The sequence below is a fragment of the Nisaea nitritireducens genome, assembly GCF_014904795.1.
Classification (GTDB): Bacteria; Pseudomonadota; Alphaproteobacteria; order Thalassobaculales; family Thalassobaculaceae; genus Nisaea; species Nisaea nitritireducens.
Window position 1 is genome coordinate 1 of record NZ_JACZFS010000073.1, and the last position, 47,837, is coordinate 47,837.

The window sequence follows — 47,837 nt, forward strand, 5'->3', positions numbered from 1 at the left end:
AGCCATCGCGGAGGAGGCCACCGCCCTTGGCAGCCCGGACAATCTGACGATCCAGATCGTGCGTATCGACGGACTGCCCGAAAACGCGCTGGACGTTCCATCCGTTGAAGGCGGACACCTGATCCCGCCGCCCCTGCCTGAAACGGGCGCCGAGATCGACGGCTACAAGATCCTGCGCTCCATTCATGCGAGCCATCGCAGCCACATCTTCCTCGCCGCAGCTCCGGACGGCTCCCGCGTTGCCCTGAAAATCCCGTCCATGGACATGCGCGAGGATCCGGCCTATCTGCGCCGCTTCCTGATGGAGGAATGGGTCGCCCGGCGGCTCGCCAACCCGCACATCGTGGCCGCAGTTCCCGCGCCGGAAGCGAAGAGTGCGCTCTATACGGTCTCCGAGTTCGTCGAGGGCCGGACCCTAAGGCAATGGATGGCCGACAATCCGAACCCGGATCTCGACCAGGTCCGGGACATCGTCCGACAGATCACACAAGGCCTGCGCGCGTTCCACCGCCAGGAGATGCTGCATCAGGACCTCCGCCCCGAGAACGTCATGATCGACGGGGACGGGACGGTGAAGATCATCGATCTCGGATCGACCTACATCGCCGGGGTAGACGAAGCCGAACCGGAGCAGCGCAACATTCTTGGGACCCTGCAATATGCCGCGCCCGAATATTTCAACGGCGATCCAGTGACATGGACCGCGGACCTGTTCTCGCTTGGTGTCATCACCTACGAAATGCTGACCGGCCGCCTGCCTTACGGAACCGCCGTCTCCAAGGTGCGCAGCCGCCGCGATCTCGGCCGTCTCGCCTACCGCAGCGCCTGTGACGAGAAAAACGGGGTACCGGACTGGATGGACGACGCCCTGCGCCGTGCCGTGCATCCGCATCCGGAACAGCGCCAGCAGGCCCTTTCAGAGTTCGACCTGGAACTGCGCCAGCCGGGCACCGGCTGGCGTGCCCGGAAACGGCGCCCGTTCGCCGAGCGCGACCCGGTCCGGTTCTGGAAAATCGTCTCGCTGATCCTGGCCATTCTCGTTGTCCTGCTCCTCGTCCAGAACGCCGGAGCACTCTGAAACCCGAACAATGAAGAGGAAGATCTATGATTCTGCAGAGCAAGGAAGACGTCACCGCGTTGATCCTGTCCGCCAAGCGGCAGACCGGCATGACCTGGGAAGAGATTGCCGAAAAGATCGATATGAGCCCGGTCTGGACCCATTCAGCCTGCATGGGCATGAACGCGATGCCGAAGGAAAAGGCCGAAGCCCTGGTCCGAACCCTCAGCCTGCCGCAGGAAGCAGGCCTCCTGCTCGAGGAAAGCCCGACCAAGATCTGGGAACAGGCGATCCCGACCGATCCCTGCATCTACCGGCTGTATGAGATCGTCGGCGTCTACGGCCCGACCATCAAGGCGCTGATCCACGAGAAATTCGGCGACGGCATCATGTCCGCCATCGATTTCGACATGTCGGTCACCCGCGTCGAAAACCCGAAGGGCGACCGGGTGAAGATCGAGATGTCAGGGAAATATCTCGGCTATAATTCCTGGTAGGCGCAGAGCGCGCCTCCGAGCGTCAATCGCACCGCGCCGTCATGCCGCCATCGACGACGATCTCCGTTCCGGTGACAAAGCGCGCCTCGTCGGAGGCGAGGTAGACCGCCGCATTGGCTGTATCGCGACCGTCTCCCATGAAGCCGAGCGGGATGCGTTTCACCCGACTTTGCAGCAGGGCATCGACGTCTCCGCCCGAACGCTGTCCGGCGAGACGTGCTTCCACCATCGGGGTGTGCAGCTGGCCCGGCACGACGGTGTTTACCCGGACACCCTTCGGCGCATATTGCACGGCCACCACTTTGGAAAGCTGGATCACGCCCGCTTTGGTTGCGGCATAGGCCACCTGGGCAGCACCCGTCCAACGCTGGCCTGAGGTCGAGGCGAGATTGACGATCGCGCCAGATCCCTGCGCATCCATGTGCGGCAGCACGTGCTTGCAGGTCAGAAAGACGCTTTTCAGATTGCGGTCGATCTGGCTGTCCCAGGCATCCTCGCTGAGCTCGACCGGTCCGCCGGCGGCGGACCCACCGACATTGTTAACGAGGATATCGACCCGGCCGAAACGGGCGATGCAGGCATCGACCATGGCCCGGACAGCGTCTGTGTCCGTCACATCCGTCAGACGGGTTTCGATCTCCCCGCCGGCCTCCCGGACCCGCTCGACGGTTTCCGCCAGTGCTTCCTCGCTCAGGTCGACCGCGAAAAGTTTCGCGCCTTCCTCGACAAAGCGTACCGAGATCGCGCGTCCGTTGCCCCAACCGGGACCGACACAGCCCGCGCCCGTGACAATGGCAACTTTTCCCTCAAGACGTCCGCTCATACTCGCTCCCCCTATTCAAAACCGTAGAGGCGGGCCGGATTGTCCACCATAAGTGCCTGCCGGGCAGCCGCGTCCGGCGCGATCTCGCCGATCAGATCGACCAGTTGGCCGTCATCCGGCACAGGCCCCGCCAGATTGGGATGCGGCCAGTCCGTCCCCCACAGGACACGATCGCCATGCTCGGCAACCAACGTGCGCGCGAACGGCACGCCGTCGCTGTATGGCGGCCCCTGCCGCGACGCCCGCTCGGAGCCGCTGACCTTGACCCAGAATTTCTCATCGTCGAGCAACTGCCGTAGTGCGGTGAAGGCAGGCTGGTCGAGACCAAGCCTCGCATTCACGCGGGCCATGTGATCGATCACCACCGGCACCCGGGAGCGCTTCAGATCCGGCACCATCTCCGCCAACAGCTCTTTCTCCATATGGACCTGCAGGTGCCAGCCGATTTCTGCCAGCCGATCCGTCATGGCAATCACATCTGCCAAGGATGCCCCTTTGCCGAGATGCCGCATGAAGTTGAAACGCACGCCCCGGAAGCCCTGAAGGTTCAGAACCCGCAACGCGTCGAGCGATGTATCGGTCGGCGCCAGAGCAATACCGAGATAGCGCCCCGGCCGGGCGGCGATGGCATCGGCGACCACGGAATTGTCGAAGCCGTGACAGCCCGCCTGCACAATGACACAGCGCTGGAGGCCCATGGCATCGTGCATGGCGAACAGCTTTTCCTTCGGCGCTTCACCCTCCGGCGTATAGGTCCGGTCCTCGGCATAGGGAAATGCGGAAACCGGCCCGAAGACATGGCAGTGGCAGTCCGTCGATCCGGGCGGCAAGGCCAAAGCCGGTTTTGACGGGTTCGGATGAAAACTGGATTTCTGGTCCATTGTTATCTCGTCTTCTTTTCAGGACTTGGCCGGGGCCTCGATTTCAAAGGCATTGAGCGTCATCGAAATCAGGCTGTAATAGCCAAGCACCCCGACAAGATCGATCAGCCCCTCAAGCCCAAGGACGACCACCGCCCGCTCATGGAGTTCGTCCGACAAGCGTCGGTCCAGATTGAGCTTGCGCGCCACCTCGTAGACGACCGCCTCGTCCTCTGCCTCGAATTCGGGTTCCCGATCTTCTTTCAGCGCATCGATCACCGGGCGCGGCAGGCCGGCCTTCTCTGCATGCGGCTCATGCGCCGCCCACTCGTAGGAAGCGTCCCAGATCCGTGCCGTTGTCAGGATCGCAAGCTCGGAAAGCCGGGGCGACAGCGAGCTGTCATAACGGCAGTACCGGCCGAGCGCCTGAGCCTTGTCGGCCAGCCCTGGTCGCCGCAGCCAGACAGCGAGCGGTCCACGCACGCCGCCGCGGGGCCCGGACGCGATCTCGTCATAGACGCGCTTCTGTTCCGCCGTCAGGCTGCCGGGATCAAGCTCAGGTATGCGGGGCATCGTCATTTCCTTATTGGTTCAGGTAACGGGCTTCGGCGCCGCACTTCGCTCCCATGCGGGCACCTGCTGTCCAAACTCTTCGAGCCATGCGGCAAGCGGCGGAAACTCGGCCCGCCAGTCGAGCTGCTGGCGCCAGTCCGCGTAACCAAGTGCGCAGGCAAGCGTGATCGCGGCAATGCCGGGCGCGCGATACTCGTCGAGATTGCGGCAGACTTCCGTCAGGCCGCGCCGGATCTTGCCATACTGGTGATCAAGCCAGACCTGACTGATCTGCTCCGGCTCGCGAAACCGGCCCTCATAGGTGACCATCAGCAGCGCATCGTTGATCCCTTCGGCGAGCGCGGCCAGCGTGAGCTGCCGGAAACGCCGGTCAGGGTCCCGGGGCAGGATCGCCCCGTCGCCATAACGGGTCTCAAGGAAATCCACGATCACCCGGCTGTCATAGAGCGCCGAGCCGTCTTCGAGGATCAGAGCCGGGATCTTGCCCAGCGGATTGACCTGCCGGAGCCGGTCTTCCGGATCGAGCGTGCTGGCGTGCTGGACGGCGATTCGGTCGGCCAGCCCCAGAAGATCAATGACGATCCGGACCTTGCGGCCATAGGGAGAGGTCAGCGAGGAGTAAAGTGTCAGCATATCGGTTCCGTTGGTCAGCCGCGCATTTCATTGGAATGGCGACGGCCTACTGTTTCATCGTGTCCGGCAGGAAGGTTGCGATCTCCGGGAAGAAGCAGAGCAGGAGGAGCATCACCAGCCCCGCCAGGAAGAACGGCGTCAGGCCGCGAAAGACCTCGTCCAGCTCAACCCGCCCTTCCGACGCCGCCTGAACAACGAAGCAATTGATGCCGACCGGTGGCGTCACGGCTCCCAGCTCGCAAAGCAGCACCACGAAGACGCCGACCCAGATTTCATCGAAGCCGAGACCAAGCATCACCGGATGGGTGATCGGCAGCGTGATCGCCAGCAAGCCCGGTGCATCCATCAGCATGCCGAGCACCAGATAGATCAGCACGATGAAGAAGACGATGACCCAGCGATTGGTCTCCAGCCCGGTAAGGAAGCCGCCGAGCGCATGGGTCACGCCCGAGAGAGCCAGAAATTTGGAGAACAGGATCGCGGCAATGATGATGGCGAAGATCATGCCCGAGGTCTTGACCGTGTCGAGCAGGGTCTGCCGGATCTCGATACCCCGCAGTCCGCGATGCCTGATCGCGGCTAGGATCATGGTGACCAGCGCGCCGACACCGCCCGCCTCGGTCGGTGTGAAGAAGCCGAGATAGAGACCGAAGATGATCACCATGATGACCAGAAGCAGCGGGCCGACAAGACGCAGCGAGGCCACTTTCTCACGCAGGGTGAAGCGCTCGACCATCTGCGGCGCGGCTTCCGGATAGATCCGGACCCAGAGATAGGTCGCGAAGCAGAGGATGAAGGCAAAGAGGAAGCCTGGAATGACACCTGCCAGCAGCAGGCCGCCGATACTGGTATCGGTCAGGATGCCGAACACCACCATCAGTGCGCTCGGCGGGATCATCACCGCGAGAGTGCCGGAAATGGCAATCGAGGCGGCGGCGAGCCGCTTGTCATACCCGCGCGCCAGCATTTCCGGCAGGGCCAGCTTGGTGAAGACAGTCGCCGAGCCGACGCTCGACCCAGCCGCGGCGCCGAAAGCAGCGGCACCGATAGTCGTGGAGATCGCAAGACCGCCCCGCAACCGACCGAGCCATTTCGTTGCAGCGTCGAACATATCCTGACCGAGGCCCGCCCGCATGGCGAAGAAACCCATCAGCAGGAACATCGGGATAACGCTGAAATTGAAGCTGTGTGTGGTATCGAAAAAGACGTTGCCCATCAGGGCTGTCGCCACATTGAAATCGCTGACAACCGCGAGACCGATGCCGCCGACCAGGGCCAGTGCCACCATGACATTGGCGCCGGACAGGATTGCCGCGATCAGCACGAAGGTGCCGATGGTTCCGATAACGAGGCTCATCGCGGTGTCTCCCCGTCCTGGCGCTCGCCCATGGCGACGATGCCGATCTCAAGCAGGTAGCGCAGTGTCAGAGCACCAAGGCCAAAACAGACGATCATTTTAACCGGCCAGATCGGATAGGTGATCGACCCCCATTCCTGCTCTGACATGGAATAGGACTCATAGGCGAACAGCCAGCAGGCATAGGTCGCCCAGCCGAAACAGACGAACCCGAGGACCGGGGCAGAGAGATCGAGAGCCCGCTTCACGCCGCCGGTCAGATGCCGGTTCAGCACATCGACGCTGATATGGGCGCCAGCCTTCTGCGTGTAGGCGAGGGCGAGAAAGATCGACAACGTCAGCATGGATGCGGTGAGCTCGAACGCGCCGGTGATCGGCCAGTTGAGAAACTTCCGGGTCAGTGTGTTTGCAACGACCAGAAACATCATCAGGAACAGGATCGCCCCGGAAAGAACGGCCATCAAATCGATCAGGCGATCAAGCCAGGATTCAGCCCGGCTCAATGGCCCCGGCGCGGAACGTGACGCGCTCATCGGATACTCCCGTCGCTGGATTTCAAGAATGTCAGGATAAAACAGGCGACGCGCACCGAATGACCCGGTGCGCGATCCCGGGAAGATCAGAACTTCAGTTCGGCTGCGATCGCATCGGCCGGCAGACCAGCTGCGTTAGCCTTTTCGATCCAGCCCTTCCGGATCTCCTGCACACCGGCATCCTCGACCAGGGCCGCCGCTTCCGAAATCGGGAAATCGATGACCGTGACGCCGGATGTCTTCCACTCTTCCAGCACCGCGGCAATCTGCACCTCCAGATCCACGGCATAGCGCATCGCATATTCCCGGCCGAGGCCGTCAACGATGGCTTTCACGTCATCCGGCATGCCGTCATAGGACTTCCGGTTCATCGTCACCAGATGGCCGAAGGAGGCGCCGAACGGGAACTTGACGTAATATTTCGCGACTTCGTCCAGCTTCCAGCCACGTGCCAGGGCCGGGCCGATCGGCGAGCAGTCGAGGATGCCCCGCTGCAAGGCTTCGTAGGCTTCCGAGGACGCGATCGAGACAGGTGTCGCGCCCATCGCCTCAACGATCTTCGGATAAGCAAAACCGTACGTCCGGATGCGCTTGCCCTTCAGATCCGCGAGGCCGTTGATCGGCTCGCGGCATAGCAGGCCATAGCTTTCCAGCGGCCGGAAGCCGATGGCCTTCAGGTTGTATTTCGCCATTTCCGCATCGAACTGCGGATACATCCGGTGCCATTTCTGCATCATCAGCGCGACCTCGATGGTCGAGTTCGGCTGCGGAATGAAGAAACCCACCGCATTGTTCAGCGGGAACTTGTCCTGGAAATACGGCGTGATGATATCGCCGAAATCACCGGCACCGGCGGACAGCGCATCGGGTATCTCGCGCGTCTTCGCAACGCTGCCGCCCCAGAAAACCTGGATATCGTGCTTGCCGCCGGTGCGGCGCGCGAACTCGTCGACCATCCATTGCGTGCTGATCGCCTGGGCATCGTTCGCGCCCTGCGGCTTCGAGGTGATCCATTTGTAGGTGTCGGCTGACGCGATACCTGAAAACAGGCTGGCACCAGCCAGAACAGCACCAAACAGACCCGTAACGGCGTGGCGCCGCATACTGCGGAATTTCATAAGTACCTCCCTTTTTTATCAGGCGTCGGATTCAGACCTCGCCCTTATTATTCCTTAGCTTGACGAGAATCCCCCTATCCCACCAATGCATTAATTGTATTCATTCCATGCCTTAAAGAGATGGATATCGAGACGGTTTATCTCCGATACTCCTCGAAGTGCTTTACCCGCGCCGCTACCCGGAGTGCCGCCATGACGATCCGCGCCATAGACTGCCACATGCATTTTTTCGGTGAGGCCGCTCGCTATCCCTTCGCTCCGCGGCGCAGCTACACCGTGCCGCCCGCCACCATCGAGGATTACAGGAAGGCGATCCGGGGAACCGATATTGCCCGGCTGGTGATTGTGCAGCCGAGCCTCTACGGCACCGACAATCGCTGCACCCTCGATGCGCTTGAAGAGCTTGGAGACACAGCGCGAGGCGTTGCCGTGATCGATCCGGAAGCCACCGGCGACACGGAACTGGCGACGATGCATGAGCGCGGTATTCGAGGTGTGCGGCTGAACCTGCATTCGGTTCGCACCGGCGCTCCATCGATCGAGACAATCCTGCCAGCCATGGATCGCGCGTTGGCCGGCAGCACCTGGCACATTCAGGTTTTCTGCGCACCGGAGACATTGGCCGCGATCATCCCGCTGCAGGACCGCCTGCACCGGCCCCTTGTGCTCGACCATTTCGGGCTGGTCGATCCGCTTCAGCCCGACCCCCATATCGAAAGCCTGAAACAGCTGGTCGACGGCGGCGCCTGGGTCAAGCTGTCAGGCAGCTACCGGATCTCCACCGGCCCCGACGGCCCGGGTGTCGCGGACCTCGCCCGGCGGGTTCATGCCATGGCGCCGGACCGCATGGTCTGGGCCAGCGACTGGCCCCACACCCCGAAGCACGACGGCGGGCTCTATAGCGGCACGGAACCACTGCCGTTCCAGAAGATCGATACGGCGGGCCTCTATCACGCCATGGAGACATGGTTTCCAGACATGGGCACACGCCGGGCCATCCTGCAGGACAATCCCTGCCGCCTCTATGACTGGGCTGACTAGACGGGAGCTGCATCGCAATGTTCGATCACAGGATCCTCAGATACGTCATCACTGTCGCCGAGGAAGGCGGCTTCACGGCGGCGGCGCGCAAACTGCGCATTGCCCAGTCGGCGATCAGCCGACAGGTCAGCTCGCTTGAAGAGGAACTCGGCGGCCGGCTGTTTCTGCGCCAGAAGAATGGCATCGAAGTCACGGAAGCGGGTCAGCGCTTCCTGCAGCACGCCCGGGAGATCCTGACCTCCATGGGGCATGCCCGGGACGAGATCAGCTCCCTCCTCGGGGAGCCCAGCGGCTCGGTGGTGATCGGTGTGCCGCCGACCGCGGGCGAAACCCTGATGCCTGAGCTGTTCCGGATTTGCAGCGAGAAACTGCCGGCGATCCGGTTGCATGTCCGGGAAAGCTATTCGGCGGCAACCTATGAGGCCGTGCTGCGCAAGGAGCTCGATATGGGGCTCGTACACGACCCGGAACCTTTGGAGGAAATGCTCATCCTGCCCCTGGTCTCGGAGCAGATGCATTTCATCACCCACGCCGACAGCAATCTGCCGGATCGCATTCCCTGCAGCTGGCTGCAGGACCGCGACCTGATCCTTCCCGACGCGGCGTTCGGACTTCGGGACCTGCTGGAAAGATATGCCGCCCGGAACGATCTCAAGCTGAACATCGCGGCTGCGGTGAATGGTGTCTCCATCACCAAGGCCATGGTTGCATCGGGTTTGGGTTCGACCGTGCTTTCGAAAAGCGCGATCACCCATGAAGCCAGCCGGAGCATCCTGGCCTCCCGTCCGCTCCATCCGGAACTGAGCTGGCAGCTTTGCCTGATCATGCGGGCCGACCGCGCCGGCAACCGGAGCTTTTCCGAGCTGCACCGGGTGTTGAAGCAAGTGGTCGAGGCGCTTTCCCGGCAGAACGTCTGGTAACGCGATCTCCCGATGCATCCATAAACAACAATATGGAAATGATTATCATTCTCATATACAGCTTGGGGCGTTCCCGCCTGAAGCGCCGATCACGTCATACGGACGATGGCATTACTTTCCGGAGCTCAATGAGCACCCATGCCCGCGTCCCCGAAGGCAATGGACCTGATCCTCACGCATCGAAGCGAGCTGATTAGCTATGCGCGCCGTATTGTCGGCAACCACTCGACCGCGGAAGATGTGGTTCAGGAAGCCTATCTGAAATACTGGGCCCATGCAGGTTCCGGCGCTGGCACGCCCGAGCCGATCACGGAGCCGGTCGGCTACCTCTATCGCATTGTCCGCAACCTGGCCTTCGACTGGCAACGACGCCCGGCACGCACACTGACCAGCAACGTCAGCAGCGACATCCTCTCGTCCTATCCGGCCCCGGATGCATCGCCGGAAGCAGACGCCATGTGGCGGCAGGAACTCGCGGCGGTCCAGTCCGTTATCGACAGCCTGCCCGAGCGCACCCGGATTGCGTTCGAGATGCACCGGCTGGGAGGCATGACCCTGCAAGACGTCGCCGACCATCTCGAAATATCGGTCACCCGAGCCCATCAACTGATCAAGCAGGCGCTGATGAAATGCGCTCTGCATCTGGAAAAACTGGAGCGTAACGAGCACGAAACAGCCGTGTCCGAAAGCGCCTCTGAAAAAAAGCGCGGTTCACGCGTCTAATATCGAGGAGAGCCTATGCAACAAGATAAAGACGCGCCCGACCGCGCCATGAGAGGCGCGGGAAAACGGAGTCCGGAAGACACGACTTCCGGGCATGATGACGACCAGCTTGATGCCGCCACAGACTGGCTGCTTCAACTGCGTGCGTCGCCCGATGACGCCGATCTGCATAGCGCTTTCACCCGTTGGCTCTCCGCGTCCGAACTGCACGGCGCCGCGTTCCGGCGCGCGGAAAAAGTATGGCACCTCAGCGGCTCAGTGACGCCCGCGTTCTCCGGCATATGGGACGGCCATGCGGGCACGGCCGGGGACTCCGCTCCGGCAGCCACCGTCACGACACTCAGACCACGCCGCAGCCGCCCGGGCAGGCGTGCGGTGATTGCCGGTGGCCTCGCCGCCTGCATCGCCCTGATTTTCTTTACCGTTGCACCTCCTCCGGAATACGCGGACGCCGATCTTTCCAGCGGCGTTGCCGAGGTCACACGCTACGACCTCGCCGACGGCAGCCAGGTCACCCTCAATGCCGGCAGCGCTCTCAAGACGGCGCTCACCGGACAGGTACGACAAGTCACCATATTGGCCGGGGAAGCGTATTTCGCCGTTCGGCCAGACCCGAAACGGCCGTTCAAGGTCCTTGCGGGCGATACGGTCGTGACCGTCACAGGCACGGAATTCGGAACGCGCCTCGCCGACAGGATCGTCACCGTCGAGGTGGAAGGTGGACGGGTTAAAGTTGCTTCCGGCACATCCGGCAAGAAAGCCCCGATCGCAACGCTCGCCCGGGGAGACCGCCTCTACCTTGAACGCGGAACCAGCGAGACAATGCAGACAAAAGTACCCGTCTCGCATATCGCCGCCTGGCGTCGCGGGCTTCTGATTGCCGACAAGGAAAGCATCCACGATCTCGTGGAACGGATTAAGCCCTACTATCCGGGGCGCATTTTCCTCACGCCCGGCGGCCTGGCGGGAAAGCGGGTCAGCGGCGTGTTCGATCTGAGCAAACCTGTTGAGGCGCTCCGGGCCGCCGTTCATCCGCACGGCGCCTCGGTCCACGAAATCCCCTCGCTCCTGGCCGTCGTCACACCGGGCTGACCGGCTCCGGAAAAAAAACTTCATCCCTCCCCCTTAAAAAACAAAGCTCCCATCCGTCTGATCTTTTGCGAATTGTTCTCATTCGCATAGGGGTTGCATTTGCGCCGCCCGGCGCATCCGTGAAGGGGGATACCGAATAATGATTGTCCGTAAGGCACGCACGCGCGCCACGTCTTGTGGTAACGCGCCGAAAATCCGGCGCGACCGCAATGGACTGCTTGCGACAACGAGCGCCCTGGCGCTGGGCGTCGTCGTGTTGACTGGCTCGCACGCGTTCGCCGAAGCCGTAAAACCGGCGCTGAGCGAGGCACCCGGTGCGGCGCGCGAGCTGGCTCAGGCAACGGAGTCTCACGACTTCAACATTCCGGCCCAGTCTTTGGCCGAGGCGCTGATCACCTTCGGGCAACAAGCCAATCTGCAGGTAGCGTTCGAGCCGTCCATCGCCGAAGGCCTGACCTCCAGCGCAGTATCCGGCAGCTACAAAGCCGAAGATGCGCTCCGCATCATGCTGACGGGCCTCCCCCTGCAACACGATTTTACCGGCACGTCCAATGTCACCATCAGCAAGTTGGGGCAGAGCAGCGATGGCTCGGTCCGGCTGAAGAAGCTCACCGTAGAGGCCACCGAGCAAACCGCGACCGGACCGGTCGAAGGTTATGTCGCCACCCGTAGCGCCAGCGGCACCAAGACGGACACGCCGCTGATCGAAACGCCGCGCGCGATCTCCGTCGTGACCGCCGATGAAATCGCCGACCGAAAGGTCCAGAGCGTCGAGGAAGCACTGCGCTATACGGTCGGCGTGCAGGTCGATGCCTATGGCAACGACATGCGCTTCGACCAGATCCGCTCTCGCGGCTTTAACCTCGTCACCACCGCCGACTTCCTCGACGGCATGCGTCAGCCGAACATCAACTGGCTGTCCTACTCGCATACCGAAGCCTACGCTCTGGAGCGGCTTGACGTGGTGAAAGGGCCGAACTCCGTCCTCTACGGTCAGGTGAGCCCCGGCGGTCTCGTCAATCGGGTGACCAAGCGCCCGACCAAAGAAACCTTTCAAGAGGTCGAGGTCCAGCGCGGGACCGACGAATATGTCCAGGGACAATTCGACCTGAGCGGACCGGTCCTCGACCGCGAAGACGTTCAGTACCGCGTCGTCGGCATCGCCCGGGACAGCGAGTCCAACATCGTGGGCGTGGTCAACAACGTTAAATACTTCGCCCCGTCCGTCAGCTGGCAGCCGACGGAAAAGCTGGAAATCACCCTGCTCGGCAGCGCCCAGGAATTCGAGACCGCCGGGTCCCCGCGTCCCTATCAGGACCCGACCGGTTACCTGACCGACTTCTGGGCCGGAGACGAGGATTTCGACAAGCTGAAGCAGCGGCAATATACCGGCGGCTATGAAGCGAAATACGAGATCAACGAGATCTTCTCGCTGCGCCAGAACCTGCGTTACACCGACCTCAACACGGTGAACCAGTATACCAGCAAGACCCTGCAGAGCGACGGGCACACCTTCTCGCGGACCGCCTACGGCATCTACGAGAACAGCCAGCATATCGTCGTCGACACGTCCGGCCAGGCCCAGTTCGCCACCGGTCCCGTCGAGCACACGCTGATCGCCGGTGTCGACTACCTGCATATCGACGGCAATGTCGAATACACCTACGGCAGCGCACCCGACATCGACAGGCTCAACCCGGATTACGATCAAAGCATCGACCGGCCGTCGAGCCAGATAAGCTGGCAGAACACGAAGGCGCATCAGGTCGGCTTCTACGCCCAGAACCAGATGGCCTACGAGAACTGGCGGTTCAATCTCGGCCTGCGTCACGACGAGGCGGAAACCACAAAGGACAATCTGCTCACGGACACGAAGACCTCGCAGGAAGACGGTGCGACCACCGGCAGCGCCGGCCTCCTCTATCTCTTCGATAACGGCTTCGCGCCTTATGCGAGCTACTCCACCTCCTTCATTCCGGAACTCGGAACCAACAAGGCGGGCGCGTATCTCGATCCGACCGAAGGCGAGCAGGTCGAGCTCGGCTTGAAATATCAGCCTCCGGGCAGCCGCAGCCTGTTCACCGTCAGCCTGTTCAATCTCGTCGAGAAGAACGCCAAGACCTCCGACCCGGATGATCCGACCAACACCATCCAGACCGGCGAAGTCCGCTCCCGCGGGATCGAACTGGAAGGCAAGACCGAGATCCTCGAGGGTCTCGAACTGGTGGCCAACTATTCCTACACGGACATGGAAGTCACCAAGAGCAACGACGGCAACGAGGGCAATGTTCCGATCGGCGTGCCGGAGCATCTGGCCTCCGTCTGGGGCAATTACAGCTTCTCCGGCCCGTCCCTGGACGGTCTCGAACTTGGTCTCGGCGCCCGTTACACCGGCGAGAACTACGCGGACTCCGCCAACAAGGTGAAGAACGACGCCTATCTGCTGTTCGATGCCCGCGTGAGCTACAGCCTGGACAAGTTCGCACCGGGCGCGACCCTCTCGCTCAACGGCACCAACCTCGGCGACGAGGACCAGGTGATGTGTGAGAGCGGCTATTGCTACAAAGGCCGTGGGCGCACCGTCATCGCCAGCCTGAACTACCGCTGGTAGGCGGCTGAAACTTGAGGTTCGATCTGAAGAATGGGTGCCCGGCCTCGCTGCCGGGCACCAGCTATTTTGACCTCCCCTGCATGGACTTCCGCGGGAGCGGCGCTCTCTACCGGATCTTCGTGCATGTCCCGGACGGAGAGCCGCCGGCAGATGGCTGGCCCGTGCTTTACATGACCGATGGCAATGCCGTCATCGCCACGGCAGCCGATGCCCTGCGCGCGCAGGCGAGCTACCCCAAGGGAACGAATGTCTGCCAAGGCATGATCGTCGCGATCGGATACCCGACGGACGACGCCTACGACCCTCTCCGGCGGTCCTGGGATCTCAGCCCGCCTCCCGGCGCCGAATATCCCCCCTTCTTCGAGAACACACCGGTCGTGCGAACCGGCGGGGCGGATCAATTCCTCGACTTTCTGCTGCAGACCATTCGGCCATGGCTGGAACAGCACTATCCCATCGACAGAGCTTCACAGACCTTGTTCGGCCATTCCTTCGGTGGCCTTTTCGCTCTTTATGCGCTTTCCCAACACCCGGACGCATTCCGGAACTGGGTCGCGGCCAGCCCGGCGATTTACTGGGAAGACGGGATTGTCCGCACCTGCCTGGACCGGATGGATGAGGCCGCGTGGGGCAAGCTCACCGGGCGGGTTCTTCTTTCCGCCGGGGCATATGAAAGCGACGTGCCTGCGCCTTTCGAGATTGGCCGGGAGGACGAGGAACAGCGTCTCTCCCACCGCCGCAAGATCCGGACGGTCGGCCTTGCCGAGGAACTCGCTGCCGAAATCGTTGAGCGGACCGGACGCAGCGGCGCCGCCAGCTTCGAGCTCTTCGCCGGTGAAAACCACATGTCCGTATTACCCGTGGCCGTGAACCGGGCTGTGCAGACCGCTTTCGACTGGGCTGCGGGACAACGCATGAAATGACCACCTCTCCGCTCTTCTCTCTCCAGCACGTCGGCTGTGCCTATGACGGCCAACCCGTCCTGCATCCGCTGACGCTCGACTTGCCCGCAGGCTGCGTGATCGGCCTGCTCGGACATAACGGGTCCGGCAAGTCGACCCTGATGAAAATTCTCGCGCGGCAGATCGCGCCCGGCAGCGGCCATGCCCTGTTCGAGGGACGGCCGCTTGGCGATTACGCGCCACGGGAGCTTGCCCGCCGGCTTTCCTATCTGCCGCAACAGAACGCGGACACGGACGGCCTGACCGTCCGGGAGCTGGTCGCGCTGGGCCGCTATCCCTGGCATGGGCCGTTCGGGCGAACCAGCAGGGCGGATGAGGAGATCTGCGAAAAGGCGCTCGTCGCGACCGATACCGCGCGGTTTGCCGGCCGCTTCGTCGACAGTCTTTCCGGCGGGGAGCGGCAGAGAGCCTTCCTCGCCATGCTTGTTGCCCAGGATGCGCGCTGCCTGCTGCTCGACGAGCCGATCTCCGCCCTCGATATCTCACAGCAATACGAAATCATGGATCTCGTCTCCGGCCTGAGCCGCAAGCATGGCCGCTCCGTGATCGTCATCCTGCACGATCTCAACATCGCCGCCCGCTATTGCGATCGCATCATCGTGCTCTCCAGCGGAAACCTGTCCGCATTCGAGAAGCCCGCCGACCTGATGCAGCCGGACCGCCTCCGGGAGTTGTTCGGGGTTCCGCTCGGTATCTTCCCGCATCCGGATACCGGACAGGCAATCAGCTATGTCCGGTAAGCCACGGGAGATCTCCCGCCGCGCCTTCACCAGCTTCGCCCTGGCGGGAGCCCTCGCGCCCTTCAGTGCAAAGGCCTCAACCGGGCTGCCGCAAGATCCCCGGTTTGTCACACCGGATCACGGGCTTGTGCAGACCCTGGTTGCAATCGGCGCGGACCTGTCCGGCGTCGCTCAGATCCCGAACTGGGATGTGTGGACCATCGAGCCTGCTCTGCCGAAGGACGTGGTCAACCTCGGCACCGCACAGGAAATGAACCTTGAGCTGCTGCAGCGCCTGCAACCGGATCTGATTCTGTCGACGCCCTATCTTGAAAATGTCCGGCATCAGCTTGAGCGCATTGCGCCGGTCGAATCCTTCCCGATTCATGCGCTTGGCACCTCGCCCTATCCCAACATTCTGGCGGCAACGCGCAGGCTGGGTGAATTGTCCGGACGGGAAGCGGCGGCCAAAGAGCTGATCGCGGCGACGGAACGTCTGTTCGAGGCATCACGCCCCAAACTCACGCGGCTCAGAACGCACCCGCTTGTCTTTCTGCATTTCATCGACACGCGGCATGTCCGGATCTATGGCCCCAACTGCATCATTCAGGATGTGCTCGACCGGCTCGATCTGCAAAATGGCTGGCCTGAAATGACCAACGGCTGGGGATTCGCCACCGCCGGGATCGAGCGTCTGGTCGATATCGGGGACGCATGGGTTCTGGTGTTCGATCCCGTGCCGCCGGATGTCGAGGCGCTGCTCGCGGGAAGCCCGCTCTGGCAAAACCTTCCTTTCGTCCAGGCTGGCAGAGTTCGGCGTTTTCCAAACGTGCTGGCCTTCGGCACCCTGCCCGCAGCGACCCGCATGACCCGGCTGCTGACGGAGCTTGAGCTTGGCCATGCTTAGCGAGTCCCGTCAGATCCAGCTTTGGGCCGTGCTGTTTGCGACACTGGCGCTCATCGCCATTGCGAGCAACCTTGGGCCGAGCGTGACGGATCTTGGCATTGCACGTCTCACCGGAACGCCCGCACCGCAGGATATCGATGCAGTCTTGATGCGCTTCAGTCTGCTGCCGCGTCTGGCCATGGCGCCCTTGTGCGGAGCCGCCCTCGGGATGGCGGGGGCACTGTTCCAGCAGGTCCTGCGCAACCCTCTTGCCTCGCCCTCGACTCTCGGCGTTGAAGCCGGGTCCGGGTTGGCCATCGCGCTGGCGATCCTGTTCCTGCCGGCATTGCTCGGCTGGAGCCGGGATCTGGTTTCCCTGGCAGGGGCGGTTTTTGCCTCTGGCATCGTATTTTTCCTGTCGCGAAAATTCGCCTTCCGACCGATCGCCGTCGTTCTGTCCGGATTGATTGTCGGCTTCTACCTCAGCGCCCTGTCCTCCACCTTCATCTTGCTCAATGACTACCAGCTCTCCGGCATGTTCATCTGGGGAAGCGGCTCTCTCAGCCAGCAGGACTGGCGCCCGTTCCGGGACCTGCTGCCCCGCGTAGCCATCTGCGCGCTTGCGGCTGGTCTGCTTGTCCGGCCGATGACGGCCCTGCAGCTGGACGAGACGGCGCGCGGACTCGGTCTGCGCATCGCGGCCATCCGTGCCGCCGGGCTCGGCATCGCCGTTGCCCTCACCGCTTTCACCGTCAGTGCCGTCGGTGTCATCGGCTTCCTGGGCCTCGCCGCCCCTGCCATCGCCCGGGCGGTTGGAGCCCGGTCATTCCGGAGCCGTCTGTTCCTTGCCTCACTGGTTGGCGCCTGTCTGCTGACGGCGACGGACCAGTCCCTGCAAATGCTGTCCAAGGTGGCGGGAATGTTTCTTCCTGCCGGCGCCGTGACGGCCGTGCTTGGGGCACCCGTGCTGTTCCTGCTGATCCGCAAGCTGCCGGTCTCGCCGGGAGCGGCCACGGGAGCGGCTGTGCTCTCCCTGGCCCGGCGCCCTCTCGTGCGGGTCCTCGGTCCTGTCTGCATCCTGCTGCTCTGTCTGTTCCTAATCGCAACCTTCATCGGCCGCGACGAAAGCGGACACTGGGTACTGGATCTCGGAGCGTCACTGGACCCGCTGCTGGTCTGGCGCCTGCCGCGCTCCATAGCCGCCGCAGCGGCGGGAGCACTGCTATCCATTGCCGGGGTTATCCTGCAACGACTGTTACGCAATCCGATGGCCAGCCCGGAAGTCCTCGGCGTGAATGCGGGCGCCGGCATGGGGCTGCTTGTCGTCCTGCTCTGCGTTACCGCGCCCGGCCATTTCGCTCTCACCTCCGGTGCCGCAATTGGTGCACTCACGGCTCTCGGGTTGCTGATCTTCAGCATCCGCAAGTCCTCGCTCTCCGGCAACCGGGCCCTGATGGCCGGCGTTGCGCTTGCCACTTTCCTGTTCGCGCTGCTCTCGGTCGTGACCGCAACGGGAGACCCCCGCGCCCTTCTCCTGCTGACCTGGATGGCCGGATCCACCTACACGGCCGACATGACGAGCGCCGCCATCCTGATGGGCGTAACCCTTGTGATCCTGCCGGGCCTGCCATTGCTGGCACGGCAGATAGACCTGCTTTCCGTGGGAAGTGACCTCGCGCGCGCGGCTGGCGCACGCGTAGAACGCATTCAGCTCATTGCCCTGACACTCGCCGGCCTGCTAACCGCGGTCTCGTCTCTCGGCATCGGAGCGCTCAGTTTCATCGGACTGATCGCCCCGCAAATTGCCCGGCATGCAGGCCTGCAACGATGCTTCCCGCAAATCGCCGGCGCAGCAATGATCGGGGCATCGCTGATGGTCGCGGCGGATTTCCTCGGCCGTACCATTTATTTCCCCTGGCAACTCCCCGCAGGCCTTTTGAGTGCACTGATCGGCGGGCCGATACTGATGATCGTTCTGCTGTGTAAGAAGAAGGCGTAACGAGCGCAGACCGCTCAGTACCTATATGCGGGGCGCACCCAACAACCAAAGCCCCATCGCCGTGTAGCCCACCATGAAGAGCGCCAAGAGGGTCTGGCTAACCACCGCCTTGCGGCCGGAACCCAGACGATCCAGCGCGATCGTGTGGGCCATGCAGATGCCAATGACATGGCCGATGGTGATGATCGCCGTCTGGATGTTCCAGAGAACGAACACACTCTCCGGACGGCTGAAGAATGAGGTGGTCGTGTGGTAATGCGCGGTGCCGAACAGATCCCAGCCCAGTCCAAAAGGATCGGAAATCACCTGATAGACATACTGGTAGTCGACCAGAAGTCGGGTCAGGAAATGGGAGCCGTGATAGGCGACGGAAATCGGCAGGATCGAATAGACCAGACGTCCAACCAACTCCTGCTCCGCATCCCGCGCTCCGGCCAGGCGGGCACCGATACGGACGCAGGCATGATAGAGAATCCAGACAAGCGCCCACGCTGCCAGCAGGCCGAGCGTGTTCTGCCACATCACCGCAGAGCGGCCCGGATAGTTCAGCGGGTTGAAACCGAGGATCCCCATCCAGCGGAAGGTCGTGGACCAGCCGTCGAAAGTTCCCGCCGCGAGCGACAGCAGCACAAAGGCCACGCCGCTTTGCGACAAGGACGGCAGGGTAATCGCATGCACTCCGGGAAAACCAAGGCGGGCCCGCCCTTCCCTTCCGGCTCCCAACGGCGCGATGGCGCTCACCAGACGGAAATAGACGTGCAGCGGCTCGGCGCGGGCACACCAGTCTTCTTTTCCAAACAGCACCATGCCGGCGAAGTTGAAACCCCAGAACAGGGACAGATGCAGCACGAGCCGGTCCGGGTCCATGCTGTGCGGAGATATCAGGTCGACCCAGATGAAAATGAGAAACTGCGAGACCGCCAGCAGATAGCCGAGGCGGGCAGGCAAGGTCATACGTGGCGGGAAATGACTCCGGACGATATCGACGAGGCCAGTCCAGGGGTTCAGCACGGCCCAGAGGTTGCCGAAAAAGGCACAGGCCAGAGTCATGCTGATCCATCCGATGCTCCAGAGAACAAGTGGCAGCGGGTTCCGCAAGGGATCGTGCGCACCGGTCAGACCGGCGATCAGCAGCACCAGGACCAGGGCCGTCGAGGCAAGGGACAGAGAGCGGCCACCGCCCTCCGGCATGCGAAAAAGGGAAAGCGTGGCGGTCGCGATACGGTGAAAGGGTTTCTGGGGAACCACCGCAAGCAGAATGAAAGACGCGGCGACCGCGAGGGTCGCCCCCATCGTGTAGAAATCCCTCGGAAGCAGCAGGATCAGGCCGCCAGCTGCCTCATGGGCAATGGCAACGGCGGGAACAAGTAGGAGGACAATGAGAGCGGCCGGGAGCAGGACAGCGCGCCGTCCCAACGGCGACAGGCAAGACGGCATGTAATTCTCCCGGCTCCGGTAAGGATGGACGCGCTCGGACGGTCAGTCTGTTTGACAACCGTCTCCGCGCCTAATGACCAACCCCCACATACTGATGCAACAGCGCGGTATTTTCCCGTACTTCGTCAATCGGGAACTCGGCCTTGATCTCTCCGTGATCCATGAAGGCCACGCGATCCGCGATCGGCAGCACGGCATCGACACGCTGCTCCACCAGAAGCACAGCGACACCGGAATCTCGGAGCTTCATCACCGCATCGCGGATACCCGCAATGGCAGACGGCATAAGCCCCTCGGTCGGCTCGTCCAGCATGATCACCGACGGGGTGATGCACATGGCCCGCGCCATGGCGAGCATGGTCTGCTCGCCACCCGACAAGGTCCCCGAGCGCTGTTTCATACGCTCTTTCAGAACCGGGAAGAGCTCCAGTGCGTAGTCGAGGCCCTCCCGTCCCTGCTCGCGCGTAAGCAGGCCGATTTCCAGGTTTTCCCAGACCGTCAGCTCCGAGAACAACCGCCGCCCCTGGGGCACGTAGCCAATGCCCGCTCTGGGGATTTCCTCGGCTGGTCTGCCGAACAGGTTCACATCGTCCAGCCAGAGTGCGCCGGAAGCGGGCTTTACCGTGCCCATGATTGCTTTCAGCGCAGTCGTCTTGCCGGCGCCATTGCGCCCGAGAAGGCACAGAACCTCGCCACCACGCAGTTCGATACTGAAGTCCCGCAGCGCCTGGCTGCGCCCGTAGAAGGCGTTATAGCCCTCGACCCGCATCACACTCATGCGCTCGCTCCCAGATAGGCTGCCTGAACGGCGGCATTGTTCATGATGGCGTCCGGTGTCCCCTCGGCAAGGACTGTCCCGCGCTCCATCACCGTGATCTGCTCGGCCAGCGTCATGACCACATCCATATTGTGTTCGATCAGAAGGACTGTGGTCGTCTTGTTCACTTCCCGGACAACCTCCTTGAAATTCGCGATCTCGGAGTCCGAAAGCCCCTGCGTCGGCTCGTCGAGGATCAGCAGTTTTGGCTGCAGCGCGAGCCCCATGGCGACCTCGAGAAGACGCTGGTGCCCGTAGGCCAGGGTCCCGGCGACCTCCTCCAGGCGATCTCCCAGCCCGACGGTTTTCGCCGCCTCGGCGGCTTCCGCCTCGATATCGTCTTCGCTCACGTGGTTACGGCTGAGCAGGCTGGGGCGCAGCCGGTTGTGAACGGCGACGCAAATATTCTCCAGCACAGACATGGAGCCGTAGATATTCGTGATCTGGAAAGTATAGGCGATGCCCTTGCGCACCCGTTTGTGCGCCGGCATGCGGCTGATATCCTCCCCGGCGAACTCCACACTCCCCGAGGTCGACTTGATCCGGCCCGACAGCAGGTTGACGAAGGTCGACTTGCCGGCCCCGTTCGGCCCGATGATGGCGCGGATCTCCCCTTCCTTGATCTGGAAGTCCACATTCTCGACCGCCTTCAGGCCGCCAAAATGCCGGGTGAGGCCCTTGGTCTTGAGCAACACTACTTCAGCCATGGCAGCCACCTGTCGCGAAGGGTTCCGAGAATGCCTGTGGGGAACCACAGCGTGACCACGATCAGCAGGGCGCCGATCACGATCAGATAGGCTGTCGTCACGCCGCTGAGGCGGTCGATAAGCAGGGTCATCAGTCCCGTGCCGACGAGCGGCCCGAGCAGGGTTCCCGGCCCGCCGACCAGTGTGAACAGCAGCGCCTCGATGGAGATTTTGAATTCCGCGAAGGCCGAGCCGATATAGCCGAACATCAATCCGTAGAGCGCACCGGCCACACCCGAGATGCCGCCGGACACGGTAAAGGCCAACAGCTTGATCGCGTACGTATCGAAACCGAGCATCCTTGTCCGGTCCTCGTTCTCCCGCACCGCGACGAGCAGGCGTCCCACCGGCCCCTGCGTGAAGGCGAACAACCCCAGCAGGACCACGCCGAACACGGTGAGTGCCAGATTGTAGCGCGCGACGTCGGAGGTCATGTCGACCTCCAGCCCGAACAGGGAGAAGCTCCGCGCAGAGGTGGGCAGGGTCAGGCCCTGATCACCACCGGTGAATTCGGAGAAATACAGGATCAGCAGAAACGCCGCCTGGCTGAACATCAGGGTGACGATCATGAAGGAAACCGTCTGTGTCCTGAGCGCGAGCAGACCGATCAGGAAAGACAGCGCGATGGCGGCAAGGATGCCGGCCAGAAAGGCAACGGGAAGGGACACCCCGAGATAGTAACTCGACAGACCCGCTCCATAGACGCCAGCGCCGAAGAACATCGCGTGGCCGAGACTGACGAGGCCGGTATAGCCCATCAGGACGTTGTACCCCATGGCGAAGACCGCCAGGATCAGGATCCGCGTGAACGCCAGGACCAGATAGTCCGAGAGCAGGAACTGCAGGACGAACAGACCCGCCAGTGTCGCGAGACAGAGCAGGAAAAGCTTCTTGTTGTGAATAGACATCACCGGCCCGCCTTTCCGAACAGACCCTGCGGCCTGAACACCAGCACAAGCGCCACAAGCAACGTCGAGAAGATCTTGGCGAGGGTCGGCGAGAAGAAGACGGAGAGCAGCCCGTCGGACATGCCAATCAGGATCGCTGCCGCAATCGTCCCGGGGATCGAGCCAAGCCCACCAACGATGACGACGACAAAGGACAGTAGCAGCGGATCATGGCCCATCAGGTAATGCGCCTGCTGGCTCGGCACCACCAGGACACCGCCGATAGCGGCCAGCATTGCACCGACCGCGAACACGCCGGAATAGACCTTGGTTACGGGAATGCCGAAGTTCTGCGCGGTCTCCTTATCGAACTGGGTCGCCCGCATGTAGAGGCCGACCTTCGAGTGACGCAGCAGGTAAAGCAGCCCGCCGACAAGGACGATGGCGACAGCAATGATGAAAAACTTGTAGCCGGAATAGCCGAACCAGGGGAACCGGACCGTGTGATAGAACGGCGCTTCCACGGCCTGCGCGTCTGGCCCGAACGTGATCAGCGTCATCTGCTGGATGATGTACATCAGGCCGATCGTCGAGACGATGGTCGCCTCCGGATTGTAATTGATCCGCTTCAGGATGGCCCAGTCGGCGGCCCAGGCCAGAGCGCCGACGAACACGGGCGCAATCAGCAAGGCGGCGATAAAGGGAACGTAAGGCGGCCCCGGAATCAGGTTCGCACAGACCCAGGCCGCGACCGCGCCGAGCATGAAGAACTCGCCGTGCGACACGTTCACCACGCGCATCACGCCGAAAACCAGCGACAACCCGAGCGCCGTCAGCATCAGCACGGATGCCTGCACGAGCCCTTCCAGCGTCGCCAGCAAGAGATAAGGAACAATATCCATTGAGTTGTTTGCGCCTTCGCCGCATGCGAATAGCGGTGAGCCGCCGTCGCCACGGTATCAGTTTTCAATGAAGAACAGCGGGCGCCGATCGTCTCGGCGCCCGCCGGTTATCGTGCAGGATCAGAAGGACATCTTCGTGTAGTCGGCTTCGTCCGGATACAGCGTGTCTTCGGGCGATACCGTGTGGACCACCTTCAGTTTGCCGTCGACCACCTTGGAGATGTTCTGCTGGGCAAAAGACTGGTGCATCTTGCCATTGAAGATTTTCCGGCCCTGCGGGAACTCGTTGCTTTCCTCGAATCCGGTGATGCTTTCCATCGCTTCCAGCATGGCGATCTTCTGCTTCGGCCCCTTGTAGTCGGCCATCTCCATCGCCTTCTTCATGGCGAAAAGCGTCTCCCAGACGGAGAACATGTGAGAGAAGGTCGCGACGCTTTTGGCATCGTCGACGCTCGCGCCATTGGCATCCACGCCGACCTTTTCGCGATAGAATTTGTCGAACGACGTCTGGTTCGGCTGGGCATAGCGCGGCATGGCTTCCCAGAAGTGTGTGCCTTCAAGGTAAGCAAGCTGCGGGATATCGAAGGACACCGCTTCAAGGGAGTCGATGAAGCCGAAGATTTCCGGACGCTGGGAGCCGAGATGCTCGCCCAGCTCCTTGACGAAGGTGAGCACGCCCGGGCCGACCAGCACGTGGTAGATCACCTCCGTGTTGAGCGGAATCCGCGGCAGATAGCGGGTGTAGGAGGTTTCGGTCGGCGGAATTGCGATATCGCCGACGATTTCACCGCCCTGCGCCTTGATCGCCGCTGTCAGGTTGTCCCGGTGATCGTATCCGAAAGCATAGTCCGGATAGATCATCGTCACCTTCTTGCCGAGATTGTCGGTGATCCACGGCGCCATCGAGCTGACCTGGCTCTTCACGTCGCTGATCGACGGCTGGAAGACATACCGGTTGAAGGCACCCGCCGCGAGCGAGTGGGCTTCGGAGCAGAGGAAATACGGCATCTTCAGCTCGCCGGCGCGCGGCGCACTGGCAGCCGAGACATGCGAAAACAGGTGACCGAAGATCGCATCGACCTTGTGCTCGGCACTGAATTTCTCAACCGCCTCAACACCGCGCTTCGGGTCTGTGCCGTCATCCTCGATGATCAGCTCGACCGGCAAGCCATTGATGCCGCCCTGCTCGTTGATCAGTTTCACCGCCGCAAGCGCGGTCCGCTCGTACCAGCGGCCATAGGCAGCGCCGATGCCGGTCCGGTGAAAAGGTGCGCCCAGCTTGATCACGTCGCCGGACTGCGCCACCGCGCGGCCAATGATTCCCGGAGCGGCAAGCGCCGCACCAGACATAGCCATACCCTTGAGCAGCGAGCGCCGCGGCAGGGTAAAAGTCTTTTTGGTACCGATAGTATCCATCTTATCCAGTCTCCCGATTTAAGCCATTCCCGTGGGGTAGATCTTGTTTTTCCCGGCCGCCCGTGCCGGATTTTTATTGGTTCAAAGGCGCTTCAGTCCCTGCATGTTTTATTGGGAAACCATCGCTTCTCCGCCCATCCTTGGCGGCAGCGCCGGCTTCCGGAATTCCAGTCACATCACCTTGTGTAGCCCAACTCCTTCATCAGCCGGCTTGCGTGGCAGCCGGAACAGGGAGCAATCCCTCGATCCAGCCGGCAATGTCCTCGGCATCGGTTACATCGGCATATTTCTGGCCCATGTCGTAGAGGTTCGCTTCATGTGGCGCGGCGGCCCGGTCCGCGCAGCAATCTGCCGCGACAAGGACGTTGAACCCGGACTGTACAGCATCCACCACCGTCGCCCGCACGCATCCGGATGTCGTCGCCCCCGCAACCACGAGCGTGTCCACACCGGCCCCGGTCAGCAAAGCGGCGAGAGATGTGCCGTAGAAGGCGGAAGCACCTTTCTTGACGATCAGCGGATCACTGGGCTGGATGCCCGTGCCTGCGTCGATCTCGACAAGCCGCGATCCTTCCAGGAGCGCTGTCATACCGCGCGCCTTGCGCAGCCAGGCGGTGTGTTCCAGCTCTCCCGGCTGATAGGCGATTGTCGTGAAAATCACCGGAAAGCCGCCCGCACGTGCCAGGTCCGCCAGTCGTTTGGTCCGGGCGACTTCTTCCGCCATGTCCGACGCCGTCGGATAGCGCACATCGGTGAAGCCATAGCTGAAATCGACCACAAGGATCGCTGGGCGCACTCCGCGCGGCACGGAATTTCCGAAACCGGCGGCCTGATACACCTGTTCCTGAGACATCAGTTCATGCCCTCCCCGGAAGAGCCGGCCAATCAGCCACGATCCATCTTCATCTCGTCGACAACAATATCCCCATCCACCACGATCGGTACGTCGTCCAGGAACAGAGAGCAGTTCCGCATCGGAATATCGAGGTGACAGGGCGTGTCGTTCGGCCCGCCCAGCTCGTTGTTCGGACCGGTGGAGAACATCACGTTGCCGTAGAAGCTGCGCGGCTCCATACCCATGCCGCCCGGGAACGCGCCCGGGGTCATGCCATGCCATTTGGCGTTCGGGTTCATCCCCCAGCCGACATGGCTCATGCCCTTGCCACGCTCGTCGTTGAAATCCTCCATGTAGGAGATCACCAGCTCCGCATCGAGCCCGCCCCGGATGTCCTGAACCCAGCCTTTTTCGATCGTGTAGACGATCGGCTCTTCCCGCACATACATGTTCTGCGGCAGCAGGATGTCGCCCGGCGCCACGACGATCTGTCCGTCAACGCCGTCATCGTCCGCGCCGGTGAAGACGAAACCGGACGGCCAGTGATCCCACCGCCCCGGCTCATCCGTGCAGGCATATTCGGCAATGGTCGGATAGGTATTCAGCTTGTAGGTGACATCCGTGCCATTCGGCGAAGTGATCCGCATCACCTTGGCCTTGGACAGGATCTCAGCCCCGATCTCGACCTTCTCGCGCAGCTCCGTCGAGGGCAGCATGCGGGCCAGAAGCTCCGGCGGCTCCACCGCGGTCAGAACACGGGTGCCCGACGCCTGGATCGCCATCTGCTCCGGAGAGAACAGCAGGAAGATGCAATCGATCAGCATGTCGCAATTCTTCAGCGCCTCGACGGCTTCCGGCATCCCGGCCAGCCCCGTCATGCCAACATTCCAGCCACCGATCGGCAGCGGCGACGGCAGGCGCATATGGTACATCACCGCCCCCAGCCGCTGGCCCGCGGCCATGAAGGCATCCGCATAATCCAGCCGGTCACTTCCCTGGGTCAGGACGATCAGCTTCTCACCCTCATGCACGCCGGACATCTTCAGCTGATGCAGGCAAATTTCCGTAAAGCTTGCTTGATCCATGGAATGTGCTCCGCGTTCGGTCCAGTTGCGTGTCTACTCTGTTGCGTATCTGCCGGCTCAGGCCGGTTCTGTATTGAAATCCATCACGGCATCGAGGAAGCCGTCCATATTGTCCCACGGGATCATGTGACCGGCACCGGCAACGGTGCGGATCTCCATATGCGGGGCCAGCCCCTTGATTTCCGTCACGTCATCTTCGGTGATCACGGGCGCATCGCCTGCAACGACCAGCCGCATCGGCAGCGTGAGGTGCGGCAGATCACCATGGATATCGTCGGTCTGGAAACCGTCATAGGCAATGCGGATCGCATCAAGCTGACAGGTTCGCAGCCACTCCGCCCGAAGCTTGAGCTGATCCTCCGTCCAGGTCGGGCAAAATGCTTTCATGTCCTCGCCCGTACAGCCCTTCTGCGACATTACGATGGAGTCTTCATACCAAGGCCAGGGGGACGGGTAGGCCGGACGGCCGGGACCGGAAACGGGCGGATCGACAAGCACGAGCCCACCGAACACATTTTCATTGCCGCGTGCGGCCCGGATCGCAATCCGGGCACCCATGGAATGCCCAAGGACAACGGGTTTCCGAAGTCCCGCGGCCTTGACGACGGCAACAGCGTCCGCCGCCATCGCATCGAGCGAATAATCCAGATCGCCTGCCTCGCTCAGGCCGCGACCGCGCACATCCAGAACGTGAACGTCAAACCGCTCCGACAGACGTTCGGCAACAAACCCCCAGGTGATCGCCGGCGAGGTAATCCCCGGAATGAGCAGCATCTGCGGCCCGCTGCCTTCCCCACGGTCTTCGTAGTGAAGCAAGTGCTGCAGGATGCCGTTTGCATGGAGATTATAGCCGTACAAGATCCCGGTCCCTTCAATACATGCCTGAAGCAAAGGTGCCGCCGCCTGGCCTGAGCGGCATCTGCGCGCACCCCGGCAAGAAAGCCGGGCCTTCAGTTCTCATCGTGACGATCGAGCGCGGGACAGTCTGTCCGATCCGCTCGCTCCTCACCATGACAACCTCCGCTGCAACGATGAAATTCAGCGTAATTTAATCATTTGTATAATAACAAGATAAAAATTTGAGCTGACGCACAAACACCGTGTCCGACGCTAGACCGGAGCCCGCAGACCGGCCGACAAAAACGCCACCAGATGGCTTAGCATCTGGTCTTTTCCGACATCCGTGATGTGCCCGCTGGTCAGATCCTGCAGCCGCCCGAGATCGTTCAGCATGAAGAGGTAAGTCCCGACCAGAAACGCCATGCGCATGGAGATGATGTCCTCGGGAATGTCCGGCAGATTCTTCGCCAGCACCGTGATGTAGCGGTGTAGCGAGGCATCGTAGACCTCACGACGCAGGCGCAGGGCATCCTCTTCCGGCTCCGCATGAAGCCGGGCCTGCATCCGGACGAAGGCGGCCCCGCCCGGCCCGCTGTATTTCATGTCCCACTGAGGCTTCAGGTAGGCCAGGATGATGTCTTCCACCGCCAGCTGCTCGCCGCGATCCAGCAGGGCGTCGAGATTGACATGCCGGTGCCCGGCGAGGACACGCCCCCGGCGGCGAAACACATCGTCGAACAATTTCCTCTTTGATCCGAAATAGTAGCTGATCAGAGCCTGATTCACCCCGGCCCGAGCGGCAATGTCGCGGACCCGCGCGCCGGCGAAACCGTGTTCGGCGAAAACCTGTTCCGCATGATCGGCAATCACGTCCCGCAGATCGCCATTGTCCTTCGGCCGGCCCGGCTTGCGTCTCCGCCGACCATCAGCAACGGCCGAATCCGTCATCCCGACATTTCCTGAACTAGTGGATATTTCGTCCATGGCCCCGGCGCCCTGCTCGACCGATAAATGATTTAAAATTCTGTTTTCGTTTAATAATTCAATAGAGCTTCGCGAGCAATCGAAGCAGGCTCGCGCGCTCCTTCGCATTAAGTGGCGCAAGAGTCTCTTCAGTAATCTGGCGCGCCACAGGCACCAGCTTCGCGATCAGGTCCCGCCCCGCCTGCGTTGTGGAAAGCATGTAGCGTCTTTTGTCGGTCTGGCTCTTCTCCATCTTGACCAGGTCCCTCGCCATCAGGCGCGCCAGCACCCCCTTCGTCGTCGCCGCATCCATGCCGACGAGGCGGCCGAGAGCGTTTTGCGAGATCGGACCATCGACCTCGGACAGCCGAACCAGCGTCGAAAACTGCACCGCCGTCAGCTCACCCCCCATCATTTCCGTGAAAATGGCCATATGGCGCTGATTGGCAAGGCGCAGCATGAAGCCGATCTGGTCTTCGAGGTGATATGGCCCGGGCACATCCGTAGCGTCGACAGTCATAAATCCTGGATCTCCATGAAGGCGCCTACACTATTTCAAACAATACAATAGCTGTGAATGCTCGAACCGGCAGCATGACCCTGGCCTCCTATATTTCCCGGCGTCTGGCAAGCGCTCTCGTTCACCTGCATATTAATTAAGCAGGCATCATTCAATGGGCAAAACTGACGGATCCGAGCTCAAATATATTTGCATACATACAAAACTTCGCTGACTATCGACGGCAATCAGGCGGGGGATCATGGCTGGTACAATCGAACTTACTGTGAACGGGCAAGCCCTGTCGCTTGACGTGGATACGCACCTGACACTGCTGGATCTGCTGCGCCACCGGCTTGGATTGAACGGGCCGAAATACGGCTGCGGCATGGCGCAATGCGGCGCCTGCACCGTTCTGGTCGACGGCGCGCCGGCACGTGCCTGCGTCCTGCGGGCGGTCAAGGCAAACGGCGCTTCCGTTACCACCCTGGAAGGATTGCCAAATGCCGAGACCGGTGAGATGCACCCCGTACAGCAGGCTTTCGACGAGAAGCAAGCCGCGCAATGCGGCTACTGCATCAACGGCATGATCATGAATACGGTGGCTCTGCTCGCCCGCAACCCGTCCCCGACAGACGATGAAATCCGACAGGCTCACCGCCATCACCTTTGCCGCTGCGGCACGCATCTGGAAATCCTCGCGGCCGTGCGCACGGCCGCAGAAAACCTGGCAGCAAAAACCGAAGAACACGCCCGATGACCGACACTTCCACCGGCTCCCTCGAAATCTTCCGGCAAACCGACACTGTCCGTGAGACCTTCATCCGAATCGAGGCATCGGGACAGGTCACCGCCTATAACGGCCATGTCGATCTTGGAACGGGGATCGAGGTCGCGCTTGCCCAGATCGTCGCCGAAGAACTGAATGTCCCTCTCGACCGTGTCCGGGTCGTGCTCGGCAATACGGAGGAGGTCCCGGATCAGGGCCCGACGATTGCGTCGGAGACGATGCAGATCACGGCCATCCCGCTACGCAAGGCCGCAGCCCAGGCACATCGACAGCTATTGCGGCTCGGGGCGCTGCGTCTCAACGCACCGGAGGACGAGGTCACATCGACTGACGGCGCCGTCCATTGGCAAACGGAGCGCTGTGACTATGGCGCGCTGATCGCCGGGCAGGAAATAACCCTGCCGCTTGACCTTGAGACGCCGGTGAAGGATCCCGCGCACTACCAGATCGTCGGCACATCGGCCCCGCGCCGCGACATGATGGAGAAGCTGACGGGGCAGCAGCTCTATGTGCACGACCTCGATATCGAGGGAATGGTCCACGGCCACGTCATCCGGCCGCCCTATGCCGGGCGCGATACCGGGAATTTCATCGGCAACAGCCTGCTCGACTATGATCCGGCATCCGTCGCCGGCATGGACGGGCTGATAGACGTTGTCCGCGTCGGCGATTTTCTCGGCGTCGTCGCCGAGCGTCCGGAGCAGGCCCAGCGCATCGCCGAGGCGCTCGACGTCACCTGGCGCCGGCCGCCGCCCCTGCCGGACCTGGGCGATCTGGTAAACAGCCTCAAGTCGCATCCCTCCACGCCACGCGCGCTCGACTGCAGCGGGGATTTCGAAACCGGCATGGCCGAGAGCGCGAAAACCCTCGCGCGCACCTATGTCTGGCCCTACCACGAACATGGCTCCATCGGCCCATCCTGTGCCGTCGCGGACTGGAACGGTGCCGCACCGGTCGTCTGGTCCGGCACCCAGAGCCCGCATCTGCTGCGCGCCGACCTTGCCATGCTGGTCGACTTACCGGCCGAGACAATCGACGTCCGGCGGTATCAGGTTGCCGGTTGCTTCGGGCGCAATTGCGCCGACGATGTGTGTGGCGACGCCCTGTTGCTGTCCCGGGCCACCGGCAAACCCGTCCGTGTGCAACTCACCCGCGCCCAGGAACATCTGTGGGAACCGAAAGGCGCCGCCCAGATTATGGAAGTCGAGGGCGGCATGACGGCGGGCAACGATCTGCACGCCTATGCGCTCGACACCTGGTACCCCTCGAACCGAGGACCTAACCTTGCCCTGCTGCTGACCGGCGTGATTTCCGGCGAGCCGCGACCGGCGGACATGGGCGACAGGACAAGCATTCCGCCCTATCGGGTGCCGCACAAGAAGATCACGGTCCACGACATGGCCCCGATCGTCCGCGCCGCCTATATCCGTGGCGTCTCGGCACTGCCCAATACTTTCGCGCATGAAAGTTTCATCGACGAGATGGCTTTCGAAGCATCCGAGGACCCGGTCGCCTTCCGCCTGCGTCACATGACAGATCCGCGCGAGGCAGACCTCGTCCGGCGCACCGCCGAAGCCGCTGGCTGGGAGAAACACGACGGGCCGCGCTTCCGGCGCGAGGGCCGCATGGCCTTCGGACAGGGCTTTGCCTTCGCAACCTATGTCCACGGCACCTTCCCAGGCGTCGCCGCCGCATCGGCCGCCTGGGTCGTCGATGTCTCCGTCGATCTCGAAAGCGGGGTCGTCACCCTGCACCGGGTGTTTGTCGGCCAGGACCAGGGACTGGCAATCAATCCGGACGGTGTCCGCCAGCAGATCCACGGCAACGTTATCCAGACCGCCGGACGGGTGATGACCGAGCAGGTTACTTTCGACGAAATCACGCCAACGCCGAAAAGCTGGGCAACCTACCCGATCCAGACCTTCCCCGAAGTTCCGGAAATCCAGACCCTGATCGTCTCCCGGCCGGAAGATCCGCCGCTCGGTGTCGGCGAAAGCGCGGCAGTGCCCAGCGCCGCTGCCATTGCGAATGCGATTTTCGACGCCACCGGTGTGCGGATGCGGGAAGTGCCCTTCACACCGGAGGCAATGCGCAAGGCACTCGGAAACACCGACGGCCCGCTTCGCCTGCAAGGACAAGCCGAGGCAAACGATAATGGACGCCGGAACAAGCTTCTCGGCTGGGCAGGCGCCCTCGCCGGTGCCCTGACCCTCGGCGCGATCTCGCTGCCTCTGCATCCCCCGATCCAGCCAAGCCCGGCACCCAAGCCCGGAACCTTCAGTACCGAAACCCTGGAGCGAGGCCGCCAAGTCTTCGCCCTTGGCGATTGCGCGGTCTGTCATACGGCGGACGGCGGCCTCATAAATGCTGGCGGACGGGCCATGGAGACACCGTTCGGCACCGTCTGGACCACCAACCTGACCCCCGACCCGGACACAGGCCTCGGCAACTGGTCCTATGAGGCTTTCTCCCGAGCCATGCGCAGGGGTATCAGCCGCGACGGAAGCCATCTCTACCCGGCCTTCCCCTATACGTCCTTCGCCAAGATCGGCGAGGAGGACATGTTCGCGCTCTATGCCCATCTGCAAACCCTCGAGCCGGTAAAGGCCGAAACTCCAACCGCCCAAATGATGGCGCCGGTCAATATCCGATCCGGCATGGCGCTCTGGAACGCCGCCTATCACGACGCCGCGCCGTTCCAGCCGGATGCATCCGCTTCCGAGATCTGGAACCGGGGCAAGTATCTGGTCGAGGCGGCGGGCCATTGCGGCGCCTGCCATGCGCCCCGGAATCTGCTCGGGGCAGAACAATCGCTGATGACCGGCACCATGGTCGACGGCTGGTTCGCGCCCGCTCTGCAAGGCATGGAAGCCGGTGCGCGCGGCTGGACCGCAGACAGCCTCTTCGCCTATCTGCGAACAGGGCTCTCCGATCATGCCGCTGCCGCCGGCCCGATGGCGGAGGTGGTCAGCAGCATGACGGCCCTGCCGGACGACGATATCCGCGCCATGTCGGTCTATCTCGCCTCGCTGATACCGCCCGGCGCCGCCACCCCGCACGCAACACCGCCGTCGCTGGCGCCGGACGCGACGCACCGGATCTTCGAAAGCGCCTGCGCCGTCTGCCACGATCCCGCCATGCCAGACCTAGTGACCGCCGCACGGGTTCCGCTGGCCGCCTCGGCAGTCCTGCGCGCGCCAACGCCGGAGGCATTCCGGAGCCTGCTCGATCAGGGTATCGAAGCACCGGTCAACCTCGATCTGCGCGATATGCCGTCCTTCAGGGAAGAGTTCACCCCGGCCCAACGGGATGCGCTTGCGGCCTATATGCGGGCGCGTTTCGCACCCGATCTTCCAGCCTGGTAGGGCGTGCCATGCATCAACAGAAACATGGCATTCCCACGCACGGGGCATCGATTGACATTTGAACCAATATTGTTTGCATGCTAATGACTAATATCATTCGCGACGAGGGAAAGGAGCCTGCCCTGTGAGCCAGATCGAGACAGTCGATATCGCCGTCATCGGAGCCGGCATGGGTGGCGCCGCTGCCGTGGCACTGCTGCTGGAGGCGGGTTTTTCCGTCCATGTCTTCGAGCAGGCCCCGGTTTTCTCACGGATCGGCGCGGGCATCCATATCGGCCCAAACGTGATGAAGATCTTCCGAACCATCGGTCTTGAGGATCGCTTGTCCGAAATCGGCTCTCATCCCGATTACTGGTTCTCGCGCGACGGAAACACCGGCGACTACCTGTCCCGGATTCCGCTCGGCGATTATGCGAAGAAGGAATATGGCGCCCCCTACATCACGATCCACCGGGGCGACCTGCATGCCGAACAGATGGACATCCTGCCGGCCGATCGGGTGCATTTCGATCACGGCCTGAGCGACCTGCAGGAACGCGACGACGACGTGCTGCTCAGCTTCACGAACGGCAAACAGGTCTCCGCCCGTCTGGTAATCGGCGCCGACGGCATCAACTCGATGATCCGCGAGAAACTGCTCGGCCCGGAAAAGCCGAAATTCTCCGGCTGGGTCGGGCACCGCGCCATGGTCAACATGGACAAGCTGCGCGCCTCGGGCCTCGACTTCGAGGCTTGCGTCAAATGGTGGTGGGAGCTGTCCCGCCACATCATGGCGTACGACACCAAGGGCGATAAGTCGGAATACTATTACGTCACAGGCGTACCCGTGGACGGCTGGGAACATGACGAGCCGTTCGTCGACAGCTCCCGCGAGGAGATGGAAGCGATCTTCGGCGGCTCGCACCCGGTGATCCAGACCCTGATCGACGCAACCGAGACCGTCACGAAATGGCCGTTCTGGAACCGCGACCCGCTCAACCTCTGGAGCCGTGGCCGGTTGGTCCTGCTCGGCGATGCCTGCCACCCGATGCGCCCGCATATGGCGCAGGGCGCCTGCATGGCCATCGAGGATGCCGCCGTCCTGACCCGGTGCCTGAAGGAGCTGGGGGCAGAGAATTACGGGGATGTCTTCAATCTCTACGAGGCGACGCGACGGGACCGGGCTACCAAGGTGCAGACGATTTCCAATGCCAACACCTGGCTGAAGGAACCGGAAGACCCCGCCTGGGTCTATGGGTACGACCCTATCCGGGCCGAACTGGGTGGCTCCCAAGCCTGACGGCATTTCCGGAGGGCGGGTAGGTGCGGCCCGACAACGGCAATTTCTCCGTCATCTCCAGCAGCATATCGATCATGCCTTTCTCCGCCCTGTTGAGTCGCGAGGCCGGATTGGTGACGAGAAAGACATCGATTGCCGGTGGATCGTCATAGGGCGGCAGGCGCCAGAGCAGACCATCCTCGACATCGCGGGTCATGACATGGATCGGCAACGGGCCGATCCCGACCCCGGCAACGATCAGCCGTTTCACCTCTTCCAGCTGGGAAGAGGTCGCACGGATCGTATGATCGAGATTGAGCTGGGTGCGCAGTACAGCGACGGGCCGGAGTGCATCCTGCAGGCTGTCTGTATCGAAGGTGACCGAAGGCTCACCGTCGAGATCCGCCAGAGTCAGGTTCTTCTGCCCGAAAAAACGGTGGGTCGGCCCGCAAAAGAAGCCGAAATGCTCACGGAAAAGCTTGTCATAGGTCAGATCGGGATGCTGGCGGTGAACAAGGCAGATCCCGAGGCTGGCTTTCTTCTCCAGCACCGATGCCACCACGTTCGCACTGGTTTCGACGGATATGTCATAGGTCACGTTGCTATGCCGGTGACTGAATTCCCTCAGGGTAGCGTCCAGCGGCGGGAAGATCACATGACTGGCCAGGCGTATCCGGACATGGCCGCGGATCTCGTCCTCGATATCGCGTAGCTCCACAGTCAAGCGGGCAATCGTGCCATGAATCTCAAGCGCCTCGTGATAGAGGCTCTGCCCCGCGTCGGTGACCCGGAAGTGACTAGGCCCGCGGTCGATCAGCCGCTTTCCGAGGCTTGTCTCCAAACGTTTGAGAGCATTGCTGACACTCGGTTGTTTAAGCAAAAGCCGGTCTGCCGCCGCAGTGATACCGCCCTCCTGAACGATTGCGATGAAGGTGCGCAACAGGTTCCAGTCGAGCTCCCGCGCGAGGCGTTCACTGTCGTCCACCCGGGGCAGTTCCACAGACCATTCCTCAAATCAATGACCATGATTTTCATTATCTATTGGAACAATGACCGAGCCTGATGAAGATTTCTACATTCGAGATGAGCCGCATGAGCGGCCGCCGAGAAGAGCCGGACAACCGGCCGTTCAAGACAGGGTCGCGTATCGTTGGGGACATTTCAGGTGAGCGCATTGCGTAGCAAGGCCATGAGGCCGTGGTGGCTCTTGTCGCCGGCACTGGTCACGATCACGCTTCTTGTGGTCGTGCCGATGTCGCTGATCCTGATTTATTCCTTCTATATAAACATCGATCTCGGTGTGGACCGCCCCGCTTTCTCGTTCGAAAACTGGTCGGAGCTGTTCACCGACAGCTACTATCACGTGGCCATATGGAAGACGTTCCGGCTCTCCGTCATCGTCACCGTGCTGGCGGCCTTGCTCGGATATATCCCGGCCTACTTCATCGCCAACACCACCTACAAGCACAAATGGCTGCTGCTCCTGCTGCTAATCCTGCCCTTCTGGGTCAGCTTCATCATCCGGACGCTCTCCTGGATCCACATCATGGGCAATCAGGGCGCCATCAATGGCATGCTGCTCTGGCTCGGGGTGATCGACGAGCCGTTGCAGATGATGTTCAACGAGTTCGCGGTTATCGTCGGCTTCATCCACGTCTTCCTGCCCTACATGATCCTCAATGTGTATGTCAGCCTTGAGGGCGTCGACCGGAACCTGGTGCCCGCCGCGCGGACCCTCGGCTGCTCGCCCTGGCAGGCATTCCGTGAGGTAACGCTGCCCCTGTCCCTGCCGGGCCTGGCCGCGGGCAGCCTGCTGGTCTTCGTGCTCACCGCCGGAAGTTACGTGACGCCTCTTATCCTCGGCGGCCCGAACGACTTCCTGTACGGCAACCTGATCTATGACGCGATCCTGTCCGAGCTGAACTGGCCGATGGGCGCGACACTCTCCTTCACCCTGCTGGTTCTGCTCGGTCTCGTGGTTGTCCTCTACAGCCGGATCATGGGCATGAACCAACTCTACAAAGCCTTCGGGTGAGGAGCGGTCCATGGGTTGGAACCTGATCCGTCTCTATGCGGTCGCCGTCTATATCTTCATGTTCGCGCCGGTTGCGGTTGTCCTGCTGCTGGCCTTCAACAGCTCGCAGTTCGGAGGCTTCCCGATCGAAGGCTTCAGCCTGCAATGGTTCGAGAAGCTTTACGAAAACGAGGCGATCGTCCGCGCTTTCAAGACCTCGTTCGTGCTCGGAATCGGCACCGCCATCCTGGCGACCACGATCGGCATTCTCGCGTCCCTCGCCCTCGTCAGATACCGCTTCCCGGGCAAGGCATGGATCACCACTTTCCTGATCTCCCCGGTTCTGGTGCCGGAGACTGTCCTTGCCGTCGGCCTGCTGCTGTTTCTGCGCTGGCTGTCGATGCCGCGTTCCTTCGCCCTGCTGCTGATCGGTCATACGATCATCGCGTTGCCCTTTGTCGTCCTCGTGGTTCAGGCGCGCCTTGTCGGCATTCGCAAGGACTATGAGGAGGCGGCGCTCAGCCTCGGCGCCAATCCGCTACAGACCTTCTTCCAGATCACGTTGCCGCTGCTGATGCCGGCCGTGTTCGCCGGCGCGTTGTTCGCCTTCACGATTTCATTCGACAACATCACCGCGACAATCTTCTGGCGCCCGGCCGGCTCCGAGACCGTACCAACGCAGATCTTCGGCATGCTGCGCAATTCCGTCAGCCCGGAAATCAATGCCCTTGGTTTCGTCATGATCGTTATCACCGTCGGCGTACCGCTCATGGCGGGCGGACTCGCCCGGTATTTCACCCGCAAAAAACGATAATCCGCCATCGCATGAACAGAGGAGAATCAAAGATGAAAATCAGCTCAACAAAGCGATACGAGACCCTGCGCGAGCGCATGGGCAACGGCGACATGGACCGTCGCTCCTTCATGGCGCTGCTCGGCTATGCCGGCATGGCCGCCGGTGTCGCGGGCGGCGCGATGACCGGGCTCAGCCGCCATGCCATGGCGGCCGGAACCGACATCTATTTCGAGGGCTGGGGTGGTGTCGTCAGCGAAGCCCTGCGCAAGCACGCCTTCGATCCCTATACGGCAAAGAGCGGCAACAAGGTCATCGACTCCGCCTTCGGCGGCGAGTCCGAAGTGCTGACCAAGATCAAGGCTGCCGGCTCTATCGACGGCCACAACATGCTGCATTCCTCCGGTGTGAGCTGGTATCAGCGCTGGGTCGACAACGGCTATGGCAGCGAGCTGAACGAGGCCAATATCCCGAACATGGTCAACGTGATGGATGCCATCATCAAGCCGTTCCGGGCGATCACGCCGAACAGCCTCTCGGCCGTCCCGTACGACTACGGCACCACCGGTATCGCCTACAACACGAAGTACGTGTCCAAGGAAGAAGCCGAGGCGCTTGGCGCCAATCTGCTGCTCAAGAAAGAGCTGAAAGGCAAGATCGGTGGCTGGGGCGGCGACTGGGCGAACCGAGCCTGGTATGGCGCGCTGCAATCAGATCAGGATCCGAACAACATCAAGGACTGGGACGCGGTCTGGGAAAAAGCCCGCGAGCATCGCGGCCTGATCGTCAAATACTGGGAGTCCGGCGCCGAGCTGATGGATCTTCTCGCCAAGGAAGAGATCTATGTCACAGAGGCCTGGTCCGGCCGTGTCGCCGCGCTGCAGGCCCAAGGCCATCCGATCGGCTATCTCGACCCGAAGAACGGCCTCGCCTGGATGGAAAGCATGTTCGTGCTCAAGGGCTCTCCGATGGCCGACGCCGAGGAGCTGCTGAACTTCATGCTGGCACCGGAAACCGCGCTCGCGGTCGCCGAAGGACAGAAATACCCGTCCTCGCTCGATCCGAACAAGATTGCCATGTCCGACACGATCAAGGGCCTGCCGGCCTTCGATCCGACCGGCAAGCTGGAAGGCCTCGTGTTCCGCGATCCGACGACCTGGAACCCGGTCGAAAAAGCGCAGAAGAAGCAGTGGAACCGCCTGAAGAAAGGCGCCTGAGCCTTTCATGCAGCACGCTGGCCGGTCTCTCCGGAGGCCGGCCGGACCCGCTGGAACAGTCTATAAAGCGAGGAATGGTCAGTGGCCCAGGTTGAACTTGTCGGCATTCGGAAGGCCTTCGGCCCCGTCGTCGCGGTCGAAGACGCGAACATCACCTTCGAGGAAGGCTCCTTCACCACGCTGCTGGGGCCATCCGGCTGCGGGAAGACAACCTTGCTGCGGATGATCGCGGGGCTCGAATCCCCCACAACCGGCGACATCCTGGTTGGCGGCCGGCGCGTGAACGACATACCGATCCACAAACGCAATCTCGGTCTGGTGTTCCAGAACTATGCCCTGTTCCCGCACAAGACCATCGGCGAGAACATCGCCTTCGGCCTGAAATATCGTGGTGTGCCGAAAGAGGACGCCCGCAAGAAGGTCACCGAGGCCCTGAACATCGTGCGCCTTCCCGGCGTAGAGGAGCGCTTCCCGACCCAGCTCTCTGGCGGCCAGCAACAGCGTATCGCGCTTGCCCGCGCCATCGTCATCGAGCCGGACGTCCTGCTGCTCGATGAGCCGCTCTCGGCCCTGGACGCGAACCTGCGCGAGGAAATGCGGGTTGAGTTGAAAGCCATCCAGAACCGTATCGGCGTCACCTCGATCTTCGTCACGCACGACCAGTCCGAAGCGCTGGCCATGTCCGACAGGATTGTGGTCATGAGCGCCGGCAGGGTCGAACAGATCGGCACGCCGGAGCTGGTTTATAACCGCCCCGCCTCGGAATTCGTGACGACATTCCTTGGTAACGCGAACATTCTTTCCGGCACCGTGAAAGCCCTGAACGACGGTATCGCCGAGCTCGAGGTCCCCGCCCTCGGCAGCCTTTACGCAATGCTGGAGGCAAGTGAGAGGCAACAGGTGAAAAGCGGTGCCCCGGTCAAGCTGTCGATCAAGGCGGAGAAACTCGCTCTGGAAGACCAACGGACCGCCGAAGAGCACGATACCGTGCTGACAGCACAGGTGCGGGATGTCGATTACCAGGGCCAGGTCGCCCGCTATTTCCTACAAGCCGGCAATCAGGCCCTGCAGGCGATCAACCAGATCGACGAACGCCCGCACACGGTCGGCGCCGATGTCTCGGTCCGCATCCGCGCCCGAGATTGCGTCATTCTGCCGGCGTGAGATTCGGCGATGTTTGTTTACGGATCGCAAAGCAACCCTATTAGAATGCGATAGATTTGCCGACAGCGTTGAACAAACCAAGAACGGCACTTGAGCGTCAATTGAGGTAAATCAATACTTTCGAGGAAACTATATTACCTGCGCCTAAATACTTTTACTGCAAGGACACCGCGTCAGTTTTTAGTGGATAATAAGCAATGATTCCAGAGGCTAAAGAGTGGATTTTCGATAAAATCACTTCAGATCGACGAAAATATCTTGAACAAGATATTCCTTTTGAAGAAACAACCAAATGCATATTGAGTTCATGCCAGATATTTTGTTGTGACTATGAAAAATACCATACACCACCCGACGGCACACCGGATAACACAAAACAAGTATTATTTAAAATAAACACTAAAAAAGAGTTTTTCGATCTATTTTATTCATCTCGCGATGGGTTGAGAGGTAGATATTGGCAGAGTCCCGATATCGGAAATGTAGCGACGAAGTATTTCATCAGCCAAATGGAAGAACGGCTTATTGATTACTGGAAAGTCAAACGTGGTACTGATGATCTAGATTTTGTTCGCGCCTCCCTGAATGAGGCTTCCGCAAAAGTATGGATAGCCGAAAAAGACGATGGCGGGAGCTATTTAGTAAAAAACGGTTGTGAAACGACAATTTGTGTTGAGCGCTGGAAACGCAACCAGATTGAAGCAAAAAAAGAAGATGAGCGCTGGAAGTGTGCTCCAGTCGGAAATTGCATCGAAATTAAGGGTGCCCTACTGGATCCAGATCTAGGAGAACATATCCCTGTAAGCAAGCGTGACCGTTCCTGCCAAATACATAGATTTGGTTACACCTGACATAGCATCCATGCACTGAAGGTCGCGGCAGATTCACCGGCAGCTAGCAGGAAAATCGCCCTGAACGCCGCTCGTTTCCTCCATGCTTCCAGACAACAAAAACCGGCCCCGTCGATTATGGCTAAGCCATTGATATATTGTTAAATTTGGTTTCTGGAATAGAACTTGAACCTACGACCTTCAGGTCAAAAAAAAGGCGGAATGCCGGAGCATTCCGCCAAAGCTGCTCGGGAGGGTCACACGAACCGGGATCGGCCCGGGAGTTCCCCCAGCAGGGGATTACTTAAAGAGGCTTTTGAATTCCGCTGGATTGTCGGAGAAGCTGTAGGACAGTCTGAGGCCGATAAAGACCTCATCATTGTCGTCAGTGCCGCTGTCCTCGGTGCCCTCGCTCAGGTTCAGATAAAGCCCCTCGGCCACCTTGAACTGGAAACCAAGGCTGTAGCGCATCGACTCTTCGTCCATTCCGCGATCCCGGTCATGCTCGATATACGCCACTTCACCGAGAAGACTGGCATCGGCACCGGAAATCCGTTCGGCCATGGATCATCCCCCCTATCCACGCGCTGTCCTAATCGTCGTGCGCCCTCGCGCCGTACAGCCCACGATGTAACCGTAATCGCCAAACCGGCGGGTCCGCTAAGCGTGGGATGCGGTCACCTGAAGGCGCTAAGGTGACCGCCGCTTTTGATCTAAACCGGGGCCGGTCCAACCGGCGACGCGGTACGCTAGACCGCCACCCGGACACCCACACCTGACGTGCACCAAGTAGCCTGGAGATGGGTGGACGCGGTTGATCTGGCCGCCTGCGTCCGCCCATAGGGTGTGGGTGTCAGAGCAGCAAGAAATTGTCGGCGAAGCCGATGCCCTGCAGGTCGATCAACGTGTCGGTCCCGTCATCCCCGTTCGCCAGATTGAGATCGGTGACGGTATAGGTGTTGGCGTTCACTTGCGTGATCTCGTAGTCGGCCATCACCCCCTGGTAGTTAACGGCATCTAAGTACCCCTGGGGATGGGTGCCGTCGTTGCCGCCACCGATAAAGGTATCGTCGCCGGGCTCGCCGTTGAAATTCTCGACCTTCGCGCTGCCGGTGATGCTGTCGTTGCCTTCCCCGCCATTGAAGCCGGTCTGGAAAGCGCCTGCGGGAACGGTCAGCGTGTCGTCGAATGGCGTGCCGTTGACGAACAGGTCGCCCGGGGCGTTCTCGAACACCGAGGGCTGGAGGTTGATGAACGCGTCGGCAAAGCCGATCGACTGGACGTTCACCAGGGTATCGGTGCCGTCATCACCGTTCCCCAGGTTAAGATCGGTAACCGTGAAGGTGTCGTCGGAGATCTTGCTGATAAGATAGTCAGCCATCACCCCCTGATAGTTGGCTGTATCTAGGTGCCCTTGAGGATGGGTGCCGTCGTTGCCGCCACCGATAAAGGTATCGTCGCCGGCACCGCCATTGAAATTCTCGACCTTCTCGCTGCCGATGATACTGTCGTTGCCTTCCCCGCCATCGAAGCCGGTTTGGAAAGCGCCTTCGGGAACCGTCAGCGTGTCGTCGAATGGCGTGCCGTTGACAAACAAGTCGCCAGGAGCGTTCTCGAACACCGTCGGCTGGATGTTGATGAACGCGTCGGCAAAGCCGATCGCCTCAATGTCGATCAGCAGATCCGTGCCCTCGTCACCGTCGTTGAGGTCGATGTCGGTCACCGTGAAACTACCGTCGCCGATCTGCGTCACGTCGTAGCCAGCCTGCACGCCGCTGTACTGGGCGTCATCCAGAAAACCCTGCGGGTGATTGCCGGCATTGCCGCCGCCGATCAAGGTGTCGTTGCCGGCTCCACCCCGCAGCCCATCTGACTCGGCACCGCCAACCAGGCTATCGTTGCCTTCGCGGCCGTCGATAGACGTCCGGATCGCCCCCGTTACTCCGGTGATCGTGTCGTCGAACGGGGTGCCGCCAATGAAGAAGTCGCCGCCCCCATTGTCGGTCACTCTGGGCTGGGTATTGATAAACGCGTCGGCGAAGCTGATCCCTTGAATGTCGATCAACAGATCGGTGCCTTCGTCCCCGTCGCTGATGTCGATATCGGTCACCGTGAACGTGCCGTCACCGTTCTGCATCACGTCATAACCAGCCTGCACGCCGCTGTACTGGGCATCGTCCACATATCCCTGCGGGTGATTGCCGGCATTGCCGCCGCCGACCAGAGTGTCGTTGCCGGCACCGCCCCGCAGCCCGTCATACTCGGGACCGCCGACCAGACTGTCATTACCTTCGCGGCCGTCGATGAAGTTTTGGATCGCCCCGGTCACACCGGTGATCGTGTCGTCGAACGGGGTGCCGCCAATGGAGAAGTCGCCGTCACCATTGTCGGTCACTCTGGGCTGGATGTTGATAAACGCGTCGGCGAAGCTGATCCCTTGAATGTCGATCAGCAGATCGGTGCCTTCGTCCCCGTCGCTGATGTCGATATCGGTCACCGTGAACGTGCCGTCACCGTTCTGCATCACGTCATAACCAGCCCGCACGCCGCTGTACTGGGCATCGTCCACATAACCCTGCGGGTGATTGCCGGCATTGCCGCCGCCGACCAGAGTGTCGTTGCCGGCACCGCCCCGCAGCCCGTCATACTCGGGACCGCCGACCAGACTGTCATTACCTTCGCGGCCGTCGATGAAGTTTTGGATCGCCCCGGTCACACCGGTGATCGTGTCGTCGAAGATGGTGCCGCCAACGAAGAAGTTGCCGCCCCCGTTGTCGACCACTTCGGGCGTCAAGTTGAGGTACGCATCATCGAAGCTGACCGCTTCGACTTCGGATAGCCGGTCGATTTCTCCGGTGCCGAGGTCTTCGACCTCGAATTCGCCGCCAGCGAGCTGTCGGATGTCGAACTCGTTGCGGGTCCGGCCCCAATACGAAACCCGGTCGAACCCGTCGCCGCCGACGAGACTATCGCTGCCGGCACTGCCGATCAGATTGTCGCTACCCGCGCCGCCGAACACCGTGTCGTTGCCGTCTTCGCCGCGCAGCTGGTCGTCGCCGCCATGGCCGAAAATCAGGTCATCGCCATAGCTGCCCCGCACCCGATTGGCGGCATCATCGCCGTGCAACTCATCGCTCTGGAAGGAGCCGATCAGGCGTTCGAAACCGGTCAGCAAGTCGAAACCTTCGCCGTCCCCCACATCCTGCACGGTCCCTTGCAACCGCAGGTCAACCGTGACACCGATGCCGTCATTCCCGAAATCATCGGTGAAGCGATAGTCGACCTCGTCGGTCCCCGCGCCACCATCGAGGACATCGTTGCCCTCGCCGCCGCGCAGGTTGTCGCTCCCGCCGCCGCCGGACAAAGTGTCGTCGCCGGTCCCCCCGCGCATCCGTTCGCTATCGTCCGAGCCGAGGATCTGGTCGTCCCCGCCCCGGCCGTAGAGGTAGTCCAGATATCCGCCGAAGCCCTGCAGCACGTTGGCACCGTCATCGCCCTGGATGATTTCGGTGTAGAACGCCTGATTGCTGCCGGTCGGCCCATCCGGGGTCAAGTAACGGGAGAGACCTCCATTCGGCGCGGACGGGTCGGTGTAGAAGTCATTGAACGCGCCATCGATCTCGAAGTAGTCGATCGCATCGACTGACCCGGAGTACTGGCCAACGATGCGGATTTCGCCCGCCCCCGGCACCGGATCGTAGCGCGGACCATCGGCAACGCTAATGACCAGATCGTCGCCGTCGCGGTACCAGTTGGCGTCGTAGTACGATCCGTCGATCCGAACGCCGTCCTCTGCCCCGTCATCGACAGCACCCTGGACGACCACGTCATTGCCGTCGCCCGCTCGCCAGACGAACAGATCGGAACCGCTATTCCCGATCAGGGTGTCATTGCCCACGCCGCCGTCCAGCGTGTCGTTGCCAGCCCCGCCGATGAGGGCGTTATCAGCACCATCACCTGTCAGACGGGCCGCGACACTGGCGCTCGAGACGTCGACATTCTCGATGTTAACCAGGCTGTCAGACAGGACCGGATCGCCCAGGCGGCCGGAATATCCGGTCGCCAGATTACCGTCGTAGACGAAGTCGACTGGTAGGGAGAACAGGGAGAAGTCGACCTCGAACGTATCGGTGCCCGCGCCGCCGTCGAAGGCCTGCGAGCCGGACCCGTCGGTAACAAGACGATCGTCGTCGGCACCGCCATTGACCGTATCGTCACCGGCACCGCTGAAAAGGGTGTCGGCACCGTCACCGCCATCGAGCAGATCGGCTCCCTCTCCACCGCTCAGAATGTCGGCTCCAGAGTCCCCGTTCAGGGTATCGTTTCCGGCGCCGCCCAGCACCGTATCATTACCGCCGAGAGCCGCGATCAGGTCGTCGTCCGCACTACCGATAAGCAAGTCGTCGCCCTCGGTTGCTCCTGAGGCAGAGTCAAGGAGCTCCTCTGCCGACAGGGTCACATCCGCGAATTCGAAGGTCTCGATACCCCGGATCGCATTGGTGCCATCCCGGCCGGCGATAGTGTCGGTGATCGTAAACCGGCTGTTGCCCGTCTTCTCGATCACGTATTCGGAATAGGAGCCGGCGAGTTGCAATGTATCCGCACCGGCATCGCCCCGGATATCGTTGCTGCCATCGCTGGCGATCAACAGGTCGTCGCCGTCACCACCTTGCAGGGTGTCGTCGCCGTCGCCACCGACCAGCGTGTCATTGCCGATCTCGCCGCGCAGCCGATCGTTGCCGGCGCCGCCCTCGAGCCGGTCGCCACCGTCACCGCCCCGCAGGTCGTCATTGCCCTCACCGCCCCGAATTGTGTCGGCGGCGGCACTGCCGCGGATCGTGTCATGACCGGCGCCACCGTCGATCGCCGACGCCGTGACGCTGCTCGCCGAGAAGTCCAGTCTGTTGTCCGAAGACGTTCCGGATATCAGGCCACCCCGGGCATCGACCACTTCTATGGAGTCGCCCCGCCGGAAGTCCGACAGAGTCAGGCCTTGGCTGTCCACCGTCGCCAGGGTGTCGGTTCCGGAGCCGCCGTGGAAATCATCATTACCGGCGCTGGCGATCAACAGGTCGTCGCCGTCACCACCTTGCAGGGTGTCGTCGCCGTCGCCGCCGATCAGCGTGTCGTTACCGGACTCGCCGCGCAGCTGGTCGTTACCGACCCCACCTTCAAGCAGGTCGCCACCTTCTCCGCCGCGCAGGTCGTCATCGCCGTCACCGCCCCGAATTGTGTCAGCGGCCGCGCTGCCGCGGATCGTGTCTTGACCGGCGCCGCCGTCGATTGCCGACGCCGTGACGCTGCTTGACATGAAGTCCAACCGGTTGTCCGTTGCGGTGCCGGAAATCACACCACCCTTGGCATCGACCACTTCTATGGAGTCGCCCCGCCGGAAGTCCGACAGGGTCAACCCTTGACTGTCCTCCGCCGCCGTCAGGGTGTCGGTCCCGGAGCCACCGTGGAAATCATCGTTACCGTCGCTGGAGATCAAAAGGTCGTCGCCGTTGCCTCCTTGCAACGTGTCGTCACCGACTCCGCCGACCAACGTGTCGTTGCCGGACTCACCTCGTAGCCGGTCGTTGCCGGCCCCGCCCTCGAGCAGGTCGCCACCTTCGCCGCCCCGCAGGTCGTCATTGCCCTCATCGCCGCGAACTGTGTCGGCGGCGGCGCTGCCACGGATCGTGTCATGACCCGCGCCACCGTCGATCGCCGACGCCGTGACGCTGCTTGACGTGAAGTCCAACCGGTTGTCCGACGCGGTGCCGGAAATCATACCACCCTTGGCATCGACCACTTCGATGGAGTCGCCCCGCCGGAAGTCCGACAGGGTCAACCCTTGGCTGTCCTCAGCCGCTGTCAGGGTGTCGGTCCCGGAGCCGCCGTGGAAATCATCGTTACCATCGCTGGCGATCAACAGGTCGTCCCCGTCGCCGCCTTGCAGCGTGTCGTCACCGGCACCGCCGACCAGCGTGTCATTACCAGTCTCGCCGCGCAGCCGGTCGTTACCGGCCCCTCCATCGAGCAGGTCGTCGCCAGCGCGTCCACGCAGGTTATCGTCGCCCTCGCCGCCAAGTATGGTGTCGTCGAAATTGCCGCCAATGATTGTCTCGGCCATTGATCATTCCCCCTGTCCACGCACTGTCCTGGTCGTCGTGCGTCCTTGCACCGTCCGATCCACGAAGTAATCGTGGTCCGGGCTTCCGGCTGTCGGTCGACATGGCGTGACAGGCCGACCTGCGAGCCGAGATGTTCTCGTAGGAAAACCCTAAGGTGACAGCGTGAGCCGAGCGTGACTGGAGCGTCAGCAAAACGTGAAATCGACAATCCTGCGGAACCGCCCCGCGGGACGTCCCTGTTCCATCCCGTCATCCGATGGCCAAAACGGAAGAGCGGCTCGGGATCGCGGGGTGGCCGAGACGACTGAGCTTTCGCATGCCCGTGAGCATTTGAAATATCGCCTTTGACTCTATGAAGCTTTCTCACTCATCGTGCTAAAAGGTGAGATTGATCCTGACCCAGGCCGGCCTCCCAACCGCGTCCCTATCGGCGATCGCCTGGTTCCATCCCGAGCGCACCTGGCACACCCGGGAATTGATCGCGCTTCCCCAGGGCATTGCCGCGACCATTTCGATGCGGGACATCCGCCGTCCTCTGGCCAGCCTTCTGCTCCTCCAAAATCGAGATGATGTACTCTTCACTTATCTGGTTGCGCTTCATGTAATCCGTCTCCTCCCGGTTGACGGAATTCACTCAAAATTGGAGGAGTTTGCAGGGTAGTATTTGTTCAAGACTCGACACTTGAGATGGCCATTTAAGGTACATTTCCCACTAAGCAGATCATTTGTGGTCATGTCGGTGGGCACGAACTTACTCTAGGTAATGAAATCTGAAACAACGACTTCAGTTGCTTGATTAACACCGGTCAGGACTATCAAAGAATCACCTGTATTGAATGCGCCGCTATCATCGTGATCAACGGCAACGTAGGCGTTCCCCGTTCCGGCTACATTATAGGCAACGTAGATTCCATCATTTGCACCGGTACCGGCGGTAAACACCGCGTCTGCCGCAACAATGAACGCGGCAAGTCCACTATCTGTGCTGGCAGTTAGGCTGCCTCCGTCAGCAATCGTAGCTTCATCTGCCCCAGCAAGGCCCACCTTAATCTTGTCAGCTTGAGACGCCGCAGTAGAGAAATTAGTGATCGTATCAGCGTCTGCCAAAATTATACCGGTGTCGCCAGTACCAACAACGAAGGTATCAGCCCCGCTCCCACCTGTAATAGTATCAGCACCGGTGCCACCTTGAATGCTTATGGCACCGGTAACACTAGTAAAGTCCAAAGTGTCCGCGCCCGCGGTACCATCGTAGCTGATCACACCGGTTGTGGCCGTATCGATACTATTGATATTGGCTGCGTTAATAGTACCGGATAGCGTCACAGTACCGGTATGTGAGGTGATCCCGGCAAATGCCGCAGCAAAATCAGCGGCCGTCCCGCTCAGATCGGCCGCGTTCGTCTCAGTATTCAGCGTGATTGCACCCGTCGTCGCGGCATTAATCGCAACAAGCTCG

41 protein-coding genes and 1 pseudogene are annotated in these 47,837 nt (G+C 61.5%); 19 read left to right on the top strand and 23 right to left on the bottom strand.

Going from position 1 to position 47,837, the window contains the following annotated elements; all coding sequences use genetic code 11:
• A partial coding sequence (locus IG629_RS21060; RefSeq protein ID WP_193173881.1) for a serine/threonine protein kinase occupies window positions 1-1,078 on the top strand: 1,078 nt, incomplete at its 5' end.
• Between the two features lie 26 nt (window positions 1,079-1,104).
• Entirely contained in the window at window positions 1,105-1,554 is a 450-nt protein-coding gene (gene cynS, locus IG629_RS21065) for a cyanase (RefSeq protein WP_193173882.1), read from the top strand.
• 22 nt (window positions 1,555-1,576) lie between these two features.
• Here cynS and IG629_RS21070 read toward each other — a convergent pair whose 3' ends face one another.
• The 7 genes from IG629_RS21070 to IG629_RS21100 all read right to left on the bottom strand — a co-directional run bounded on the left by IG629_RS21070 (window position 1,577) and on the right by IG629_RS21100 (window position 7,451).
• Window positions 1,577-2,377, bottom strand: coding sequence for an SDR family NAD(P)-dependent oxidoreductase (locus tag IG629_RS21070; protein ID WP_193173883.1), 801 nt, complete (start codon window positions 2,375-2,377; stop codon window positions 1,577-1,579).
• Between the two features lie 11 nt (window positions 2,378-2,388).
• Window positions 2,389-3,258, bottom strand: a complete 870-nt coding sequence (locus tag IG629_RS21075) for an amidohydrolase family protein (protein ID WP_193173884.1) — start codon at window positions 3,256-3,258, stop codon at window positions 2,389-2,391.
• Between the two features lie 18 nt (window positions 3,259-3,276).
• A complete protein-coding gene (locus IG629_RS21080; RefSeq protein WP_193173885.1) occupies window positions 3,277-3,810 on the bottom strand; it encodes a carboxymuconolactone decarboxylase family protein in 534 nt (177 codons plus the stop codon).
• A gap of 18 nt (window positions 3,811-3,828) precedes the next feature.
• A complete protein-coding gene (locus tag IG629_RS21085; protein ID WP_193173886.1) occupies window positions 3,829-4,443 on the bottom strand; it encodes a glutathione S-transferase family protein in 615 nt (204 codons plus the stop codon).
• A 46-nt stretch (window positions 4,444-4,489) separates the two neighbouring features.
• Window positions 4,490-5,800 carry a TRAP transporter large permease gene (locus IG629_RS21090; RefSeq protein WP_028466683.1) on the bottom strand — a complete coding sequence of 437 codons (1,311 nt, stop codon included), beginning with the start codon at window positions 5,798-5,800 and terminating at the stop codon, window positions 4,490-4,492.
• On the bottom strand, window positions 5,797-6,333 hold the full coding sequence (locus tag IG629_RS21095; protein WP_028466682.1) for a TRAP transporter small permease subunit: 537 nt from the start codon (window positions 6,331-6,333) through the stop codon (window positions 5,797-5,799). The genes IG629_RS21090 and IG629_RS21095 overlap by 4 nt, the downstream gene beginning before the upstream one ends.
• A gap of 86 nt (window positions 6,334-6,419) precedes the next feature.
• Entirely contained in the window at window positions 6,420-7,451 is a 1,032-nt protein-coding gene (locus tag IG629_RS21100; RefSeq protein ID WP_193173887.1) for a C4-dicarboxylate TRAP transporter substrate-binding protein, read from the bottom strand.
• Window positions 7,452-7,643: 192 nt separating this feature from the next.
• Between IG629_RS21100 and IG629_RS21105 the strand changes: the two genes are divergently transcribed.
• From IG629_RS21105 to fhuB, 9 genes are all read left to right on the top strand, one after another.
• The gene (locus IG629_RS21105; RefSeq protein ID WP_193173888.1) at window positions 7,644-8,492 is read left to right on the top strand and encodes an amidohydrolase family protein; all 849 of its coding nucleotides are present in this window, start codon (window positions 7,644-7,646) and stop codon (window positions 8,490-8,492) included.
• 17 nt (window positions 8,493-8,509) lie between these two features.
• Window positions 8,510-9,412, top strand: coding sequence for a LysR family transcriptional regulator (locus IG629_RS21110; protein ID WP_193173889.1), 903 nt, complete (start codon window positions 8,510-8,512; stop codon window positions 9,410-9,412).
• 138 nt (window positions 9,413-9,550) lie between these two features.
• On the top strand, window positions 9,551-10,135 hold the full coding sequence (locus tag IG629_RS21115) for a sigma-70 family RNA polymerase sigma factor (protein WP_193173890.1): 585 nt from the start codon (window positions 9,551-9,553) through the stop codon (window positions 10,133-10,135).
• A gap of 15 nt (window positions 10,136-10,150) precedes the next feature.
• On the top strand, window positions 10,151-11,227 hold the full coding sequence (locus IG629_RS21120) for a FecR family protein (protein WP_193173891.1): 1,077 nt from the start codon (window positions 10,151-10,153) through the stop codon (window positions 11,225-11,227).
• 139 nt (window positions 11,228-11,366) lie between these two features.
• Window positions 11,367-13,838, top strand: a complete 2,472-nt coding sequence (locus tag IG629_RS21125) for a TonB-dependent siderophore receptor (protein WP_193173892.1) — start codon at window positions 11,367-11,369, stop codon at window positions 13,836-13,838.
• A gap of 80 nt (window positions 13,839-13,918) precedes the next feature.
• Window positions 13,919-14,761, top strand: a complete 843-nt coding sequence (locus IG629_RS21130; RefSeq protein WP_193173893.1) for an alpha/beta hydrolase — start codon at window positions 13,919-13,921, stop codon at window positions 14,759-14,761.
• Entirely contained in the window at window positions 14,758-15,540 is a 783-nt protein-coding gene (locus IG629_RS21135) for an ABC transporter ATP-binding protein (protein WP_193173894.1), read from the top strand. The genes IG629_RS21130 and IG629_RS21135 overlap by 4 nt, the downstream gene beginning before the upstream one ends.
• Window positions 15,530-16,426, top strand: coding sequence for an ABC transporter substrate-binding protein (locus IG629_RS21140; RefSeq protein WP_193173895.1), 897 nt, complete (start codon window positions 15,530-15,532; stop codon window positions 16,424-16,426). Before IG629_RS21135 ends, IG629_RS21140 begins: the two co-directional genes overlap by 11 nt.
• Window positions 16,419-18,404 carry a Fe(3+)-hydroxamate ABC transporter permease FhuB gene (gene fhuB, locus IG629_RS21145; protein WP_193173896.1) on the top strand — a complete coding sequence of 662 codons (1,986 nt, stop codon included), beginning with the start codon at window positions 16,419-16,421 and terminating at the stop codon, window positions 18,402-18,404. Before IG629_RS21140 ends, fhuB begins: the two co-directional genes overlap by 8 nt.
• Window positions 18,405-18,425: 21 nt before the next feature.
• Here fhuB and IG629_RS21150 read toward each other — a convergent pair whose 3' ends face one another.
• The 11 genes from IG629_RS21150 to IG629_RS21200 all read right to left on the bottom strand — a co-directional run bounded on the left by IG629_RS21150 (window position 18,426) and on the right by IG629_RS21200 (window position 28,852).
• Window positions 18,426-19,841, bottom strand: a complete 1,416-nt coding sequence (locus IG629_RS21150; protein ID WP_193173897.1) for a hypothetical protein — start codon at window positions 19,839-19,841, stop codon at window positions 18,426-18,428.
• 70 nt (window positions 19,842-19,911) lie between these two features.
• Window positions 19,912-20,619, bottom strand: a complete 708-nt coding sequence (locus IG629_RS21155; protein WP_193173898.1) for an ABC transporter ATP-binding protein — start codon at window positions 20,617-20,619, stop codon at window positions 19,912-19,914.
• The gene (locus tag IG629_RS21160) at window positions 20,616-21,365 is read right to left on the bottom strand and encodes an ABC transporter ATP-binding protein (RefSeq protein ID WP_193173899.1); all 750 of its coding nucleotides are present in this window, start codon (window positions 21,363-21,365) and stop codon (window positions 20,616-20,618) included. The genes IG629_RS21155 and IG629_RS21160 overlap by 4 nt, the downstream gene beginning before the upstream one ends.
• Window positions 21,353-22,312, bottom strand: coding sequence for a branched-chain amino acid ABC transporter permease (locus tag IG629_RS21165; RefSeq protein ID WP_193173900.1), 960 nt, complete (start codon window positions 22,310-22,312; stop codon window positions 21,353-21,355). The genes IG629_RS21160 and IG629_RS21165 overlap by 13 nt, the downstream gene beginning before the upstream one ends.
• Entirely contained in the window at window positions 22,312-23,193 is an 882-nt protein-coding gene (locus IG629_RS21170) for a branched-chain amino acid ABC transporter permease (RefSeq protein ID WP_193173901.1), read from the bottom strand. The genes IG629_RS21165 and IG629_RS21170 overlap by 1 nt, the downstream gene beginning before the upstream one ends.
• Before the next feature lie 120 nt (window positions 23,194-23,313).
• Window positions 23,314-24,609 (bottom strand): ABC transporter substrate-binding protein, encoded by a 1,296-nt coding sequence (locus tag IG629_RS21175; RefSeq protein ID WP_193173902.1) that lies wholly within the window; start codon window positions 24,607-24,609, stop codon window positions 23,314-23,316.
• Window positions 24,610-24,811: 202 nt separating this feature from the next.
• Window positions 24,812-25,462, bottom strand: a complete 651-nt coding sequence (locus tag IG629_RS21180; RefSeq protein ID WP_193173903.1) for an isochorismatase family protein — start codon at window positions 25,460-25,462, stop codon at window positions 24,812-24,814.
• Window positions 25,463-25,494: 32 nt separating this feature from the next.
• Window positions 25,495-26,529, bottom strand: coding sequence for a M29 family metallopeptidase (locus IG629_RS21185; RefSeq protein WP_193173904.1), 1,035 nt, complete (start codon window positions 26,527-26,529; stop codon window positions 25,495-25,497).
• 57 nt (window positions 26,530-26,586) lie between these two features.
• Window positions 26,587-27,387 carry an alpha/beta fold hydrolase gene (locus IG629_RS21190; RefSeq protein ID WP_226887001.1) on the bottom strand — a complete coding sequence of 267 codons (801 nt, stop codon included), beginning with the start codon at window positions 27,385-27,387 and terminating at the stop codon, window positions 26,587-26,589.
• A gap of 252 nt (window positions 27,388-27,639) precedes the next feature.
• Window positions 27,640-28,317, bottom strand: coding sequence for a TetR/AcrR family transcriptional regulator (locus tag IG629_RS21195; protein WP_193173905.1), 678 nt, complete (start codon window positions 28,315-28,317; stop codon window positions 27,640-27,642).
• A gap of 94 nt (window positions 28,318-28,411) precedes the next feature.
• On the bottom strand, window positions 28,412-28,852 hold the full coding sequence (locus IG629_RS21200; RefSeq protein ID WP_193173906.1) for a MarR family winged helix-turn-helix transcriptional regulator: 441 nt from the start codon (window positions 28,850-28,852) through the stop codon (window positions 28,412-28,414).
• Window positions 28,853-29,093: 241 nt separating this feature from the next.
• Here IG629_RS21200 and IG629_RS21205 point away from each other — a divergent pair, with 241 nt between their 5' ends.
• The 3 genes from IG629_RS21205 (at window position 29,094) to IG629_RS21215 (ending at window position 34,265) form a co-directional block, all read left to right on the top strand.
• Window positions 29,094-29,591 carry a (2Fe-2S)-binding protein gene (locus IG629_RS21205; RefSeq protein WP_193173907.1) on the top strand — a complete coding sequence of 166 codons (498 nt, stop codon included), beginning with the start codon at window positions 29,094-29,096 and terminating at the stop codon, window positions 29,589-29,591.
• Entirely contained in the window at window positions 29,588-32,986 is a 3,399-nt protein-coding gene (locus IG629_RS21210; protein ID WP_193173908.1) for a molybdopterin cofactor-binding domain-containing protein, read from the top strand. Before IG629_RS21205 ends, IG629_RS21210 begins: the two co-directional genes overlap by 4 nt.
• A gap of 124 nt (window positions 32,987-33,110) precedes the next feature.
• Window positions 33,111-34,265, top strand: coding sequence for an FAD-dependent monooxygenase (locus IG629_RS21215; protein WP_193173909.1), 1,155 nt, complete (start codon window positions 33,111-33,113; stop codon window positions 34,263-34,265).
• Here IG629_RS21215 and IG629_RS21220 read toward each other — a convergent pair.
• Window positions 34,231-35,244, bottom strand: a complete 1,014-nt coding sequence (locus tag IG629_RS21220; RefSeq protein WP_193173910.1) for a LysR family transcriptional regulator — start codon at window positions 35,242-35,244, stop codon at window positions 34,231-34,233. The two genes, IG629_RS21215 and IG629_RS21220, sit on opposite strands and share 35 nt — an antisense overlap.
• A 165-nt stretch (window positions 35,245-35,409) precedes the next feature.
• Between IG629_RS21220 and IG629_RS21225 the strand changes: the two genes are divergently transcribed.
• From IG629_RS21225 to IG629_RS21245, 5 genes are all read left to right on the top strand, one after another.
• Entirely contained in the window at window positions 35,410-36,279 is an 870-nt protein-coding gene (locus IG629_RS21225) for an ABC transporter permease (RefSeq protein WP_319025148.1), read from the top strand.
• A 10-nt stretch (window positions 36,280-36,289) separates the two neighbouring features.
• Window positions 36,290-37,072, top strand: coding sequence for an ABC transporter permease (locus IG629_RS21230; RefSeq protein ID WP_193173911.1), 783 nt, complete (start codon window positions 36,290-36,292; stop codon window positions 37,070-37,072).
• Between the two features lie 32 nt (window positions 37,073-37,104).
• Window positions 37,105-38,268 carry an extracellular solute-binding protein gene (locus IG629_RS21235; protein ID WP_193173912.1) on the top strand — a complete coding sequence of 388 codons (1,164 nt, stop codon included), beginning with the start codon at window positions 37,105-37,107 and terminating at the stop codon, window positions 38,266-38,268.
• A gap of 81 nt (window positions 38,269-38,349) precedes the next feature.
• On the top strand, window positions 38,350-39,432 hold the full coding sequence (locus IG629_RS21240) for an ABC transporter ATP-binding protein (protein WP_193173913.1): 1,083 nt from the start codon (window positions 38,350-38,352) through the stop codon (window positions 39,430-39,432).
• 197 nt (window positions 39,433-39,629) lie between these two features.
• On the top strand, window positions 39,630-40,283 hold the full coding sequence (locus tag IG629_RS21245; RefSeq protein WP_193173914.1) for a hypothetical protein: 654 nt from the start codon (window positions 39,630-39,632) through the stop codon (window positions 40,281-40,283).
• A 279-nt stretch (window positions 40,284-40,562) separates the two neighbouring features.
• Here IG629_RS21245 and IG629_RS21250 read toward each other — a convergent pair whose 3' ends face one another.
• The 4 genes and pseudogenes from IG629_RS21250 to IG629_RS21300 form a co-directional block, all read right to left on the bottom strand.
• Window positions 40,563-40,826 (bottom strand): hypothetical protein, encoded by a 264-nt coding sequence (locus IG629_RS21250; RefSeq protein WP_193173915.1) that lies wholly within the window; start codon window positions 40,824-40,826, stop codon window positions 40,563-40,565.
• Window positions 40,827-41,115: 289 nt separating this feature from the next.
• Window positions 41,116-46,377 (bottom strand): beta strand repeat-containing protein, encoded by a 5,262-nt coding sequence (locus IG629_RS22765; RefSeq protein WP_319025149.1) that lies wholly within the window; start codon window positions 46,375-46,377, stop codon window positions 41,116-41,118.
• 425 nt (window positions 46,378-46,802) lie between these two features.
• The gene (locus tag IG629_RS21295; protein ID WP_193173916.1) at window positions 46,803-46,979 is read right to left on the bottom strand and encodes a hypothetical protein; all 177 of its coding nucleotides are present in this window, start codon (window positions 46,977-46,979) and stop codon (window positions 46,803-46,805) included.
• Between the two features lie 155 nt (window positions 46,980-47,134).
• A pseudogene (locus IG629_RS21300) lies at window positions 47,135-47,837 on the bottom strand (hypothetical protein); the annotation flags it as partial.

Coding starts and splice junctions, on each gene's coding strand:
- cynS (WP_193173882.1), top strand. CDS start 1,105: ATGATTCTGCAGAGCAAGGAAGACGTCACCGCGTTGATCCTGTCCGCC.
- IG629_RS21070 (WP_193173883.1), bottom strand. CDS start 2,377: ATGAGCGGACGTCTTGAGGGAAAAGTTGCCATTGTCACGGGCGCGGGC.
- IG629_RS21075 (WP_193173884.1), bottom strand. CDS start 3,258: ATGGACCAGAAATCCAGTTTTCATCCGAACCCGTCAAAACCGGCTTTG.
- IG629_RS21080 (WP_193173885.1), bottom strand. CDS start 3,810: ATGCCCCGCATACCTGAGCTTGATCCCGGCAGCCTGACGGCGGAACAG.
- IG629_RS21085 (WP_193173886.1), bottom strand. CDS start 4,443: ATGCTGACACTTTACTCCTCGCTGACCTCTCCCTATGGCCGCAAGGTC.
- IG629_RS21090 (WP_028466683.1), bottom strand. CDS start 5,800: ATGAGCCTCGTTATCGGAACCATCGGCACCTTCGTGCTGATCGCGGCA.
- IG629_RS21095 (WP_028466682.1), bottom strand. CDS start 6,333: ATGAGCGCGTCACGTTCCGCGCCGGGGCCATTGAGCCGGGCTGAATCC.
- IG629_RS21100 (WP_193173887.1), bottom strand. CDS start 7,451: ATGAAATTCCGCAGTATGCGGCGCCACGCCGTTACGGGTCTGTTTGGT.
- IG629_RS21105 (WP_193173888.1), top strand. CDS start 7,644: ATGACGATCCGCGCCATAGACTGCCACATGCATTTTTTCGGTGAGGCC.
- IG629_RS21110 (WP_193173889.1), top strand. CDS start 8,510: ATGTTCGATCACAGGATCCTCAGATACGTCATCACTGTCGCCGAGGAA.
- IG629_RS21115 (WP_193173890.1), top strand. CDS start 9,551: ATGCCCGCGTCCCCGAAGGCAATGGACCTGATCCTCACGCATCGAAGC.
- IG629_RS21120 (WP_193173891.1), top strand. CDS start 10,151: ATGCAACAAGATAAAGACGCGCCCGACCGCGCCATGAGAGGCGCGGGA.
- IG629_RS21125 (WP_193173892.1), top strand. CDS start 11,367: ATGATTGTCCGTAAGGCACGCACGCGCGCCACGTCTTGTGGTAACGCG.
- IG629_RS21130 (WP_193173893.1), top strand. CDS start 13,919: ATGGACTTCCGCGGGAGCGGCGCTCTCTACCGGATCTTCGTGCATGTC.
- IG629_RS21135 (WP_193173894.1), top strand. CDS start 14,758: ATGACCACCTCTCCGCTCTTCTCTCTCCAGCACGTCGGCTGTGCCTAT.
- IG629_RS21140 (WP_193173895.1), top strand. CDS start 15,530: ATGTCCGGTAAGCCACGGGAGATCTCCCGCCGCGCCTTCACCAGCTTC.
- fhuB (WP_193173896.1), top strand. CDS start 16,419: ATGCTTAGCGAGTCCCGTCAGATCCAGCTTTGGGCCGTGCTGTTTGCG.
- IG629_RS21150 (WP_193173897.1), bottom strand. CDS start 19,841: ATGCCGTCTTGCCTGTCGCCGTTGGGACGGCGCGCTGTCCTGCTCCCG.
- IG629_RS21155 (WP_193173898.1), bottom strand. CDS start 20,619: ATGAGTGTGATGCGGGTCGAGGGCTATAACGCCTTCTACGGGCGCAGC.
- IG629_RS21160 (WP_193173899.1), bottom strand. CDS start 21,365: ATGGCTGAAGTAGTGTTGCTCAAGACCAAGGGCCTCACCCGGCATTTT.
- IG629_RS21165 (WP_193173900.1), bottom strand. CDS start 22,312: ATGTCTATTCACAACAAGAAGCTTTTCCTGCTCTGTCTCGCGACACTG.
- IG629_RS21170 (WP_193173901.1), bottom strand. CDS start 23,193: ATGGATATTGTTCCTTATCTCTTGCTGGCGACGCTGGAAGGGCTCGTG.
- IG629_RS21175 (WP_193173902.1), bottom strand. CDS start 24,609: ATGGATACTATCGGTACCAAAAAGACTTTTACCCTGCCGCGGCGCTCG.
- IG629_RS21180 (WP_193173903.1), bottom strand. CDS start 25,462: ATGTCTCAGGAACAGGTGTATCAGGCCGCCGGTTTCGGAAATTCCGTG.
- IG629_RS21185 (WP_193173904.1), bottom strand. CDS start 26,529: ATGGATCAAGCAAGCTTTACGGAAATTTGCCTGCATCAGCTGAAGATG.
- IG629_RS21195 (WP_193173905.1), bottom strand. CDS start 28,317: ATGACGGATTCGGCCGTTGCTGATGGTCGGCGGAGACGCAAGCCGGGC.
- IG629_RS21200 (WP_193173906.1), bottom strand. CDS start 28,852: ATGACTGTCGACGCTACGGATGTGCCCGGGCCATATCACCTCGAAGAC.
- IG629_RS21205 (WP_193173907.1), top strand. CDS start 29,094: ATGGCTGGTACAATCGAACTTACTGTGAACGGGCAAGCCCTGTCGCTT.
- IG629_RS21210 (WP_193173908.1), top strand. CDS start 29,588: ATGACCGACACTTCCACCGGCTCCCTCGAAATCTTCCGGCAAACCGAC.
- IG629_RS21230 (WP_193173911.1), top strand. CDS start 36,290: ATGGGTTGGAACCTGATCCGTCTCTATGCGGTCGCCGTCTATATCTTC.
- IG629_RS21235 (WP_193173912.1), top strand. CDS start 37,105: ATGAAAATCAGCTCAACAAAGCGATACGAGACCCTGCGCGAGCGCATG.
- IG629_RS21245 (WP_193173914.1), top strand. CDS start 39,630: ATGATTCCAGAGGCTAAAGAGTGGATTTTCGATAAAATCACTTCAGAT.
- IG629_RS21250 (WP_193173915.1), bottom strand. CDS start 40,826: ATGGCCGAACGGATTTCCGGTGCCGATGCCAGTCTTCTCGGTGAAGTG.
- IG629_RS22765 (WP_319025149.1), bottom strand. CDS start 46,377: ATGGCCGAGACAATCATTGGCGGCAATTTCGACGACACCATACTTGGC.
- IG629_RS21295 (WP_193173916.1), bottom strand. CDS start 46,979: ATGAAGCGCAACCAGATAAGTGAAGAGTACATCATCTCGATTTTGGAG.